59 protein-coding genes, 1 riboswitch and 1 other annotated feature are annotated in these 57435 nt (G+C 50.1%); of the genes, 48 read left to right on the top strand and 11 right to left on the bottom strand.

What is annotated here, in order from left to right; translation table 11 throughout:
- Positions 1-9: 9 nt before the first annotated feature.
- The 24 genes from C6I21_RS12185 (at position 10) to rpmA (ending at position 23594) form a co-directional block, all read left to right on the top strand.
- Entirely contained in the window at positions 10-1890 is a 1881-nt protein-coding gene (locus C6I21_RS12185; RefSeq protein WP_105959759.1) for a VanW family protein, read from the top strand.
- A 16-nt stretch (positions 1891-1906) separates the two neighbouring features.
- Positions 1907-3619: a GspE/PulE family protein gene (locus C6I21_RS12180; protein WP_105959758.1), complete on the top strand. Its 1713-nt coding sequence runs from the start codon at positions 1907-1909 to the stop codon at positions 3617-3619.
- A complete protein-coding gene (locus C6I21_RS12175) occupies positions 3576-4631 on the top strand; it encodes a type IV pilus twitching motility protein PilT (protein WP_245411633.1) in 1056 nt (351 codons plus the stop codon). The genes C6I21_RS12180 and C6I21_RS12175 overlap by 44 nt, the downstream gene beginning before the upstream one ends.
- A 14-nt stretch (positions 4632-4645) precedes the next feature.
- Positions 4646-5851, top strand: coding sequence for a type II secretion system F family protein (locus tag C6I21_RS12170; protein WP_105959757.1), 1206 nt, complete (start codon positions 4646-4648; stop codon positions 5849-5851).
- A gap of 150 nt (positions 5852-6001) precedes the next feature.
- Positions 6002-6085: riboswitch (cyclic di-GMP riboswitch) on the top strand.
- A gap of 84 nt (positions 6086-6169) precedes the next feature.
- The gene (locus tag C6I21_RS12165) at positions 6170-6664 is read left to right on the top strand and encodes a pilus assembly FimT family protein (protein WP_105959756.1); all 495 of its coding nucleotides are present in this window, start codon (positions 6170-6172) and stop codon (positions 6662-6664) included.
- Between the two features lie 238 nt (positions 6665-6902).
- Complete coding sequence (locus tag C6I21_RS12160; protein ID WP_105959755.1) at positions 6903-7673, top strand: prepilin peptidase; 771 nt, start codon at positions 6903-6905, stop codon at positions 7671-7673.
- A 15-nt stretch (positions 7674-7688) separates the two neighbouring features.
- The gene (pilM, locus tag C6I21_RS12155; protein ID WP_181186233.1) at positions 7689-8675 is read left to right on the top strand and encodes a type IV pilus biogenesis protein PilM; all 987 of its coding nucleotides are present in this window, start codon (positions 7689-7691) and stop codon (positions 8673-8675) included.
- Positions 8676-8677: 2 nt separating this feature from the next.
- Positions 8678-9310, top strand: coding sequence for a hypothetical protein (locus C6I21_RS12150; RefSeq protein WP_105959753.1), 633 nt, complete (start codon positions 8678-8680; stop codon positions 9308-9310).
- On the top strand, positions 9307-10152 hold the full coding sequence (locus tag C6I21_RS12145; RefSeq protein ID WP_105959752.1) for a hypothetical protein: 846 nt from the start codon (positions 9307-9309) through the stop codon (positions 10150-10152). Before C6I21_RS12150 ends, C6I21_RS12145 begins: the two co-directional genes overlap by 4 nt.
- Positions 10153-10288: 136 nt before the next feature.
- On the top strand, positions 10289-10852 hold the full coding sequence (locus tag C6I21_RS12140; protein ID WP_105959824.1) for a Maf family protein: 564 nt from the start codon (positions 10289-10291) through the stop codon (positions 10850-10852).
- A gap of 18 nt (positions 10853-10870) precedes the next feature.
- The gene (gene radC / locus C6I21_RS12135) at positions 10871-11563 is read left to right on the top strand and encodes a RadC family protein (RefSeq protein WP_105959751.1); all 693 of its coding nucleotides are present in this window, start codon (positions 10871-10873) and stop codon (positions 11561-11563) included.
- 220 nt (positions 11564-11783) lie between these two features.
- Positions 11784-12824, top strand: a complete 1041-nt coding sequence (locus tag C6I21_RS12130; RefSeq protein WP_105959750.1) for a rod shape-determining protein — start codon at positions 11784-11786, stop codon at positions 12822-12824.
- A 12-nt stretch (positions 12825-12836) separates the two neighbouring features.
- Complete coding sequence (gene mreC, locus C6I21_RS12125; RefSeq protein ID WP_105959749.1) at positions 12837-13709, top strand: rod shape-determining protein MreC; 873 nt, start codon at positions 12837-12839, stop codon at positions 13707-13709.
- Positions 13706-14218: a rod shape-determining protein MreD gene (gene mreD, locus C6I21_RS12120; RefSeq protein WP_105959748.1), complete on the top strand. Its 513-nt coding sequence runs from the start codon at positions 13706-13708 to the stop codon at positions 14216-14218. The genes mreC and mreD overlap by 4 nt, the downstream gene beginning before the upstream one ends.
- Before the next feature lie 15 nt (positions 14219-14233).
- The gene (locus C6I21_RS12115; protein ID WP_105959747.1) at positions 14234-14911 is read left to right on the top strand and encodes a septum site-determining protein MinC; all 678 of its coding nucleotides are present in this window, start codon (positions 14234-14236) and stop codon (positions 14909-14911) included.
- Positions 14912-14961: 50 nt separating this feature from the next.
- The gene (minD, locus tag C6I21_RS12110; protein WP_105959746.1) at positions 14962-15762 is read left to right on the top strand and encodes a septum site-determining protein MinD; all 801 of its coding nucleotides are present in this window, start codon (positions 14962-14964) and stop codon (positions 15760-15762) included.
- Between the two features lie 438 nt (positions 15763-16200).
- On the top strand, positions 16201-17637 hold the full coding sequence (locus C6I21_RS12105; RefSeq protein ID WP_105959745.1) for an ABC transporter substrate-binding protein: 1437 nt from the start codon (positions 16201-16203) through the stop codon (positions 17635-17637).
- Positions 17638-17724: 87 nt separating this feature from the next.
- Positions 17725-18714, top strand: a complete 990-nt coding sequence (locus C6I21_RS12100; protein WP_105959744.1) for a LacI family DNA-binding transcriptional regulator — start codon at positions 17725-17727, stop codon at positions 18712-18714.
- 68 nt (positions 18715-18782) lie between these two features.
- Complete coding sequence (locus C6I21_RS12095) at positions 18783-20111, top strand: carbohydrate ABC transporter permease (protein ID WP_105959743.1); 1329 nt, start codon at positions 18783-18785, stop codon at positions 20109-20111.
- Positions 20112-20125: 14 nt separating this feature from the next.
- Positions 20126-20947: a carbohydrate ABC transporter permease gene (locus tag C6I21_RS12090; protein WP_105959742.1), complete on the top strand. Its 822-nt coding sequence runs from the start codon at positions 20126-20128 to the stop codon at positions 20945-20947.
- A 137-nt stretch (positions 20948-21084) separates the two neighbouring features.
- Complete coding sequence (locus C6I21_RS12085; RefSeq protein ID WP_105959741.1) at positions 21085-22506, top strand: ribonuclease E/G; 1422 nt, start codon at positions 21085-21087, stop codon at positions 22504-22506.
- Between the two features lie 52 nt (positions 22507-22558).
- Positions 22559-22630 (top strand) — a sequence feature (ribosomal protein L21 leader region).
- 12 nt (positions 22631-22642) lie between these two features.
- The gene (gene rplU / locus C6I21_RS12080; RefSeq protein WP_105959740.1) at positions 22643-22951 is read left to right on the top strand and encodes a 50S ribosomal protein L21; all 309 of its coding nucleotides are present in this window, start codon (positions 22643-22645) and stop codon (positions 22949-22951) included.
- A 3-nt stretch (positions 22952-22954) separates the two neighbouring features.
- Positions 22955-23296, top strand: coding sequence for a ribosomal-processing cysteine protease Prp (locus C6I21_RS12075; protein ID WP_105959739.1), 342 nt, complete (start codon positions 22955-22957; stop codon positions 23294-23296).
- 4 nt (positions 23297-23300) lie between these two features.
- Positions 23301-23594, top strand: coding sequence for a 50S ribosomal protein L27 (rpmA, locus tag C6I21_RS12070; protein WP_105959738.1), 294 nt, complete (start codon positions 23301-23303; stop codon positions 23592-23594).
- Positions 23595-23723: 129 nt separating this feature from the next.
- Here rpmA and C6I21_RS16580 read toward each other — a convergent pair whose 3' ends face one another.
- Positions 23724-23993 carry a hypothetical protein gene (locus C6I21_RS16580; RefSeq protein ID WP_181186232.1) on the bottom strand — a complete coding sequence of 90 codons (270 nt, stop codon included), beginning with the start codon at positions 23991-23993 and terminating at the stop codon, positions 23724-23726.
- A gap of 478 nt (positions 23994-24471) precedes the next feature.
- Positions 24472-25878: a DHA2 family efflux MFS transporter permease subunit gene (locus tag C6I21_RS12065; protein WP_105959737.1), complete on the bottom strand. Its 1407-nt coding sequence runs from the start codon at positions 25876-25878 to the stop codon at positions 24472-24474.
- 129 nt (positions 25879-26007) lie between these two features.
- On the opposite strand from C6I21_RS12065, the gene C6I21_RS12060 reads away from it, so the two are divergent.
- From C6I21_RS12060 to C6I21_RS12025, 8 genes are all read left to right on the top strand, one after another.
- Positions 26008-26745 carry an MBL fold metallo-hydrolase gene (locus C6I21_RS12060; protein WP_181186231.1) on the top strand — a complete coding sequence of 246 codons (738 nt, stop codon included), beginning with the start codon at positions 26008-26010 and terminating at the stop codon, positions 26743-26745.
- A gap of 183 nt (positions 26746-26928) precedes the next feature.
- On the top strand, positions 26929-27963 hold the full coding sequence (locus C6I21_RS12055; protein WP_245411632.1) for a substrate-binding domain-containing protein: 1035 nt from the start codon (positions 26929-26931) through the stop codon (positions 27961-27963).
- Between the two features lie 79 nt (positions 27964-28042).
- Positions 28043-28975: a phosphate ABC transporter permease subunit PstC gene (gene pstC, locus C6I21_RS12050; protein ID WP_105959735.1), complete on the top strand. Its 933-nt coding sequence runs from the start codon at positions 28043-28045 to the stop codon at positions 28973-28975.
- A gap of 2 nt (positions 28976-28977) precedes the next feature.
- Positions 28978-29868, top strand: coding sequence for a phosphate ABC transporter permease PstA (gene pstA / locus C6I21_RS12045; RefSeq protein ID WP_105959734.1), 891 nt, complete (start codon positions 28978-28980; stop codon positions 29866-29868).
- Between the two features lie 66 nt (positions 29869-29934).
- Entirely contained in the window at positions 29935-30753 is an 819-nt protein-coding gene (gene pstB, locus C6I21_RS12040) for a phosphate ABC transporter ATP-binding protein PstB (protein WP_105959822.1), read from the top strand.
- A gap of 12 nt (positions 30754-30765) precedes the next feature.
- A complete protein-coding gene (gene phoU, locus C6I21_RS12035) occupies positions 30766-31410 on the top strand; it encodes a phosphate signaling complex protein PhoU (RefSeq protein WP_105959733.1) in 645 nt (214 codons plus the stop codon).
- 16 nt (positions 31411-31426) lie between these two features.
- Positions 31427-32164 (top strand): response regulator transcription factor, encoded by a 738-nt coding sequence (locus C6I21_RS12030; RefSeq protein ID WP_105959732.1) that lies wholly within the window; start codon positions 31427-31429, stop codon positions 32162-32164.
- Between the two features lie 94 nt (positions 32165-32258).
- Positions 32259-32624 (top strand): YisL family protein, encoded by a 366-nt coding sequence (locus C6I21_RS12025; protein ID WP_105959731.1) that lies wholly within the window; start codon positions 32259-32261, stop codon positions 32622-32624.
- A gap of 54 nt (positions 32625-32678) precedes the next feature.
- On the opposite strand, the gene C6I21_RS12020 is transcribed toward C6I21_RS12025, so the two are convergent.
- Complete coding sequence (locus C6I21_RS12020; RefSeq protein ID WP_105959730.1) at positions 32679-32915, bottom strand: KTSC domain-containing protein; 237 nt, start codon at positions 32913-32915, stop codon at positions 32679-32681.
- 141 nt (positions 32916-33056) lie between these two features.
- Here C6I21_RS12020 and C6I21_RS12015 point away from each other — a divergent pair, with 141 nt between their 5' ends.
- A complete protein-coding gene (locus tag C6I21_RS12015) occupies positions 33057-34703 on the top strand; it encodes a putative bifunctional diguanylate cyclase/phosphodiesterase (RefSeq protein WP_105959729.1) in 1647 nt (548 codons plus the stop codon).
- A gap of 69 nt (positions 34704-34772) precedes the next feature.
- Positions 34773-35033 carry a hypothetical protein gene (locus C6I21_RS12010; protein WP_105959728.1) on the top strand — a complete coding sequence of 87 codons (261 nt, stop codon included), beginning with the start codon at positions 34773-34775 and terminating at the stop codon, positions 35031-35033.
- 164 nt (positions 35034-35197) lie between these two features.
- Here C6I21_RS12010 and C6I21_RS16215 read toward each other — a convergent pair whose 3' ends face one another.
- On the bottom strand, positions 35198-35389 hold the full coding sequence (locus C6I21_RS16215) for a hypothetical protein (protein WP_142393262.1): 192 nt from the start codon (positions 35387-35389) through the stop codon (positions 35198-35200).
- A gap of 405 nt (positions 35390-35794) precedes the next feature.
- Here C6I21_RS16215 and C6I21_RS12005 point away from each other — a divergent pair, with 405 nt between their 5' ends.
- The 4 genes from C6I21_RS12005 (at position 35795) to arsC (ending at position 37852) form a co-directional block, all read left to right on the top strand.
- On the top strand, positions 35795-36379 hold the full coding sequence (locus C6I21_RS12005) for a hypothetical protein (protein ID WP_105959727.1): 585 nt from the start codon (positions 35795-35797) through the stop codon (positions 36377-36379).
- Between the two features lie 28 nt (positions 36380-36407).
- Positions 36408-37016 (top strand): pyroglutamyl-peptidase I, encoded by a 609-nt coding sequence (locus C6I21_RS12000; protein WP_142393261.1) that lies wholly within the window; start codon positions 36408-36410, stop codon positions 37014-37016.
- On the top strand, positions 37010-37354 hold the full coding sequence (locus C6I21_RS11995) for an ArsR/SmtB family transcription factor (protein ID WP_105959725.1): 345 nt from the start codon (positions 37010-37012) through the stop codon (positions 37352-37354). Before C6I21_RS12000 ends, C6I21_RS11995 begins: the two co-directional genes overlap by 7 nt.
- Positions 37355-37432: 78 nt before the next feature.
- Entirely contained in the window at positions 37433-37852 is a 420-nt protein-coding gene (gene arsC, locus C6I21_RS11990; protein WP_105959724.1) for an arsenate reductase (thioredoxin), read from the top strand.
- A gap of 140 nt (positions 37853-37992) precedes the next feature.
- Here arsC and C6I21_RS11985 read toward each other — a convergent pair whose 3' ends face one another.
- Complete coding sequence (locus C6I21_RS11985) at positions 37993-38517, bottom strand: hypothetical protein (protein WP_105959723.1); 525 nt, start codon at positions 38515-38517, stop codon at positions 37993-37995.
- Between the two features lie 118 nt (positions 38518-38635).
- A complete protein-coding gene (locus C6I21_RS11980; RefSeq protein WP_105959722.1) occupies positions 38636-38926 on the bottom strand; it encodes a 4a-hydroxytetrahydrobiopterin dehydratase in 291 nt (96 codons plus the stop codon).
- A gap of 150 nt (positions 38927-39076) precedes the next feature.
- Between C6I21_RS11980 and C6I21_RS11975 the strand changes: the two genes are divergently transcribed.
- Together C6I21_RS11975 and C6I21_RS11970 are read left to right on the top strand one after the other, a co-directional pair.
- Entirely contained in the window at positions 39077-40114 is a 1038-nt protein-coding gene (locus C6I21_RS11975; protein ID WP_105959721.1) for an EAL domain-containing protein, read from the top strand.
- Between the two features lie 30 nt (positions 40115-40144).
- On the top strand, positions 40145-40714 hold the full coding sequence (locus C6I21_RS11970) for an NAD(P)H-dependent oxidoreductase (RefSeq protein ID WP_105959720.1): 570 nt from the start codon (positions 40145-40147) through the stop codon (positions 40712-40714).
- Between the two features lies 1 nt (position 40715).
- Here C6I21_RS11970 and C6I21_RS11965 read toward each other — a convergent pair whose 3' ends face one another.
- Together C6I21_RS11965 and C6I21_RS11960 are read right to left on the bottom strand one after the other, a co-directional pair.
- Positions 40716-41465, bottom strand: coding sequence for a hypothetical protein (locus tag C6I21_RS11965; protein WP_105959719.1), 750 nt, complete (start codon positions 41463-41465; stop codon positions 40716-40718).
- A gap of 132 nt (positions 41466-41597) precedes the next feature.
- Positions 41598-42764, bottom strand: a complete 1167-nt coding sequence (locus C6I21_RS11960) for a KamA family radical SAM protein (protein WP_105959718.1) — start codon at positions 42762-42764, stop codon at positions 41598-41600.
- A gap of 181 nt (positions 42765-42945) precedes the next feature.
- Between C6I21_RS11960 and C6I21_RS11955 the strand changes: the two genes are divergently transcribed.
- Positions 42946-43800 (top strand): MurR/RpiR family transcriptional regulator, encoded by an 855-nt coding sequence (locus C6I21_RS11955; RefSeq protein WP_105959717.1) that lies wholly within the window; start codon positions 42946-42948, stop codon positions 43798-43800.
- A gap of 106 nt (positions 43801-43906) precedes the next feature.
- On the opposite strand, the gene C6I21_RS11950 is transcribed toward C6I21_RS11955, so the two are convergent.
- The 3 genes from C6I21_RS11950 to C6I21_RS11940 all read right to left on the bottom strand — a co-directional run bounded on the left by C6I21_RS11950 (position 43907) and on the right by C6I21_RS11940 (position 48863).
- The gene (locus tag C6I21_RS11950; protein ID WP_105959716.1) at positions 43907-45868 is read right to left on the bottom strand and encodes a TRAP transporter permease; all 1962 of its coding nucleotides are present in this window, start codon (positions 45866-45868) and stop codon (positions 43907-43909) included.
- 165 nt (positions 45869-46033) lie between these two features.
- Positions 46034-47137 (bottom strand): TAXI family TRAP transporter solute-binding subunit, encoded by a 1104-nt coding sequence (locus C6I21_RS11945; protein WP_245411631.1) that lies wholly within the window; start codon positions 47135-47137, stop codon positions 46034-46036.
- A gap of 343 nt (positions 47138-47480) precedes the next feature.
- A complete protein-coding gene (locus C6I21_RS11940) occupies positions 47481-48863 on the bottom strand; it encodes an MATE family efflux transporter (protein ID WP_105959715.1) in 1383 nt (460 codons plus the stop codon).
- A 167-nt stretch (positions 48864-49030) separates the two neighbouring features.
- Here C6I21_RS11940 and C6I21_RS11935 point away from each other — a divergent pair, with 167 nt between their 5' ends.
- The 7 genes from C6I21_RS11935 (at position 49031) to C6I21_RS11905 (ending at position 57246) form a co-directional block, all read left to right on the top strand.
- Positions 49031-49891: a helix-turn-helix transcriptional regulator gene (locus C6I21_RS11935; protein WP_181186230.1), complete on the top strand. Its 861-nt coding sequence runs from the start codon at positions 49031-49033 to the stop codon at positions 49889-49891.
- Between the two features lie 111 nt (positions 49892-50002).
- Positions 50003-51763, top strand: coding sequence for a methyl-accepting chemotaxis protein (locus C6I21_RS11930; RefSeq protein ID WP_181186229.1), 1761 nt, complete (start codon positions 50003-50005; stop codon positions 51761-51763).
- Between the two features lie 184 nt (positions 51764-51947).
- Positions 51948-53309: a sugar ABC transporter substrate-binding protein gene (locus tag C6I21_RS11925; RefSeq protein ID WP_105959712.1), complete on the top strand. Its 1362-nt coding sequence runs from the start codon at positions 51948-51950 to the stop codon at positions 53307-53309.
- A 74-nt stretch (positions 53310-53383) separates the two neighbouring features.
- Positions 53384-54688 carry a sugar ABC transporter permease gene (locus C6I21_RS11920; RefSeq protein WP_105959711.1) on the top strand — a complete coding sequence of 435 codons (1305 nt, stop codon included), beginning with the start codon at positions 53384-53386 and terminating at the stop codon, positions 54686-54688.
- A gap of 14 nt (positions 54689-54702) precedes the next feature.
- Complete coding sequence (locus tag C6I21_RS11915) at positions 54703-55545, top strand: sugar ABC transporter permease (protein ID WP_105959820.1); 843 nt, start codon at positions 54703-54705, stop codon at positions 55543-55545.
- A gap of 207 nt (positions 55546-55752) precedes the next feature.
- Positions 55753-56808 (top strand): LacI family DNA-binding transcriptional regulator, encoded by a 1056-nt coding sequence (locus tag C6I21_RS11910; protein WP_105959710.1) that lies wholly within the window; start codon positions 55753-55755, stop codon positions 56806-56808.
- A 60-nt stretch (positions 56809-56868) separates the two neighbouring features.
- Complete coding sequence (locus C6I21_RS11905) at positions 56869-57246, top strand: rhodanese-like domain-containing protein (RefSeq protein ID WP_105959709.1); 378 nt, start codon at positions 56869-56871, stop codon at positions 57244-57246.
- Positions 57247-57435: the final 189 nt, after the last annotated feature.

The following is a 57435-nucleotide window of genomic DNA, read 5'->3' as shown; positions in this document are numbered from 1 at the left end:
CCTGCGGGTATGTCAATGAAACAATGGTTTGCAGCAGCGTTTCTGATCCTGGCCGGAAGCGTGACATTTATTCTCGTGTTTGCGTACACCGGACTGCTGATGTATCAAATCGGATTTGAAGAGGATCAGTTTGCGGAGGATACAACGGTCGCAGGCGTTGACGTTTCCGGAATGCACCGGACGGAAGCAGTGGAGACAGTAAGAGAAGCACTGGAAGACTGGCAGGAAGAAACACGTATGTCTCTTACCTGGTATGATGAAGAAATTCCACTTGACAGGGAGGATGTCCTTTTTCTTGTAGAGCCGACGATTGACCGTCTGCTTCAGGAAGAAACGCCGCGCAGCTCCGGGCTGATCGTGACAGCGGATGGGCAGGCGCTGGAAGATGCGGTGGACTCCTTCTCATTTCGTGACGATATGACAGAAGCAGTAGACGTGGAATCCCTCCAACTGACCGTTCAGGAGGAGGCGGGGGATCTGCCGCCGGGAGATGTCAACTGGATGCTGCATCCTCATTTGACAGCCGAGGCTGAACCCGAAGAACAGATTCTGATGGAAGCTGTCCGTCCGGGAGTGGTGACGCCGGAACTGGAAGCGGTTATTGCAGGTTCTGATATGATTCCGGTACCAGGTAAAAGTGATGTGTCGGTACTGTCCCACCTGAATCTGCCGGAGGATGCCGATGTAGAAGAAGAGGCTCTTGCAGCAGTCGGTTCAGCGGTTTTTGAAGCGTCGTCGTTTTCCAATTTTACCGTGGAGGAGCGCCATCAGCGCTATGCGCTGCTCGACAGTGTGCCGCTCGGTTTCGATGCGCACCTGGAGCCGGAGAGGCGCGATTTTCAGTTTTATAACCCGAATGATTATTCTTATGAAATTCAGCTGACAACAAACGGTACGGACTTAACAGTCGCGCTGTACGGCTATGAATTTCCATATGACATTGATGTACAGGTCGAAGAGACCGACAGCGTCGGCACCGACACGCGTATCGTTTACTCCAAAGCGAGAAACGAAGGCAGTGCCTCGATCGAAGACCGCGGCGAGGATGGTTTCCGCACGCGGACATCGAGAACGCTTGCATACAGTCAGCGTGAGCCGGATGCAGAGCCGATCGGTGAAGAAATCTTAGCAGAGGACTACTATGCACCGATTCACGCTGTGGAAGAGCGGTCCATCTATGTCCGCGAGCCGGACGAAGAGGAAGAAGAGGAAGATCCGCTGGAAGAAGACGACCGTGTGCCGTGGGAGGAAGATGACGACTGGTTCGACCAGAACGGCGGCGATGCGTTCAACGACTGGCTGGATGAAGGCGCGCCCGGCGATTTTGAGGACTGGCTAGAGGAAAACGCCGAAGATTATTTTGAGGATTTCGAGAACGGACCGGACGGAGACTCCGATTTTGATTTCGGCTCCGATCCGGACGATGACCTTGATTTCGGGAATGGTTCCGATTCCGATAATGATTCCGATAACGGCTCAGATAACGATTCGGACTTTGATTTTGACTTTGGCTCCGGCAATGGAAATGACGAAGAAAACAACGGAGATGATTCGGAGAGCGGTTCCGGATCGAACGGTTCCTCGGGCGGTTCCGGGAACGGCAGCATTTCAGGTGGAAGCTCCGGAAATGGTTCGTCCGGCAGCGGGTCGGGCTCCGGCGGGAATGGTTCCTCCGGCAGTTCCGGTAACGGCTCATCCGGTTCCGGCAGCAGTTCCGGTAATGGAAACGGCTCGTCTTCCGGGAGCGGCGGCAGTGGCTCCAACGGAAACGGTTCCTCGGGCTCCGGAGGTGGAAATTCATCCGGCAGCGGCTCCACGGGGGGCGGCAGCTCTTCCGGAGGTAACGGAGGATCGAATGACGGAGACCGCCCTGTAAAAGGCGAGGAATAAAAGGAGGCCATCCATTTTGGCACAGGACCGCAGAAGGCTCGGAGATATCCTGGTGGAAGCCGGGATTTTATCCAAGGAAGAAATAGAAGAAACGGTGAAGACGAAAGGGTCGAAAAAGCTGGGGGATGCTTTGAGAGAAGCCGGATTGATTTCGGAGGAACAGCTGCTGGAAGTACTTGAATTCCAGCTCGGCATTCCCCGCGTCCGGCTTGCCTACGTTCCTGTGGACACCCAGCTGACCAGACTCGTTTCCCAGGAATTTGCCGAGCGGAACGGATTGTTTCCACTCGATAAAAATGAACGGCGTCTCCGTGTCGCGATGAGTGATCCAATGGACTACATGGCGCTGGACGACCTCCGCATGGCGACTGGATTTGAAATCGAACCGGTACTCGCAAGCCGTGTGGAAATTGAGAAAGCAGTGGAAACCTATTACAACGAGAGCACCTCGGACTTTACCTCTTTTTCTGTGGAACAGGATGAACCGCAGAACCCCTCTGCCAACCAGCTGGCCGACGACGAAACCGAAGCCCCCATCATCCGCATGGTGAATCAGACGATCGTTGCCGCACTGGAGAAAAAGGCAAGTGACATTCATCTCGATCCACAGGAAACACGATTCAGTGTCCGCTACCGTATCGACGGCCGCATGCAGACAGAGCGTTCGATTTCCAAAGAGCATCAGAATGCTGTCACCGCCAGGGTTAAAATCATGGCGGATTTAAATATAACGGAAACCCGTCTGCCTCAGGATGGAAGGGTCAAAGTGACGCTTGAGAATACGCCGGTGGATCTGCGAATCTCGACGATGCCGACCGTGTACGGCGAAAAAATCGTCATCCGCGTCCTCGATATGACAGAGGCAGTAAAAGAAATCGACGAACTCGATTTTAATAAGCGGAGCGAAAAAGCATTCCGTTCATTCGTGCGCCGGCCTTCCGGTATGGTGCTCATCACCGGGCCGACCGGATCCGGCAAGACGACGACGCTTTATGCCGCGCTTCATCACCGGAATACGGCAGAAGAAAATATCATCACCGTGGAGGATCCGGTGGAATATCAGATGGAGGGCATCAACCAGATGCAGGTAAAGCCGGATATCGGACTGACATTTTCCAGCGGCCTCCGGGCCATCCTGCGTCAGGATCCGGATGTCGTGATGGTCGGAGAAATCCGTGACAGCGAAACAGCTGAAATCGCGGTACGGGCTTCCCTGACAGGCCACCTCGTGTTCAGTACGATACATACGAACAGCGCCGTTGCAACGATCCCCCGCCTGATTGATATGGGCGTGGAACCGTACCTCGTGATGTCCTCGTTAAGCGGCATCGTCAGCCAGCGGCTCGTCCGGCGGATCTGCCCGGACTGCAGAGCATCCTATACGCCGTCCGAAACAGAACGCCGTTCACTCGCAAAACGCGGGATGCACGCCGATGAACTGTATTACGGCACCGGCTGTTCACGCTGCGCAGACAGTGGATACAAAGGCAGGATGGCCGTGCACGAAGTTTTGACGATCGATGACGAGCTCAGGCGCCTCGTCCTGAATCAGTCCCCGGTCTCCGATATCCACAAGCACCTTCTTGAAAACGATATGCTCTACCTTCTTGACGACGGGTTCCTTAAAGCTGTTCAAGGGAAAACGACGATGGAAGAAGTGCTGCGGGTAGCCGCAGAAGAAAACGATGCAGCAGAGGAAGGCAGTGATGCAGATGGACCGCGTGGATGAACTGTTAACCGTGGCGTTTGAAAAAGGCGCCTCGGATATACATATGACCGTCGGCATGCCGCCGGTATTCAGAGTAAACGGCGAGCTCCGCCGCGCCGATGAGGAGAAGCTGCTGCCGGCAGACACCGAAGCCGTAGCAAAAAAGATGATTCCAGAAGCGCTCTGGGCATCATTTGAGAAAAAGGGAGAACTGGATTTTTCCTACGGGATCCGCGGCGTATCCCGCTTCCGGGTCAATGCGTATTTTCAGCGCTCCTGCATCAGCCTTGCCGTCCGGGTTGTACCGACATCGATCCCGAAGCTCCAGGATCTCGGCATGCCGGAAAGCCTTCGCCAGATTGCCGGACAGCCGCAGGGACTCGTTCTCGTTACCGGGCCGACCGGATCCGGTAAATCGACAACGCTTGCAGCGATGATCCGCTGGATGAATGAGACGGTGAACCGGCACATTATCACATTGGAGGACCCGATCGAGTACCTTCATAAACATGAGAAATCCGTCATCGACCAGCGGGAGATCGGCTTTGACACACAGTCGTTTTCCAACGGTCTCCGCTCCGCACTCCGTCAGGATCCGGATGTAATTCTCGTCGGAGAAATGCGGGATCTGGAGACGATCAGTACAGCGATTACCGCAGCGGAAACCGGGCACCTTGTTCTCGGAACACTGCATACAACCGATGCGCCGTCGACGATCGACCGTATTATCGACGTGTTTCCGCCTGCCCAGCAGGATCAGATCCGGATTCAGGTGGCGGCCGTTCTGAGCGCCGTCATTTCGCAGCGTCTGTTCCGAAAAGCCGATAACAGCGGGCGCGCTGCCGCAACGGAAGTACTTATAAACAACAGTGCGGTGAAAAACCTGATCCGCAATGAAAAAATTCATCAGATTCCGTCTGTCATGCAGACAGGCCGGGCCCAGGGCATGCATACGATGGAAATGTCCGTCAAGCGCCTCGTGGAGGAGAAGACGATTACGCGCGAAAGTGCTGCCTATTATCTGATTGACTAAAGGAGGTCACCGCCGTGCCGTTTTATCAATACTATGGCCGCGACCGCACCGGCACCCCGGTTCAGGGAAAAATGAAGGCGGGGACGAAAGAAGCAGCAAAAGAAAAACTGGAAAAAAAGCATGTTCACGTGAAAGAAGTGATTCAGCTGGAAGGGTGGCTGTACCAGGACATCACCCTGTTCAAACGGGCCCGTCCGAAAGAGCTCGTTCTTTTCCTGCGGCAGATGGCAACCCTTCTTGACGCAGGCATTACGCTCGTGGACAGCGTGCGCCTGTTAAAAAATCAGCAGAAAAAGCGTCTCTGGAAAGAAGCCCTGGCGGCACTCGAAGCAGATATACGAAACGGCGGTGCGTTTTCCGAGGCGGCAGAGAAACAGCGACACCTTTTCCCGGCACTCATGACAAACATGATCCGTGCAGGAGAAGCCGGCGGAAACCTGGATACGGTGATGGAGCGGCTTGCCACCTACTACGAGAAGCAGTACGTGCTGCGGCAAAAAATCATTTCCGCGCTCGCCTATCCGATTATCTTAACTACCGCGGCATTTGCCGTTGTCTTCTTTCTACTGGCGGTCGTCGTTCCGGCATTCGCGGATATGTTTTCCGGATTCGGCGCCGAACTGCCGGCAATTACGCAGTTTGTCCTCACAGCCGGAGGTATCGCCTCCAGCTGGTGGTGGCTTCTGCTGCTTGCTGCGGCTGCACTGGCCGTGCTTATCTCGATGTCCGGCAGAAATCCACAAGTCCGCTATTACCGTGATTACGCGCTGCTAAAAGTGCCTTTTATCGGCGGCGTACTCCGAAAAGCGGCGCTTGCCAGGATGGGAAGAACGTGGAGCTCGCTGTTTGCCAGCAGCGTTCCGGTGCTTCACGCGGCGTCCATTGTGGAACGCGTAGCCGGCAACGAAGTGCTCGCCCGCGTCATCCGGGATGCAAGACATTCGCTGGAGCGTGGCGAATCCGTCGCAGGACCGATGGAAGCCCACTGGTTTTTTCCGCCCCTCGTCACGCAGATGGTGCGCGTTGGAGAGCAGACAGGAGCGCTCGATAAAATGTTTGACCGCATCGCGCAGTTCTACGAGCAGGAAGTGGATGAGTCCACCGAACGGCTGAAGAGTCTGATGGAGCCGGTGCTGATCGCTTTTCTCGCTGTCGCCGTCGGCATCATTGTCGCCTCGATTGCCGTTCCGATGTTTGATATTTTTGAAACGATTCAGTAATATTGGCAGGTTTACACAGATTGTTGACGGGGTACTCATAAACTAAGAGGCAAAAGACTCAGGATTTTCAACAGAAATTCATTTAACAAATGGATTTAAGCCAAAAGTCTCTATGCCTCCCCCGGATAGGCACGTATACTTGCATTTATGAAGAAACGAAGGAGCTGTGAACGCTTTGTCGTATGTGGGCACTTGACAAAGCTGGAGCGAGTAGTGCAACCGGCTTTCAAACTTGTTGGAGAGCCGGTCTTTTTACGCCTTTACTTAGTCTAAAGTCCGGTGTCATTTGTCACTATTATATTTAGAGGAGTGGAAAGTATGAAGAAACTGAAACAGCTGTTAAAGAACCAGAAAGGTCTCACACTCGTCGAACTGCTGGCTGTCGTCGTTATCCTCGGTATCATCGCAGCCATCGCGGTACCAAGCATCGGCGGCATCATTGAGAACTCCCGCGAGGACGCCCAGGTCGCCAACGCCGAAACCCTGCACGACGCAGCGAGACTTGCCGTGATCGGGGAGAACGTGACGGAAGATACCGCACTCTATGTAAACAATAACGACGATAATGATATGTCTAACTCGTCTAATTTCGGTAATGAAATAGATCTCAATGAGGGTGGATACCTCGGAGACGACTTCCTCGATCCGATGAATGACAACGCTGCGTATGAGGAAGCGTATGTTGAGTATACTGCTGATACAGATTCTTTTACGATTACGATGACTGGTGAAGATAGTGAAAGTTACTTTAGCGGAACAGAAATCAGTGAGATCCGTACAGATGGTAGAGATGCACTTGTACAGAATCAATAAGATGAATCATCGGAATATTAACTTTTCAATTTAGTAACTGAATGTGTGACATTGCTTAATAGCAATTCCCTTCAACAAAATTCAGTTTGATATTCCTTTCGCCGCAGCGGCTGCTGCGGCTCTTTTTTCGATTCTCCCGCCCTTGTCCTGCAAGAATTACGCGAGAGTTTCGGTTTTCTGTTTCCCCGGTGTACAAAAACGTCTATAATAGGAAATAAGTGTAACGGAGGCGTCGGCGATGGAATGGTTCTGGTCTACATACATATTCGCGGCCGGGCTCGTGCTCGGATCGTTTTATAATGTCGTCGGCCTCCGGCTGGCAGCGGGGGAGTCGATTGTGTCGCCCCGCTCGGCCTGCCCGGAATGCGGCCGAACACTCTCGCCGGCGCAGCTGATCCCGGTCCTGTCGTACGTCTGGCAGCGGGGGCGCTGTGCCGGCTGCGGGACGCGAATTTCGCCGCTTTATCCGGCGATGGAGCTTGTGACAGGCATGCTGTTTTTTTATGCCTACTGGGCACTCGGCTTTTCCGCGGAACTCGTGACGGCACTCCTGTTTATTTCCCTGCTCGTCATCTGCACCGTCAGTGACCTGTATAAAAAACTGATCTTAAATAACGTTCTGCTGTTTTTTCTCGTGCCGCTGCTGTTACTCCGGCTGACGACAGCGCCGCTTTCGCCGTGGTGGGACGCGCTGATTGGATCCGCGGCAGGATTTCTCCTGCTGCTGTTTATCGCCTGGGCTTCCCGCGGCGGCATGGGCGGCGGGGATATTAAGCTGTACGGCGTGATCGGGCTCGTGCTCGGCACCGTACCGACACTGCTGTCGCTGTTTCTCGCAGCTTTGTGCGGGCTGCTGTTTGCAGCTTTCGGCATTGTGAAGAACGGCTGGAACCGGAAAACCGAAGTGCCCTTCGGTCCGTTTATCGCTCTGGGGGCGCTGCTTTCCTACTTTTTTGCAGAAGATTTATTAACCGGCTACTGGATGCTCATAGCCTTATTTTTATCATAAAGGATGCGGTTGTTTATGGATTTACATATCGGTGGTGCGCGTCACGCACTGTTAATTTCAGATCACGTGATCCGCTATGCCCGGCTGAACGGCCGGTCTGCTAATCAAGTGGTCCGGGTGGAGGAACGGTACCTGCCGAGGGGCGTGTTTTCCCAGGGGGAAGTAAAAGAAGTGGACACGCTGTTAACGGTGCTTCAGGAGTGCGTCGAAGCGTGGAAGCTGAAAGGCCGGAAAGTCTTTTTCTCCATCCCGGATTCCCTGTCGATCGTACGAAAGCACACCGTCCCGCTTACCGTAGACGATGACGATATCCGCGGTCACCTGTATATGCAGCTCGGGGATCAGCTGCACCTGCCGATGGAACATCCGGTATTTGACTGGCATGAAATCAGCCGGACGGAAGAAGAACGCGAAATTCTTCTCTTTGCTGCACCGGAAAACGCCGTGACGACGCTTGCGCGGCTGCTCCGGGAAGTGCGCGTCAAGCCGGCAGCAGCGGATCTTTCACCGCTTGCGCTCTACAGGCTCTACAATGAACGGAACAGCGGAGAATTGGAACAGGAAAAACTCATTCTGCAGCTTGCCCCGACGTACGTGCATGCAAGCATATTTTCGGATGATCTGCCTCTTATTATGCGGACCATTCTTCTCGATCTGCCGGAGGATAAATGGACGTATCCATCGGAATCCGGCGGAGAGAACGATCTTGCCTGGGGCGGAACCGACGAAGAAATTAAACGTTCGTGGCGGTATGTCATTGACGAGCTCGGCAAACTGCTGAACTATTATCAGTACACGTATCAGCAGGACGGTGAACCGGTGTCGCAGATCGTTCTCGGCGGCGACCATCCGTATATAAAAGAATTCCGGAAAGAGCTGAAAGAGCAGCTGAACCTCCCGTGTGCGCTGTTTGCGGAAAGCGACTGGGAGTCTAAGCAGAATCAGCCGATTACGACGAAAGATTATGCAGCCATAGGTCTGGCATTGAAAAAAGAGGTGTAACGATGCCTGTAGAAATCAATTTACTTCCGAAAAAACGAAAACGGTCCGGAGCCGTGCCAAAATCCGTCTTTTTCATCCTGGCTGCGGGACTGCTCGGCGTCCTTCTCCTCTTTTTTCTCGGCCAGCAGTTCGGCGAGGACCGGGAGATGGCGGAAGACAGGCTGCAGGAGAAGCGTATCGAAGCTGCAGAACTGGAGCGGACGATTCAGGAGCTTCAGAATAGTGATAACGATGAGCTGGAGGCGCGCATTCAGGAGCTGGACGAGAAAGTCGTTCCTGCCTCTGTCGTGCTGCAGGAGGCTGTCCGCATGATGCCTCCGGAAGGCACGATGACCCTGTTTGATTATTCGTTCCCGGACAATGTCCAGATCGAATGGATCGCAACGAGTATGCCGGATGTCGCTCTTTACCAGAACAGCCTGGAGTCCTCTGCTCTTATACAGCGCGCGGAGCTCGATACCGTCATTGGAGAGGAAATTTTAGAGGAGCTTGAGGAAGATATTTTCTGGTACGAAGAGTATCTGCCGCAGTACTTCACGACGATGAACCTCGTGCTTCATCCGGATGCGGTGCGGAGCTTTGAACCGCCGGAGGAAGAAGTCGAAGATCTGGAAGATGAGGTGGATCTGCCATGACGTTTGCCGCCAAACAGAAATTACTGACGTTCGGCGTCCTGCTGCTCGTTGTCCTCTCGCTTACGGCCGTGTATTTCAATACGGTTCATCCGGAATGGACTGGTGCCGCTGATGCAGAAGAGGCAGCGGAGACAGAGGATGCGTATATTCAGGAGCTGGAAGGACAGCTCCGGGAGGCAGAAGAAGAAGCGTCCGGCATGGCATCGACAACCGATCTGCAGCGCCGTCTGCCGGTCGTCCGTCAGACCGATCAGTTCCTCATGGATATCAGCATGGCTGAAGAGCTGGCAGATATCCGGATTATGGATATATATATGGACTATGATCAGCCGGTGTATGCCTACGAAACAGTAGAAGTCGGCCCTTCCACCGGCGCAGAGGATCAAGGTGAGTCGATCGATGATGTCCGCCGGGAGGAAATCGAAGAGGATGAAGAACTGACAGCGACCGATGACGATGTCGAGCTGGAGGATGTTGATCTCGAAAGCGACCTGGAAGACCGGGAAGTGGAGACGGATGAAACCCTGCCGGACGGAGCGGTTCAGGAAGAGCCGTTAAACGGGGTGCGGAAGCAGACCGCCGTGATTGAATTAAAAGTGAATACGTATGAACATCTGGAGCGTTTTCTCGCGGAGCTCGATGCGCTCGAGCGGTATACAAACATCGAGTCCATTTTATTCCTGGGACAGGATGAGGATAGGATCTTTGACGGCCAGTCGGATATTTTCTTTGAAGTGCAGGTATCGTCCTTCTATTATCCGGCACGGGAAGATCTCGAACCGGAAGCGCCGGTGCGCGATTATCCGGAGACACCCGACCGTGAGTCCCCGTTCAGGGAATAGAACGTATATTCTCCTTTTGCTGTTCATTCAGGTGAAGTTGTGGTATGTTTTTACATACCACTTCTTTTTGTTTCCAGCAGCTGAGCAGAACGAGAAACAGGAAGAGAATCAGAACGATGAAAAAGGAGATGGGAGCATGAAGCAGCTCATACTGGCGTCCCAATCCCCGAGAAGGGTGGAACTGCTGACGCTTGCCGGCTTTACATTCGATACGATTCCAAGCAATGTTTCCGAAGAACTGGCCGCGGACGTGAAAACGGAGGACGCGGCTGTTCTTCTGGCTTTGAGAAAGGCACGTGCGGTCTTCACAGCGAACCCGGAAGCCGTCGTAATCGGCTCGGATACGGTGGTTGCGGTGCAGGACCACATTCTTGGAAAGCCGGCGGATGAAACCGATGCAGCGGCGATGCTCCGGATGCTTTCAGGAAAAACGCATCACGTGTATACCGGCGCTGCCATTGTGTCAGCAGAGAAAACGGAGACGTTTACAGCAGTGACAGAGGTGGACTTTTTTGACCTGTCTGATTCGGATATAGAGCAGTACATACAGACAAAGGAGCCGGCGGATAAGGCTGGTGCCTACGGAATACAGGGGAAAGGTGCCCTCTTCGTCAGGGAGATCCGCGGCGATTATTATGCGGTGATGGGCCTCCCGGTCGCCAGAGCTGCCCGTGCGCTTAAAACGTACGGGGTGAAGTAACCCGTCTGGAGGTTTTAGATGGCGATGCAGGAAAGTCTCATGATCCGGGATGTTCCGAGAGTGGAACGTCCGCGGGAGCGGCTGGTGAAGTATGGCAGGGAGTCTCTTTCCAATCAGGAGCTTATAGCACTGCTTCTCGGATCCGGAACGAAGAGGGAGTCTGTTCTGACACTATCAGGGAAAGTGCTGAACCATTTTGATGGACTGAAGCTGCTCCGTCAGGCATCGGTGGAGGAATGCATGACGATTCACGGCATCGGCGAAGCCAGAGCGGTACAGCTGCTTGCCGCTGTCGAGCTCGGCAGCCGGATGGCGTCGCTTTCAGTGGAGGAGACGGATATCATCCGCTCCCCGGCAGATGCGGCAGACTTAATGATGGAGGAAATGCGCCATCTGACTCAGGAACACTTCACGGCACTATACTTGAACACGAAAAATGCTGTCATCAAAAAGAAAACGCTGTTTATCGGCAGTTTGAACGCAAGCGTCGTCCACCCGAGAGAAGTATACAGAGAAGCGCTCCGCTGCTCGTGTGCCGCGTTTATCTGTCTGCATAATCATCCTTCTGGTAATCCGGAGCCGAGTCCCGAGGATATTGACGTAACAAAGCGGCTCGCCTCCTGCGGGAAGACGATGGGGGTGGAGATGCTCGATCACATTATTATCGGGGACAAACGGTACTTTTCCATGAAAGAGAAAGGCTACATTTAAAAGTCGTTTTCACAGGCCGGGGCACAGGTGATGCACCCGGCCTGCTTTCTGTGGATTCCGTAACGGCTCCTTATATGTACATGGTATAGGGGGTGTGTTAGGATAAAATAAGGATTTTGTGGCCTTATTAGGAAAAGCGCTACTCTTTCCCGGGCTGATTCAGTATAATGAAACATATCGGCCTTATGACAGGTGGTATAATGTGAAGGGAGTTACATAGATGTTTTCTGGATTCTCAAAAGACTTAGGAATTGATTTAGGCACGGCCAACACACTCGTATACGTAAAAGGAAAAGGTGTCATCATGCGGGAGCCTTCCGTTGTGGCGATCCGCTCCGACTCCGGGACGATCGAAGCGGTCGGAAGCGATGCGAAAAACATGATCGGAAGAACACCCGGCAATATCGTAGCGATCCGGCCGATGAAAGACGGCGTCATTGCCGATTTCGATACAACGGCAACGATGATGAAGCATTTTATTCAGCAGGCGCTCCGCCAGCGTTCTTTTTTTGGCAAAAAGCCGAATGTGATGGTCTGCGTACCGTCAGGCATTACCGCAGTGGAAAAGCGTGCGGTGGAGGATGCGACGAAACAGGCAGGAGCCAGAGAGGCGTACACTATTGAAGAGCCGTTTGCGGCAGCGATTGGTGCGAATTTACCTGTATGGGAGCCGACTGGAAGTATGATCGTCGATATCGGCGGCGGCACGACCGAAGTGGCGATCATCTCGCTCGGCGGTATCGTAACGAGCCAGTCTGTGCGCGTAGCCGGAGATGAGATGGATGAGTCCATCGTGCAGTACGTGAAGAAAACGTACAGCCTGATGATCGGAGAACGCACCGCAGAAGCGGTGAAGTTTGAAATCGGAGCTGCAGGCGATGTTGCCGGCGGGGAAACGATGGACATCCGCGGACGGGACCTCGTAACAGGTCTTCCGAAAACGATCACGATCAGCGGCGAGGAAATTGCCGGAGCGCTTGAAGAAACCGTCTCTGCGATTGTCGAAGCGGTGAAAAACACGCTGGAACAGTCGCCGCCGGAGCTTGCGGCGGATATTATGGACCGCGGGATTGTTCTGACAGGCGGTGGAGCTCTTCTCCGCAATCTGGATAAAGTATTAAGCGATGAAACAAACATGCCGGTTCTTGTAGCAGATGAACCATTGGACAGTGTCGCCGTCGGCACAGGAAAAGCGTTGGAAAATCTGCATTTATTCCGCTCCAAAGCAGGAATTACAGCCCGGTCGAATCGAAAAGGATAGTAGGTGCTCCTGATGTCTCCATTTTTTTCAAACAGACGGCTGATTGTGCTGCTTGTCTGTCTGATTTTTTTAGTCGGCCTCGTCGGGTACTCACTGAACCAGAATAGAGCCCTTTCCTGGCCGGAACAATTTGTTTCAGATGCCGTCGGTACCGTGCAGTCGGTTTTTTCCCGGCCTGCGTACTGGCTCAGCAGCAGCTTTGATGGAATCGGTGATCTGCAGAACTTATATGAGGAAAACCAGATGCTCAAAGCCCACCTGGATGATTATGCTTCCCAGCGGGCGGAGCTTTCCCAGCTGCGCCGCCGGAACGAGGAACTGGAAGGGATGTTCGACATGCGGGATGATCTTCTTGATTATTCTGCGCAGGAAGCCGTCGTCATCCATCGGAGCCCCGACCGCTGGAATCAGCTGGTCGGCATTAACCTTGGTGCGCAGGACGGCATCGAAGAGGATATGGCGGTTATCACCTCCCAGGGGCTCATCGGTAAAATCAGCCGGGTTTCCCAGTTTTCGTCCTCTGTACAGCTTCTCAGTGATCAGGACGTCACCAACCGGATTTCTGCGATGGCAACTGGAGGGAACCAGTCCATCTACGGATTTATCGAAGGAATCGATGACGAAAGCGGACTGCTCCGCTTCACGAAAATCGATGTCGATGTGGAAGTAGAACCGGGACAGACAGTGACGACTTCCGGGCTAGGCGGCGTTTTTCCGGATGCTCTGGAAATCGGCGAAATTGTCGACGTGCAGTCGGATGAATTCGGCCTGAGCCAGACAGCCCTTGTCGAGCCATCGGCGGATTTCTATCATCTCGATTACGTCATGGTTATTGACCGCGGCGCAGATGATGCTTCAGCTGTTCTGGAGGAGGAAGAGGAATGAGGTTCCTTCTCCCGGCTGTCCTGTTTTTCTTTCTTGTGATTGAAGGAACGTGGCTGCAGGTTTTCGCACCGGATTTCCGCGGAGCGGACTGGCAGTACATACCGCGCTTTCTCTTTATGCTGATCCTGTTTACCGGGATCTACCGGGCGAAAAGCCACGGCGTATTTTATGCGGTTATTTTCGGGATGATGTATGACATCGTTTATGCCCCAGTGCTCGGCGTCTACACGTTCGGTTTCGGTTTTATTACGTATTTATTTTCCATTTCCACTCCCTTTATGAGGAGAAGGCCTCTCTACACAGCGCTTCTTGTTCTTGTCGGAGTGATCGCACTGGAATACTATGTTTATGGAATGATGGTGCTTCTCGGACTTACAACGCTGACTCATGAAATGCTGTTTCTACAGCGCTTTCTGCCATCATTTCTTTTAAACGGAGCGGCTGCACTCGCTGCAGCATTCCCACTGCGGTGGTGGTTTAACAAAGTCGATGGTTTTAACGAAGAATGATGGAGGTGCTTTTCCATGCCAAGGCAGACGCAGCATTATGTTACGTTGAAAGGAACGAAAGAAGGACTCCGCCTTCGTTTCGATGATGAATGCAGCTATTCCATGCTGATTGATGAATTAAAGCGGCGGCTGGAAGAGCAGAAGGATCAGCTGAGCTCTCCTTCGAGGGAAAAACTGCAGGTCATTGTTGATACAGGCAGACGTTTTTTAACGGATCAGCAGAAACAGGAAATTGAATCGCTGCATGAAAGCTACCATATCCAGGTGGCCCGTTTTCAGTCAGAGGTCATTTCCATTGAAGAGGCAGAGGCGAAACAGAAAGCGTCGAAAGTAACCCGTCTCGCAAAAGTGATCCGCTCCGGACAAGTGCAGGAAATGGATGGGGATGTACTTCTGATCGGGGATGTAAATCCCGGGGCCGTATTAAAAGCGACCGGAAGCATCTTTATTCTCGGCAGTCTAAAAGGCACCGCTCATGCCGGCGTGGAAGGTAATATCCGTGCGGTTATCAGCGCCTCCTTTATGGACCCCGCCCAGCTGCGCATCGCCCACATTGTCCGGGAACCTCCGGAAGAGGAAGAATGGCGGGGGATGTTTGAATGTGCGCTGGTGGATGATACGGGGGAACTGATCCTTGACCGGGCGCAGAATCTTGGCAGCCGTCGTCCCGAACTGATGGATGAAGACCGGTAACTGCCGGGTCAGAGAAGGTTATTTTGGAATGTGGGAAAGGAGAGAGTCCTGTGGGTGAAGCCATTGTAGTGACATCAGGAAAAGGCGGTGTCGGTAAAACGACCACCACCGCAAATATCGGTACGGCACTCGCATTGAATAATTACCGGGTCTGTCTCATTGACACAGATATCGGACTGAGGAATCTCGACGTGATCATGGGTCTGGAAAACCGGATCATCTATGACCTGGTCGATGTAGCGGAAGGCAGCTGCCGGCTGCAGCAGGCGCTCATTAAAGACAAACGTTTTGAGTCACTCGCCCTTCTTCCCGCTGCTCAGACAAAAGATAAAGATTCGGTCAGCCCGGAGCAGATTAAAGAGCTGGTGGATGAGCTGAAGCAGGAGTACGATTACATACTCATCGACTGTCCGGCAGGAATTGAGCAGGGGTACAAAAATGCGGTTGCCGGAGCAGACCGGGCGATTGTCGTAACGACCCCGGAAATTTCCGCCGTGCGTGATGCGGACCGCATCATCGGCATGCTGGAAAAGGAAACCCATGTTGAACCACCGAAGCTCGTGATCAACCGGATCCGAAGCCATATGATGAAGGACGGGGACTCGATGGATGTGGACGAAATCGTCTCCATTCTGGCGATCGACCTTCTCGGTATCATTATAGATGACGACACCGTGATCAAGTCATCGAACTCCGGCGAGCCGGTTGCGCTGTCGCCGAAAAGCAAAGCGTCCATCGGCTACCGAAATATTGCAAGACGGCTCACCGGCGAATCCGTGCCGTTGATGAGTCTTGATGATAACCCGGGCATGTTTGCCAGAGTCAAAAAATTTCTCGGCATGCGTCCGTAACTTTTTATACGCCTATCCGCAGGAGAGCAATCCTCCGGATAGGCGTTTTTTGTTTTCCTGAAGCAGCATCCATCAAACAGCAGGAAATGACCGTCAGAAGCCAGAGGGCCCCTGCACTTAGAGACAAAAGTTTTCATGCAGTAAAGCACTTTCTGCATTTGTCTTTCATTTATGAACAAATGTTGGTTTCGTTCTGTCAGAGAAAACAGGACTTTCGGCGAAAAGTAAAACAATCCGTAAAAAAACACTAATTTTCTAAAAATAGTAGTTGAAATCGTTATCATATGCCGCTATACTGTGAATATGAAAGCGATTCCAGATGACCCGACAAGTGCTGCATTTCCTGAAAAGACGGCTGTGAAGTTCATGGGAATGCTTCTTTTTCGGAGAAACCTGAAATCGTTATCACATATCTCACTCTCAAGGGGGAAATTTGTTATGAGAATTAGAAACAGAGTGTTGACCAGTGCGATGGTCCTTTCAATGGCTGGTGTTCTAGCTGCCTGCGGCGGCAATGACGGTGGAGACACAAACACAGCAGACACAAATAACACTGGAGGCGACAACAACGCTGCAGCTGATAACGATGAAGGTGCGGACATGGAAGAGAACATGAACGAAGAGCCGGCAGATGACGAAGAGCCTGCAGATAACGAAGGCGGGAATGATGAAGGTGGAGATGAAGCTGCCGGAGACGGTGAAGAAGTAACCCTCACTTACGCACGCGGTCAGGATGCCACAGGTGCAACAGACGTACTGGTAGATGCTTTTGAAGAAGCGAATCCAAACATTACTGTAGAATTCCGCGAAATGCCTGCCGATACCGGTCAGTCCCACGACCAGTACGTAACAGAATTCAGCGGCGGCGACGACAGCATTGACGTATTCGATGCAGACGTCATCTGGCCGGCGGAATTTGCCCAGGCTAACTACGTGCTTGAGCTCGACCGTTTCATTGAGCGGGATGACATTAATATGGATGACTACTTTGAAGGTCCGGTGGAGTCCGGCCAGTTTAACGGACGGACATGGGCGATGCCTAAATTTACCGATGCCGGTCTTCTTTTCTACCGTTCAGACATTGTAGATGAAGCACCACAGACCTGGGATGAGCTGATCGAGATGTCCGGTGAGCTCCAGGGTGAAGGCGGAACAGACTTCGGTTACCTGATGCAGGCGAACCAGTATGAAGGACTTGTTGTTAACGCGATTGAATTTTTCGGTGCCTACGGGGCACAGGTTCTTGATGAAGAGCAGAACGTAACGATTAATTCACCGGAAGCGGTAACAGCCCTTGAAAAAATGATGGAAATTGCCCAGTCTGACTTCGTTCCGGGCGATATTCTGAACTTTGATGAGCCGGCAACACATACGGCGTTCCTGGAAGGACAGGCTGTATTTGCCCGCAACTGGCCGTACATGCAGGCGATGACAGAGGACGAAGAAGTTTCCCAGGTTCAGGAAAATGTAGACTTTGCCCTTCTGCCTGAAGGCGATGCAGGAAGTGCTGCAGGTCTCGGCGGCTGGATGACGATGATCAACCGGAACAGCCAGCATCCGGAGGAAGCATGGGAATTCGTGAAATTCATGACTGGTCCGGAAGGCCAGAAGATTACGGCTATCGAGGGCGGTTCTGCACCGACGCTGCGTGATCTGTATGAGGATGAAGAAGTACAGGAAGCTGCGCCGCTGTTTGCGAACGATGAGTTCGTCAACACGCTTGAGAATGCAGTGCCGCGTCCGGTAAGCCCGATCTATCCACAGATTTCCGATATCATGCAGATTGAGCTGTCCCGTGCACTTGCCGGAGAAATTTCTGCTCAGGAAGCGATTGAAAACATGGAGTCCAATATCGAATCAGCACTGGCTGAATAATACTCGCGGAAAAAAGGAGTGGACGCGCGGTTCACTCCTTTTTTCTCTACCGCGCCCAAAATTATGTCTGAAAGGCAGGTGGAATTCATGGCGACAATCAAGGAAGTGGCAAAGCATACCGGTCTTTCTTCTACGACGGTTTCCAGAGTCATCAACAATCATCCGTACGTAGATGAAGCAAAGCGGAAAAAAGTGCTCGAGGCCATGGAAGAGCTTGGTTATGTGCCGAATTCTTCTGCCAGACGACTGCGCGGGCAGCGGACGAATACAATTGCAGTGATCATATCCAGAATCGTCAATCCGTTTTTCAGCCACCTTGTCGATGCAATGGAAAAGCTGGCAGCTGAACAGGGGTATCAGCTGATTCTCTGTGATTCGAGACTGGAGAAAAAGCGGGAGATCCGCCATCTGGAACTGCTGAAGACAAAGCAGGTGGACGGAATCATCCTTGCTTCTATTCAAAATGACTGGAAAGACATTGAACCGTATACGCGTTATGGGCCGATCCTCTCCTGCAATGAATACGATTCGAAGGCGAGCATGCCGATGGTTGTCTGCGATCAGAAATACGGCGGCTACCTCGGGACACGTCATTTAATTGAGCGGGGGCATACGAAGATCGCCTACGCCGGCGGTGCGGACCGGATTGAATTAACGCGGGACCGCTTTACGGGATTTGAGCAGGCGATGAAGGAAGCCGGCCTGGCCATACGGGAGGATTACCTGTTTACCAGCTATTACGGAATCGATGACGGAAAAAATATTTTTCACCGGATGTATGCACTGGAAGAAAAGCCGACCGCTATTTTTGCAGGGGGCGATGAAGTAGCAGCCGGTGTTATTAAAGAAGCAAAACGGTTCCATTGCCGCGTACCTGATGATCTTGCTGTAATCGGCTATGACAATCAGCCGATTGCAGATTTAATTGATCCAGGAATTACTACGATCGATCAGCCGATGAAACTCATGGGCACGAGGGCAATGGAAATGATGATGGATATGATCACCCATAACCGCCGGACGATGTATCAAAAAGAAGTACTTCCGCTGCAGCTGGTTGTTCGTCAGTCAACCTGACTGCACCACGTTATATGGTAACGATATCATAACCAGGCACTTATTCAGAAACAGAGGGAGGAATTGCAATGGGGGATAAAAAGAAAAAGTTCCAGCTTAATGACACGCAGCTGGGCTATCTCATGGTACTCCCGGCCCTGATTCTTATTTTCGCAGTTACGCTATGGCCGGTTGCCCAGTCTTTTTATAACAGTATGTTTGACTACCGTCTCAATGATCCGGAGCGTAATCAGACGACACTAAGCTACCAGATTGACCTGGAGCGGTATGCGGACGGCTATTATTTTTATGAAGGGGATATGGAGTCCCTGATTTCCTCTCTGGATGGGGAAGATGCTTCCCAGGCAGAAGAGATCCAGTCAACGATCGATGAGTACCACCAGATGATCGTTAATTCCGACAACATCGGCGACCAGTACCAGACGGTGGAGGAAATGGTCAATAACTTCCAGCCGGTCAACGATGATAACTTGAAATACGGCTCCATTAACAACGATTTCACCGAAGAATATATCGGTGTGCTGGAGAATTCAAGTGATGAACTGAGTGCTATCGCGGAGGGGCTGGATGAAGATCTTCAGGGCCAGGCGGAGACCACCGCTCAACAGGTCAATTCGCTTAACAGTGCGATGATCCGCCCGAACTTCATTGGATTAACGAACTATCAGCAGTACTTAACGAACCCGCGTACATGGAGTGCCATGTGGAATACGGTGTTCTTTACAGTCGTCTCTGTATTCTTTGAACTAGTGATCGGTCTTGCGGTTGCACTCGTCATTAACCGGGCCTTTATCGGTCGTGGTGCCGTTCGTGCAGCGGTGCTGATTCCATGGGCGATTCCGACAGCTGTATCCGCGATGATGTGGAGCTACCTGTACGATGGACAGTCCGGTATCATTGCCCACTATTTTTCCGAACTCGGTCTGATAAGCGATCCATCGACATTACTGAGTACCGGATCCGGCGCCATGTTCTCCGTTATTCTGGCCGACGTCTGGAAAACGATGCCGTATATGGCCCTTCTCCTTCTCGCTGGTCTGCAGACCATTTCCGGCTCTCTCTACGAGGCAGCAGAAGTGGACGGGGCGGGGAAATTTCAGCAGTTTCTCTATATCACACTGCCGATGCTGAAATCAGCGATTCTCGTCGCCCTCTTATTCCGTACACTCGATGCGTTCCGGGTATTTGACCTCATCTACGTATTAACAGGAGGGGGTCCTGCAAACAGTACCGAATCCATCTCGGTATATGCCTACCAGGTTCTTTTTGCTCAGCAGAACTTCGGTGAAGGATCTGTACTGTCTGTCATCGTATTCCTTTCTGTCGCTGTCATTAGTATCCTCTTCATTAAATTGATCGGTTCCGATCTCTTCGAAGACAAAAAAGGCAAGAAGTAAAGGAGGTAGCCGGAATGAGAAAAAAAGCTGGATTTCCATTTTATATCTTTTTAAGTATCTTTATTTTCATCACGATGTTTCCGTTTCTCTGGGTGTTCCTGACGTCTCTGAAGCCGCCGGGAGAGATCTTTTCCAGTTTCAACTGGTTCACCTCGAATCCGTCGTTTAATTCGTATGTCAGTGCCGTTGAAACGAGACCGTTATTCCGTTACATGCTCAACAGTATCGTCGTCTCCGGACTGACAACGATTATTTCCATCTTTGTTGCTTCTCTTGCAGCATATTCGGTAACGCGTCTGCCGATCCGGTTTAAAGGAACGATTCTCGGAATTGTCCTTGCAGCCGCTATGTTCCCGCAGATTGCGATCATTTCGCCGATCTTCAACCTGATTCAGAGTCTTGGCCTGCGTAACAGCTACATGGGTCTTGTCATTCCTTACATTACCATCAGTCTGCCGCTCGCCATCTGGATTCTGGCAACGTTCTTTCAGAAGATCCCGTATGAGCTGGAAGAATCAGCAAAGCTTGATGGAGCGACACCGTTTCAAACGTATCGAAAAATTATTTTCCCGCTCGCCGCACCAGGTGTTTTCACGACAGCGATTCTCGTGTTTATCGCTGCCTGGAACGAATATTTATTTGCACTTACAATCAACTCGGATGACAGCTGGCGCACGATTCCGGTCGGTCTGTCCCTCTATCAGTCCCAGTTTACGATTCCATGGGGGGATATTACCGCAGCTACCGTAATTGTGACGATTCCAATCGTCGTCATCGTCCTGATCTTCCAGCGCCGCATCGTTGCGGGACTGACATCCGGCTCTGTAAAAGAGTAGATAGTAACCGACGACGGATGAAAGCTGGATATGCATTGGAGCTCTCCTGATTGCAGGAGGGCTCTTCTGTTTTCTGTGATACTGGTTGCCAGCCGGATCGACTGCTTCTATAATTTAGAAAGAAAGGAGGTGCCCCGATGGATGAAGTTTATGTAGAGAAAACAGTTTCAGGGCACCGCGGTGCGCTTTTGGAAAACGGACGTGTCGAGGAGTGGTTTCTGGAAGAAGAAAACACCCTGCAGAAAGGGACGATCCTCCGCGGGAAAATAAAAAAGCTGCTTCCTTCTCTGGATGCAGCATTTGTAGATATCGGCGAAGGAAAAGAAGGCTACCTTGCGAAAAAGGAACATCCCCGCTACCAGCAGTGGAAGCTCAATCAGGAAGGAAAAGAGCCTTCCGTAACAGCACTGCTTCAGCAGGGGGAGACAGTGATCGTACAGGTGAAACGGGAGGCAGCTTCAAACAAAGGCCCGCAGCTGACAATGATTCTCTCCATCCCGGGAGAAAGGCTCGTCCTGGAACCGTTCTCCGACTACGCAGCGGTATCGAAAAAACTCTCCGATCCGGAGCGGGACCGCCTGCGTCAGGAAGCGGAGTTATGGCGCCGTTCCCCGGAAGGGATCATCGTCCGCACAGCCGCAGACGGAATATCTGCCGAGGACTTTCGTAAAGAAGCAGACCGGCTAAGAAGAAAGTGGGCAGACATAAAAGCGGCAGAAGGAAGAGTGCTTTACCGGGAAGGAGGCGTGCTCCCGAGACTGGAGCGGGATATTCTTCTTCAGGGGAAGAAGCAGATTAAAACGAATGATGCCGCTCTCGCTTCCGTCTGGAAAGACCAGTTTCCGGACTGCGACGTTGAATGGTCGAGAGAGCGGGCGCTTTTTTATTCCTCAGGACTCCAGAAAGAACTGCATCAAAGCACAGAACCGTTCGTCTGGCTGAAGCGGGGAGGGTCAATCATGGTGGAGGAGACAGAGACCATGACGGTAATAGACGTCAACTCTTCCAAGCAGATACGGGGCTCCGGGAGCCTTCAGGCGACAGCGTTGAAAGTGAACAAAGAAGCGGCCGAAGAGGCGGCGAGGCAGCTGAGACTTCGGGATATCGGCGGCATGATCATCGTTGATTTCATCCGTATGAAAGCGACTGCTGACCGGGAGGAACTGCTCCGCGTTTTTAAAAAGGCGCTTTCCAGAGACCGGACGCATACATACGTTACGGGCTATTCCGGCCTCGGATTTGTAGAATTAACGAGAAAACAGTCCAGAAAGCCGCTTCGTGAACAGCTGACGGTCCCCTGTCCGGTCTGCAGTGGAGCTGGAAGAGTGCGGAAACCATCTGAAACAGCTCTGGAAATCGCATCCTTTCTGCCATCTGTGGAAGCTGGCGCTGCTCTCGTGGAAACGTCCCCCGAGACTGCCGCAGTCTGCCGCACCCTGTCTCATCCAGGAGGGGCAGAGGTATATTTTAGAGAAACAGAAAGAATGGAAGGATTTCGTCTTCTCCGGATGGGTCCGGAAGCCGTGTCCGACGGGCAGAAGCCGTGGAAAAGTGATTGACGCCCAAGGCATGCTGTGGTAATATTTCCTTTGTGGTTATTTGAGTGCGCTCAAATGACTGTAACCGCACGGAGCAGGTTTTTAAGCAGAAAATGCACCTGCAAAGGCGAGTCTGAGTCCAAGAGGAGGTGCGCACATGTACGCAATTATTGAAACTGGCGGCAAGCAGGTAAAAGTAACAGAAGGTCAGGAAGTATACGTGGAGAAGCTCGACGTAGAAGCCGGAGACACTGTTACATTTGACCGTGTTGTTCTCGTAGGTGGAGATGAAACGAAGGTTGGTGCTCCAGTAATCGACGGAGCGACAGTCACTGCAAAGGTGGAAAAGAACGACCGTGCGAAGAAAATTACGGTGTTCAAGTACAAAGCAAAGAAAAACTACCGCCGCAAGCAGGGTCACCGTCAGCCTTACACAAAAGTTGTCATTGATAAAATCAACGCGTAAGCGATGATTCAGGTTACAGCAGACCGCAGTGCCGATAAACGGATCACGTCCTTCACCATGGAAGGACATGCCGGTTCCGGACCATACGGATTCGATCTCGTATGTGCCGGAGCAAGTGCAGTATCGTTTGGCGCAGTCAATGCGGTGTACGAATTGACACAAACTGCTCTTGATGTAGAAATGTCAGAGGACGGCGGATACCTTCATGTCCGCGTGCCGGATTTATCCGGACCGCAGGCAGCGAACGTACAGCTGCTTCTGGAAGGAATGCTCGTTTCTCTTCAGACGATCGAAGAGCAGTATCATGAATTTATTTCAGTAAAAACTTCTTTCGACGGGAGGTGAGACCATGCTATTGAAATTGGACCTTCAGTACTTCGCCCAGAAAAAAGGGGTTGGTAGTACAAAGAACGGACGTGACTCGGAATCGAAACGTCTTGGTGCCAAGCGTGCGGACGGACAAGCTGTAACAGGCGGATCCATTCTCGTACGTCAGCGCGGAACGCGCGTCTATCCTGGTGTAAACGTAGGAAAAGGCGGCGACGACACACTGTTTGCGAAAGTAGACGGCGTGGTAAAGTTTGAACGGGTTGGACGCGACAAAAAGCGCGTCAGCGTGTATCCTGAAGTTCAGGAAGCATAAGAAAAAAGCTGTCCCATCGGGGCAGCTTTTTTAACTGATAAGAATGTATAAAATCCAAAGCCTCTTCCGAGCAGGAATGCCAAGGGTTATAGCATTTCAACGTTCTGGTCTATGTGCCGTTTGTTTTTATTAGTGGAGCTTCTCCGCTTTTCGGCAGAAGCTTGCCGTGGGCTTGTCTTCCAGCCGGGCGCTGTTTGCACGGCTGCAGAGCATGAGTGGAGCCGGCCTTTGGTTTGAGGCGCAGGGTAGCGATCTTCTGCCATGCGGCGCGGCCGCGCGGAGCCATGCTTCTTCAATCGAAGCATTGTCCAGCTCCAGCGCCCACTCGCTCGAGGTTCCTTCACCCCTGCCGAACGCTCCGAGGCGAAGTAAAATAGAGATAAAATACAAAGGATTCATAGCAGAAACGAAATGTATAAAGTAACAATGACCCTTACTACGCAACTGGATGGCAGCAATTTCTATACAGATGGGCCCGCTTCGATCAAGCGTTTTCCTCCTACCTGCCGAAGCCGGAGGCCGTCGACTCCGGGAGGATCCGAACGAGGCGAAAATCCATGCCGCGTCAAGCGGCTGAAAGCGCGAGCGGAGCCGGCCTATGGTTTAAGGCGCAGGGCAGCGAACTTCTGTCATGCGGCGCGGCCGCGCGAAGCCGTGCTACTTGTAATAAAAGCGTTGTACGGCTGCAGGTGCAGGCAGAAAGCGGAAACCTATTCAACAGACCTCACTTTTCTTTTAAGACCAGGCGGTTTCTGCCTGGTTTATTTTAATGGAGAAACCCGCTGCACATCAAACCGATGTGCAGCGGGTTTCTGTTCGACGTATGTTAAACATCGATTCAGGGGGCCTGCATGAAAACTGCTGACGAATGCGGCCTTTACTCCCCGATTTGTGATTTCCTCTCCGGTGCGGGCCGCTCCTGAATTTTTAATGATAAAAGCAGTGCCGCAAGCGCGAGTGCCCCCATAATCCAGAAAGTGATAATGGTTCCCTCATAAGCCGCTTCCCGGTAAGCGATATCTGCACGGGCTGTGGAGAGGCTGATGACCGTTGTCAGAAGAATGACACCGAAAGCCATTCCGAACTGACGGAATGTGTTGGTAATCGCAGAACCGTGGGTGACATCCTTCTGGGTGAGGGCATTCATACTTACGGTCACGAGCGTCATCAGCGTCAGCCCGCAGCCAAGCATAAATACACAGAAATAGAGCATAATCCAGTATGGACTGCTGTCGATACCCAGCGTGCTGAAAAGAATCATGGAAAGAAACAGCATGCCAAACCCGATGAGTGCCGGCAGGCGTCCGCCATAGCTGTCATACAGTCTGCCGGCGACAACGGTCATAATGGACAGCAGAATGGTACCGGGAACAAGCAGGAAGCCTGAAAGGAAGGCTGTCGTTCCAAGCACATCCTGCGCAAACATCGGCAGTATGCTTTCTGCAGACAGAAGAAGCATCATATTGATAAATACGAGTACCATGGCTAAACGAAAGAGAGGGATCCGCATCAACTGGACTTTTAATACGGGCACGTCCAGCTGCAGCTGCCGCCGGATAAGCAGGAAAATGCCCAATGCCCCTGCAGCCAGCGGCAGAATGGTCCAGCTGCTGGTAAATCCAAATGCACTGATATTGCTGAGACCGAGAATAAAGCCGGAAAATCCGATGACAGTCAGAAATGTAGAATATAAATCCAGTCTCGCTTCCTGCTGCTCCACCACATTTTTCATATAAATAAGGGCAAGAATAAAAACAATGACAGCAGGAACAAGCATAATACTATGGAGAGCGCGCCAGCCGACAGCATCGATCACCAGTCCCGAGAGCGAAGGAGCAGAAGCAGGCGCAACGTTCACGACAGCCCCTAAAAGCCCCATAGCAAACCCTCGCTTTTGATACGGAAAGACAGAGAGCAGGATCGTCTGCACGAGCGGCAGCATAATACCGGCCCCCACCGCCTGAATCACCCGGGAGAAAACGAGCAGGCCGAAGTTCGGCGCAAAGGCACCGACCGCTGTACCGATAAGCAGTGTGCACAGCGAAAACAGCACCAGTGCCTTTGCGGAAAAAGTATTCATAAAATAGCCGCTCATCGGTATGAAAATGATGGTGGCAAGCAGAAATGCTGTTGTGAGCCACTGCACCTGGGTAGCATTTACATTGAATTCTGTCATAATAGCCGGATAGGCAGTAATGAGTAAAAATTGGCTGAACGTAAATAAAAACGTAGCCGACAGTGCCGTGGCTGTCAGCATTTTATGTGGAGTGGACGAACCTCCCATGCAGACGGCCTCCTTTCCTGCAGAACGGCCGCTATCAGTCAGAGCCGAAAGCGTACACTTATCCTATCTTAACGCAGCAGGCGCTTTCTGAATAGCCATAGAAGAAACGACATAGAAAGGATGAGTTGTATGAAAGTAACGGTTATTGGAAGCTGGGGCGCTTATCCGGAAAAGGGGGAGGCAACGAGCTGCTATCTGGTGGAGACCCAAACGGAAAAATGGCTCCTGGACTGCGGAAGTGGAGCATTGAGCTGCCTTCCGGAATTCGTCAGGCTGGAGGAAATCGACCGCATTTTTATCTCCCACCGTCATACGGATCATACGGCAGATGCCGGAGCTTTTGTTTACAGCAGGCTCGTAGCGCAGGCACTCGGCAGTACAGACCGTCCTGTACACATTTACGCGCCGGCTGAGGAGAGAGCGTGGCTTAACAGCATCGTGAAAGAAAAAGCGGCCGTGGCCCACACATATGAAAGTGGAGACAGCTGGATGATCGACGACGTTACGTGGTCGTTTCACCGTACCGCGCATCCGGTGCCGTGCTGGGCGCTCAGGCTGGAAGAAAACAATGCTGCTCTCTGCTATACAGCAGACGCTGTATACGATGAATCGCTCGTCAATTTCGCTTCAGGGGCCTCGCTGTTGATTGCAGAAGCAAGTTTTTACGAAGATCAGCCAGCGGCGGACTATGGGCACATGACGAGCACAGAAGCGGGAAGACTTGCAGAGAAAGCCGGCGCACAAGAGCTGTGGCTGACGCACTTCCCCCATTTTGGGAACCGGAGTGATCTCGTTATGGAAGCGGAAAAAGTGTACCGGGGAAACGTGAGTACAGCGGAAAAAGGAAAATCGAAGCGGATCGGTTAATTCATGAAAGCAGGCAGCGGGCCGGGATCCGCTGTCTGCTTTTTTTAAAACGCAGCCGGCTGTATTTTTACGTAACGTTTACAATCCTTAACACTTCCTTCATGCCGGATTAACATCGCAGGCTTATACTAAGCCTTGTGGTCAGGAAAACACAATGTTTTTAAACACAAGGAGGACGTTTTCGTGAAAAAGTATGGTCTTACAATGATGGCAGTGACAACAGCAGCAGTACTCGCAGCATGTGGCGGGGGAGACAATGGGGCAGAAAATAACTCAGAGGCATCCGGAAGCAACGCATCTGCGGAAAACAACGCATCCGAAAACACAGCCAGCGAAAACAACAGTGGAGAGGCTGAAGACATTTCCGGAACAGTAGCTATTGACGGGTCCGGCACGGTATACCCACTGATGTCCCGAATTGCAGAAGAATACATGGTAAATGAAAACCCGGAAGTGAGCGTTGAAGTGAGCCGTGCCGGAACAAGTGCAGGCATGCAGCGCTATGTAGAGGGAGAGACAGACTTCTCCAACGCTTCCCGTGAAGTTAAAGAAGAAGAACTTGAAGAAATGGAAGCAAACGGAATCAACTCACAGGAGTTTCCGGTCGCTCTGGACGGAATGACTATTGTTCTTCACCCGGACAATGACTGGGCTACCGAAATGACTGTCGAAGAAGTAGAATCTCTCTTCATCTCCGGTGCCGTCAGCGATGATGACACAGTAATGTGGTCGGATATTAATGAAGAGTGGCCGGAAGAAGAAGTAAATACGTACGGACCGAACGAAAACCACGGAACGTATGAATTTTTCGTCGACGAGCTGATCGATGGGCAGGACCTGAAAGAAGGAACGAACCTGCAGCAGGAATATTCCACACTGGTAGAACTCGTATCAGAAGATGAGAATGCCATTGGATTCTTCGGCTACGGCTACTATGAAGGAAGCCAGGATCAACTGGGTGTCGTTTCCATCGACTTCGGTGATGGCAACATTACACCATCCCTTGACAATATTGACCTGGAAGGAGAATACGCTCCTTACACCCGCCAGGTATTTACGAACCTGAACCTCGATTCCGCAAGTGAAAACCCGGCTGTAAAAGATTTTGCACGCTATGTATTTGATGTAGCCGACGAGCTTGCTCCAGAAACTGGCTTTGCGCCGCTTCCGGAAGATGAGCTGGAAGGTTATAAAGAAGAAGTAGAAGGCATCGAGTAAGCTGTTTTAATGGTCAGGCGGGCGGCTACCGTCCGCCTGTTCCAATGTTAATCAGGGGAAGAGAAAGGAGTGTCAGGGGATGCCGGAACAATACAGCGTCAGTGACATGATTAAGCAGAAGCGCCAGACAGGCAGAAGGCATAAAGTGGAGAAAGTGATTCCAGGATTTTTGTTTGCTGCAGCCTCTGTATCTGTATTAACTACAGTAGGAATATTAATCACACTGCTCGTCGAAACCGTTCTGTTCTTTTCAGAAGTATCATTTATCGAGTTCTTTACTGCAACCGACATGCAGCCGCTGAACCGGAATAATCCGTCGTTCAGTATTCTGCCTCTGCTGTCAGCAACGCTGCTATCTACAGTAATTGCCATGTTTGTTGCGATTCCGATCGGACTTACAACCGCTGTGTATCTGAGTGAATATGCGACAGATAAAGCACGCCGTGTGCTGAAGCCGATGGTGGAAATTCTTGCAGGTATTCCAACGATTGTGTACGGATTTTTCGCTTTCACATTCGTAACGCCGGTGCTCCGGGAAATCATTCCTATTCTGGACAGGACCAACATACTGAGTCCCGGAATTGTCATGGGGATCATGATTATTCCGATGGTTGCTTCGTTATCGGAGGATGCACTGAGCTCCGTGCCGAACTCCATGCGTGAGGGCGCGATGGCCTTTGGAGCAACAAAATTTGAAGCAGTTGTCCGGGTCGTTATCCCGGCAGCGATTTCCGGAATTATCGCATCGTTTGTCCTCGGTATTTCCCGTGCGATCGGTGAAACGATGATCGTTACGATTGCAAGTGGAAGCAATAAAAATCTGACGTTCGATATTACACAGTCGATGCAGACGATGACGGCCTATATTGTCGAAGTAACGAGCGGAGATGCCGGCGCTGGAACACCGGCCTATTACAGCTTGTATGCTGTAGCTATCACACTCTTCGTCTTTACGCTGTCGATGAATATGCTCGCTAAATATATTTCTGAACGGTACAGAGAGGTGTATTAACTATGGCAGAACATTATATTGACCACGCCCGTGTTGAAAGCCGGATGGGCCGGCGGATACAGACAAACCGTGCCGTCCGCGGTGTGTTTCTCGCCTCCACGATGTTCGGTCTCGTCGTTCTGGCCGTCCTTCTTTATGACGTCATTTCCGACAGCCTCGGCTGGCTTGACTGGAACTTTCTGACGAGCCCGCCGTCCTTCAGTGCGGAGAACGCAGGTGTCGCCGGAGCAATAACCGGAACACTCTGGCTGATGCTGATCGTCGGCCCGGTAACAATGGTTATCGGTGTTGCAACCGCGATCTATCTGGAAGAGTACGTGAAAAAAGGCAGAGTCCGCACGTTTTTTGAAACGAACATTTCCAACCTTGCCGGTGTGCCTTCCATTGTGTTTGGACTGCTGGGACTCACTGTGTTTGTCCGGCTTCTCGGTATGGGATCCGTCGTCCTTGCCGGCGGCCTGACGATGTCGCTGCTCGTGCTGCCGATTGTTATCGTCGCAGCTCAGGAAGCGCTCCGTGCAGTGCCCGGCTACCTGCGCGAAGCATCCTATGGCATGGGGGCGACGAGGTGGCAGACGATCCGGAATGTTGTGCTGCCGGCGGCACTGCCGAGTATTTTAACCGGAATGATTCTTGCGATGTCACGGGCGATCGGCGAAACGGCACCGCTGATTGCGATCGGTATTCCGGCACTTCTGATTCCGCTTCCGTCAAGCGTATTTGACAGTTTCACCGTTCTGCCTGTCCAGATTTATTACTGGACGATTGATGCTCCGTTAACGGCAGAATATGCCTACCTGGCAGCAGCAGCGATTATCGTTCTGCTCGTCATTATGTTCACACTGAACTCCGCAGCCATTCTCATCCGGAATAAGTTTCAAAAGCGGTTTTAACTAAACGGCTGGAGGAACGGCACGAATTCAGAATCAAAGGGGATGAAATTCATGAGTGAAGTATCCATGAAACAGGAAACGGTAAAAGAAAAAAAGCCTGCAGAAGCGCAGCCGGAAGCAGCTGTCCAGAAAGAATCGGTGTTTAAAACAGAGGGCATTAATCTCTGGTACGGCGATACCCACGCTCTCCAGGATATCCACCTCGACCAGCGTGAAAATGAAGTGACGGCGATCATCGGGCCTTCCGGCTGTGGAAAATCAACGTATATTAAAACGTTGAACCGTATGGTGGAAATGAACGATTCCGTGAAGGTTACCGGTAAGATTTTTTACCGCGGCAGCAACATCTACGACCGGAAATTTCCGGTGGAAGTACTGCGCACGCGGGTAGGTATGGTGTTTCAAAAGCCGAACCCATTTCCGAAAACCATTTTTGAAAACGTCGCATACGGACCGAAAATTCACGGTATCCGTGACAAGAAAATATTGAAAGAAATTGTCGAATCCAGCCTGAAGGGTGCGGCGATCTGGGATGAAGTCAAGGACCGCCTGGATGAGAATGCATTCGGACTGTCGGGCGGACAGCAGCAGCGTCTCTGTATTGCCCGCTGCCTCGCCATAGAGCCGGATGTGATTTTAATGGACGAGCCTACATCGGCTCTGGACCCGAAATCGACGCTGAAAGTAGAGGAGCTCGTGCGCGAGCTGAAGCAGAAATATTCGATCACCATTGTGACGCACAACATGCAGCAGGCAGCGCGCATTTCCGACCGCACTGCTTTCTTCCTGAATGGAGAAGTGGTGGAGTATGACCGGACAGACAAAATTTTCTCCAACCCGGAAGATAAACGGACCGAAGATTATATTACCGGCCGGTTTGGTTAAGGAGGGGCTGTTGTGATTCGAAGCGCATTCCATTCAGAGCTTGAAGAGCTGAAAAAGGAAATTCAGGAACTCGGCGACAGAGTGGAAGATCAGTTTTCCCGGACAGTCCACGCCATGGCAGGAGATAATAAAGCTGCGTTGAAAGATATCATTGAAGAAGACGAAGAAATCAATGAGCTGGAGCTGAAGCTGAATGAACAGGCGACACTCGTCATTGCCAGGCAGCAGCCGGTAGCCTCTGACCTGCGGCGAATTATCGTTTGTCTGAAAGTATCCAGTGATCTGGAACGGATGGGTGATTTATGTGTGGATATGGCAAAAGCCTATCTGCACCTTCCTTCGCTCGAAGCCTTTCACGCATTTGAAAAAAAGTTGACGAAAATGGAAGAGAAAATCCGGCACATGCTTCACGAAGTGATGGAAGCCTATGGCAGCCTGGATATGCTGAAAGCTCAGCAGATTGCAACATTGGACGATGAGATTGACCAGACCTACGGCAGCTTTGTCAAAGAGCTGTTTCAGACGTCCTACTCAGCTGATCAGACGGCCCAGCTGGCATTTACGGCCCGTTACATGGAGCGTATCGGTGACTACTGCACGAACATTGCGGAATGGATTATTTACGAGGTGAATGGACAGCGGTTTGATTTAAATTAATCGGGGAGGTGCTGGAATGGAGCAGCAGATCACGGTACTGGTCGCGGATCCGGTGGCAGAAGAGCGCCGCCGGACAGAACGGGCGTTTGAATCAGCAGGATTTCACATCCGTACAGCGGAAACGGAGCGTGAAGTGTCCGCATCCATTCAGCTGTTCAACCCCGATATCATTGTTCTGTCTGATCAGTTTCCTTCCTGGAGCGGCATGGACTACTGCAGAGACCTCCGCTTCGGAGGAGACTGGACGCCTGTTATTATGCTCACAGAGGAGACGAGTGAGGTGGACCGCGTGCTTCGTTTTGAAATCGGGGCCGACGATATCGTCACCCGTCCTATCCGCACGAAAGAATTGACAGCCCGTATTAAATCCATTTTGAGGCGGAATGCGCTCTGCTGTCCTCCGGATGAAGCTGCCGGTCCGCATCTTCTCGTAAACGGCCCGCTGGTGGTGGACAGCGAGCAGTTTACCGCTCGTCTTCACGGAGAATGGCTGGAATTTACACGCCGGGAATTTGAAATCGTCGTCTTTTTCATGAGAAACAGGGACCGTTCCTTTTCCAGGCAGGAGATTATCGATGCCGCATCTGAAGAAGAAGCGTCGATGGATGAACGGATTGTTGATGTATTTATAAGCCGTATCCGGCAGAAAATCGAGCAGAACAAACGCAATCCTCAGTTTATTAAGACGGTCCGCGGCATCGGCTACCGGATGTGTTCGCTGGAAGGCAGTCAAGTTCACAGGCCCGTCACATAATCGTCAACGAAGAAGCGTACGGTTTTGTCTGTGCGCTTTGCTTCTTCTTTCATTTTCGATATACTGAATAAGGAAGTGAAAGGAGGAATTATCAATGGGTACATACGATATCATGGTACACTCTCATTCCCTTTTCTGGCTGATCGCATTTATTACGTTCACACTGAGCGTCGTCTTCTCCGGAAAAGGCAAAGCAAAACCGGCTAAAATTATGCACATGATTCTCCGGCTCTGCTACATTCTGCTTCTCATCACCGGAATCAGCATGATCGTCATGAACTTCTACTGGGCTACATTTGTGAAGGGGCTTCTCGCCTTCTGGCTCATCTTCATGATGGAACTTATCGCTGTACGGAGCAGTAAAGGCATCCTGGAAGGCCGTCAAAAAACGACGTTCTGGATCGGGTTTGCTGCTGCGGTCACACTCGTGTTTATTTTCGGGTATGGCGTGACAGGATAATCAGACTAAAAATCTCCCCGGGCATTTAAACTGCTCGGGGAGATTTTTGATCTTTTACGCTTCGTTTTCTGAACTCCGCGAATACACTTCCTCTTCAGGAAATCTGCCGCGGATGTTGGTGTCAAAGTAATCGTTCATGTTGCTGCTGGAGAACATGCCGACATAGTCGGATTCCCGTACTTCATAAAAAATAATGTAGCGGCCATCGTGCAGTTTTACGTGAAGCTGTTTAATCTCTGCATCATAGCCGATGCGCTGAAATTTGCCACTGTGAAGATTAGTCCATTCCATGAGATACGCCCCCTTTTTCTATACTATTTCCCGAATGAGTGGAATACAAACGTATTCATCATCAAAGTAACTATGTGAAATGTGACTAAAGTTATGGTATATTAAGTTTAGTTCAATGGGGAGAGAACAGGAGTGGGACAAATGGGCAGGACATTCATCGATCAGGAGCAGGAAGCGTTCATCCAGCTGCTGAATAAAGAGGACACGGAACAGGTGCTTAGTCTTCTCGACCGTGCATCTGCACCTGTTATAACCGATTCGAAAGGAAGAATTCTATACACAAGCCGTTTGTTTATGACCTGGGCGGGGATAGATAATGCGGAGGGACATACATACAGCGGTCTGACCTGCAGCTTAGGAAAAGACAGTGTCAGCGGACTGCCGCTTGCTCGGATCAACGAAGAAGTGGTCCAGGTGTACGCTGTTCCGCTCGGAGAGGAAGGGTGCGGCAGAACACTGCACCTTCACCGCAGTGTCACGAGGAGAGTGGAAGCGGAAAAGGAAGCAGAAACACTGGCGTACCGGGATTCTTTGACAGGACTTCACAATCGGCGGAAATTGAGAAGTGACTTAAATTCCAGCGTTACGCTCAGGCAGCCGATGACGCTTCTCGTTATCGATCTGGATAAGTTTAAATATTACAACGATACACTTGGTCACTTTACCGGAGATGCGCTGATTATGGAGATTGCGGCCCAGCTGAAAAAATGGAAGACAAGAGAGTGTCACGTCTACCGGAGCGGCGGCGATGAATTTTCCATCCGGCTGGATTCAGTGTACAATACCTCACTGATCGAGCGTTACGTGCAGCGCCTCGAGCGGTTTTTTGCCGAGCCTTTTCATATTAAGGGCAGAGAGCTTTCCATGAGTGCAAGCATCGGTGCGGCGAAATTTCCGGGCGGAGCCTCCGATGCAGACGAACTGATGCAGCAGGCGACAACTGCGGTCCAGTTTGTAAAACGGAGCGGAAAAAGCGGATGGCAGCTTTACGGAAGTCACATCCGCACACAGTTTGACCAGAAATATCTGCTGGAAAAAAGGCTTCGTCTGGCAGTGGAGAATCAGTCCTTTCATCTGGAGTTTCAGCCGCAGATTTCCGGCGCGGATCATAGGCTGGTCGGTACTGAAGCACTTATCCGCTGGAAAGATGACCAGCTCGGCCATGTTCCTCCGGCCCGGTTCCTGCCGGTCGCTGAAGAATCCGGCCTCATGAACCGCATTGGCGAATGGGTGCTGGAAGAGGCCTGCCGGACCGCTGCGTCGTGGCAGAAAGAGGGCCTTTCTATACGGATGGGTGTTAACATTTCCCCGTCTCAGTTCCAGCGCGCGGATTTCGTTCAGACAGTAAGTGCAGTACTCGCCAAAACGGGTCTTGCACCGGAGCTTCTGGATCTGGAAATTACCGAAAATGATCTTCTTTACCATCAGGACAGCTGCCTGCATATACTGCAGCGGTTGAAAGAGATCGGCGTAAAGCTTTCCATAGATGACTTCGGTACCGGGTTCAGTTCGCTCAGCTACCTGCGTCAGTTTCCGGTGGATACATTAAAAATCGATAAATCATTCATTAAAGAAGTATATGAGAATAAAAATGATCAGGCGATTGTGACATCGATCATTCAGCTCGCGCATAATATGGAAATGAGGGTGATTGCAGAAGGGGTGGAAGAGCAGCAGTCGCTGCCGTTTCTCATGGAGAGAAACTGCGATGAACTACAGGGATTTTATTACAGCCGGCCGGTTCCGCCGGAGAAGATCCTTCTCTTTCACAAGGAACTACCGTCCTGATTAACAGCTCCTCAGGAGTGTGCTATACTTTTGAAGAAATGACGATTGCAGCATGAAGGGGGCTTTCCTGTGAAACGGTTAACTTTTTGGATCGGGATGGTTATCTTTCTGGGGTGGACACTGGCAATGACGCTGAATTACAGCATTTATGCAGGTTCCTCGGAAGGAGCACTTGTGTCTGATTTTATCGACGGAATTTTGTTTATGCTGCTTATGCTGGGCCTGTACTTTCTGCTTCTGGCCGTGTACCGTGCAAAACAGCAGACTGCTGTTATTTTGTTAACAGCCGGCGGCACTGCAGCGATCATAGCAGCTGTTTTTCTTGCTTGATAACGACACCTGTCCTAAGCGTCCTCATGAAATCATGAGGACGCTTTTTAGACTAATAAGAATGTATAAAATCCAATGCCTCTTCCAAGCAGGTATACCAAAGGCTGCAGCATTTCAAGCTGTTGTCATATTCATCGTTACTTTCTGTTGATGGAGCTTCTCCGCTACCCGGCAGAAGCCTGCGTGGGCTTGTCTTTCAGCCGGGCGCTATTTGCACGGCTGTATAGCATGAGCGGAGCCGGCCTATGGTTTGAGCCGCAGGGCAGCGAACTTCTGCCATGCGGCGCGGCCGCGCGGAGCCATGCTTCTTCAATCGAAGCATTGTCCAGCTCCAGCGCCCGCTCTGGTTTCTTCACCCCTGCCGAACGCTTCGAAGCGTAGTAAAATAGAGATGGAAACAGATGAACCGCAGCGGGATCGATGTCTATAAGGCCAGGGTGACCTCGTACAATTCGATTGGTTTACAGCATTTTCTGCACAGAAGGGATCGCTTCTAACAAGCGTTTTCTTCCTACCTGCCGAAACCGGAGGCCGTCGACTCCGGGAGGATCCGAACGAGGCGAAAATTCACGCCGCGTCAAGCGGCTGAAAGCGGGAACCTATTCAACAAACCTCCCTTTTTTTTAAGACCAGGCGTTTTCTGCCTAGTTTATTTTAAATAAAATGAACGTACCATATATAATGGAATTTTATTCCTTTCCCCGGCGTCCGTTTACTGGTATGATTTCTCCAGAAGTGTGTTTAGAAGCGGAGGAAAAACGATGAAAAAATTAATGCTGCTGCTTGCGGCTGCTTCAGCCGGCTGCGCGCCGGAAACGGAAAATTCAGAAGCAGAGCTTGAAGTAAATGAACTGCAGTCAGAGATCGATGATCTGACAGCGCAGGTGGAGGAATTGTCTGCAGGCAGAGAATCGCTCTATGAAGAAAACATGGAGCTGAAAGATCAGCTGCTTACAATCAAACAGGAACAGCTGGATGCGGAAAGAGAACAGTCTGAAGAGCAGCAGGAGCGTGCTGCGCTGCGGAGCCGGACGGCAGCTGTCATCACAGCCATGCATGAAAAAGAGCACGAATCCCTTCGTGAGGTGCTTTCCGGAGAAGCGGAGATCGAGGAGGAGCAGGAGCGGATCCGCTTTGCAGAGGATAACTCGTTTCATTACTTGTCGCTTGCCAACGCTCATTTACTCCCTCCGGCAGAAGTGATCCTTCATGAAGAGGAAGCAGAAGTAGAAATGAGTCTGTACCGTCTGGAGGAGGAGCAGTTAACGCCGGGAGGAACCGTCCTCTTCTTATACGCTCTTGAAGAGGGGTCCTGGAAGCTGACCGATATAGAATACGGTCAATAATCGTCTGTACTGGAAATGAGGGAGAGAATTGACTAAACTAATGGTAACGGGATTTGAACCGTTTGGCAGATGGGAGGAGAACCCATCGGAGCAGTTGGTGAAGCACCTTCAGGTGAACAGGGATCCTCACGTAGAAGCGTTTCTTCTGCCGGTAGTTTTCCACGAAGCAGGCAGAAAAATGAAAGAACTAATCCGTCACACGAACCCGGATGCAGTAGTTATGCTCGGCACTGCGCCGGGGAGAGCTGCATGGAGCATTGAACGGACAGCAGTGAATACGGAATCCGCGCCGATCGCGGATAACAGCGGGGAGCAGCCGGAGGACCGCATAATCGAAGAAACAGGTCCGTTTGCCTATAGAACGACGCTTCCCCGTTCACGTTTGATTCAGGAGCTCCATGCGGCAAATATCCCGGCGGAAACGTCTGAATCAGCCGGCACGTACGTATGTAATTCGCTTTTTTATCACGTGATGCACGAGCTTAACGATTCTTATGTCCCGGCTGGATTCATCCACCTTCCTGCACTGCCTTCGATGTCGCTTGATGGAAAGCTTCCGACGATGCCGCTTTCAATGCAGCAGGAAGCACTTGATACGGTGCTAAATACGCTGAAAAAGGAGATAGAATCATGCTGAAACAAACGTTGTCGTTTGAAGATACGGCGGTATTTTTTAAGCTGCTGGGAGATAAAAACAGGCTGAAAATGATTTCGCTTCTCTCTGCCGATGATGTCTGTGTCTGTGAATTTGTTGAACTGCTGAAAATGAGTCAGCCGTCTGTCAGTCAGCACCTGAGAAAGCTGAAACAGCATGGGATCGTCCGTGAACGAAAACAGGGCCAGTGGGTGTTCTACTCCCTGGATCAGGATTCACCTTATTACGACATGGCTCTGGCTGTTATCCGGGAACTTCCTGATGCAGGCAGGGAGCTTGAAAAAATGAAGCAGGCTGGACTGAGAGTCATCTGTAAATAAAGTCACCAATTCTTTACACCGCCTTAATATAAATATGTTATTATATAAACGAATCATAATATAAAGGCGGGATACATGATGACAAAACCAATTATTTATTTTCTCTGTACAGGCAATTCCTGCAGAAGTCAGATGGCTGAAGGCTTTGGAAAAGAATACCTTAATGATTCCTGGGATGTTTATTCTGCCGGAATTGAAGCCCACGGCGTCAATCCTCTGGCCGTAAAAGCCATGCGGGAGCGCGGTATAGATATAGCCGGACAGACCTCGGACACGATCGACCAGGAACTACTCAAAAAAGCAGATTTTGTCGTTACACTCTGTGGCCACGCAGCGGACGTCTGTCCGGCAACGCCGCCTGATAAAGAGCGGGAGCACTGGGGATTTGATGACCCGGCGAAAGCGGAAGGAACGGAAGAGGAAAAGTGGGCGTTTTTCCAACGTGTCCGCGATGAAATAGGGGACCGCATTAAAACGTTTGCAGAAACCGGAAAATAATAAAAAGCAGGAAATATGCAATAAGACTGCCTGAAGCCGGTAATAGGCCTCAGGCAGTCTTTTCACTGTGGATCCGTACATGGAGTTCAGGAAGTGCAACCTTCAAAAGAGACGGCACTGAGGCAGTCGATTCCGTATGTTTAGGACTGCGGCCCGCGGTGAGTATCAAAAAACGTATAGGCCGAAATAATTTTCTGCACATCTTCTGCATCTTTATCAGAAACAAACGTCGTTATCCGCTGCCCTTTCTGCAGTTCCATCACAAGCTGTTTTTTCCCGGGACGCTTCCTTCCCCAATAAATCGATTTAACTGCGTTCCATCTGGCGTGATAGCCTGCGAAAACGACACCTCCGTCCTGCACTTCAAACGTTTTATCCAATGTAAGCAGAACGAAGAGGCCGAGGGCAGCCGTCAATGCAAACAGAACCGTCGCTGCCGGAAATGATTGAAACAGCATTAATATGAGAAAAAGAGCAGTGACAGGCATCACCCGCGCTGCACGGACGCTCCACATATATCTGGTGGAGTCCGTATCGATGTGGGAAGAATGTTTAAGAGAATAAATACGTGTTTCCTGATTATTCACCCGGTGACGGTGGGAGAATAAATGATAGAGAGCCAGTACGAAAGCCAGTACGGCAGTTACAAAGTACAGCCACTGCATAATATCGCTCCTGTCTTAATAAACGTCCTGTCTATCTTATCACGGGTGCAGCGGTGATGTGCAGAAAAGCAGAAAAAATCGGCTGTTCCCCGGGACGGAGCAGCCGATTTTTTCCTGTTTAAGTATATTTCCGGAATATCCGGTCGTAAGCGTAGGCAGAGTCGAAGTCCTTCTGGGTAAGTCCACCTTCATCTTTCGTGCTCAGCTTCAACGTGACATGCTTATGGTCGATGACAATATAAGGATGGTGGTCACGGTCTTCCGCTGCATCACCGATTTCCTTAATAAAATGGAGTGCCTTTGGAAAAGAAGGAAGAGCAAAATGTTTTTCAATCCATTTATCCCCGCTCAGCTTCCAGCCGTCGGAATCTTTAATATTTGCTTTTACTTCGTCTCTGGATAGAATCATGTACACGGCTCCTTCCGTTAGAAAATTCAAATAATTGATTTCATCATATCAGTTCTATGAATGAAATGCAAAAAAGAAGAAATTAGGTTTTTCGACTCATGAAGAAGGGTATTTTATTCAATATCGAAGAGATAAAGGAAGGTGACTTGAATGGAATCTTGTCAAATGTGTCAGGGGAAAATTCCGCTCTCCGAAACCGGACAGCTGATTCTCGCATCAGGAAGAACAGAAATTTTAAAAGAAGTACAGCGTGCGTTTAAGCGGAGCAGTCCTGAAGCAAACAGCCAGGGAACCCGGCTGTATATACCATATAAAGACTGGGATGAATTACATGAGCACATGAACCGCCTGAACCAGACGGTGGAAAAAGAAGAAATACAGCGGATACGCGGAAGTCTGATCGATGAACACGGAAGCAGGCATATGCCTGGAAATTCATTCACCATGCCTGAACTTTCGGAGCAGATTGACCACCCCGAAATGGTTAAAATCATTCAGGAACGCCTTTTTCAATCTTTTATGCAGCCAGTGATTGATGCCCGGACAGACGAGCCTTTCGGATATGAATTTCTGCTTCGTCCGAACAGCAAAGTATATCCATTTAATCCAGGGGAACTATTTGCTTTTTCACAGAATTCAGGACTTCAGTCGATGCTTGACAGCCAGGCGAGAATTAATGCCATCCGTACAAGCTCCCACCGGCTCATGCCCGGGATGAAGCGGTTTATTAATTTTCTCCCATCTTCCATTTATGATCCGTCCCACTGTCTGAAGAGCACTTTCAAAGCAGTGAAAGATTATAACGTAAATCCGGAAGATCTCGTGTTTGAAGTGGTAGAAACAGAAAAAATCACCGATATTGCCCACCTGAAGTATATTTTCTCTGAATATAAAAAGGCTGGGGTAATGGTAGCGCTCGACGACGTTGGTACAGGATTTTCCACGATCGAAGTGTTAAAAGAGCTGCAGCCCAACTATGCAAAGCTTGACCGCAGTCTGATTCAGGATATTCATCTTCATCCGGAAAAGGCGGAAAAGTTGAAAGAGTACAGGGAAGCAGCAGCTTCGCAGAACATTAAACTGCTCGCAGAAGGTATTGAACTGCCCGAAGAGTACAACATTGTAAAGCCACTTGTTGACTATGTCCAGGGCTATTATTTTGGAAAACCAATGATTAAGCCTGCATGATGAACGTCTGGAAAAAGTGAGGGAAGCGTTATGAATGTTCACATCGTTTTTATGCACCCGGAAGTAGACAGCTGGAACGGCAGTGTCCTGAAAAAAGTCAGAGAAGTTCTGCCGGATGCTTCGATCAGTATGCCTGCAGAAGAACTGACTACGCTCTCGCTCACTGTTGAAGAATACAAACAGCAGCTGCAGGGAATTTATCCGGAGGAAGTAAAAAAAGAACACAAAAAAATGGCGGATGCGGATCATTATGTGTGGGTGTTTCCTGTGTGGTGGGGCACATTTCCGGCAGCGGGGAAAGCATTCCTGGACCGGGTCCTGAGCTATGGTTTTGCCTATGAACTGGAAGGAGAGGAGCCGGTGCCGCTTCTAAAAGGGAAAAATGTTTCCCTTCTTTTTTCCACCGGAGCACCGGAGAGTGAGTTTATGCAGTCCGGCAGCTACGACAACATGGTGCAGTTGATTGAAAAACAGATCTGCGATTTCTGCGGGATGGAACTCCATACGGTTCTTCATTTCGGCAATGCCGTGCTGGCCGGGGATAAAGAAAGAGCCGATTACCTGAAACGGGTAGAAACGTTTGCAGCAGGTCTGAACTAAATTATCCGCCGCTGTCCGGACTCACTGTTAAGGAAAAGCGCCATTCGGGTAGATCCCCGCTCATTCGGTCAATGAGGAGGGTCTCCTGCTCGTTGAAGGGCTCTGCAAACATCAGCTCGAACGATGTGCTCCGGCTGCTCCGGTTGACCCGTCTGGAAACAGGAAAAACACGTTCTCCATCTTTAAGAAGTGTAACCATATAGCCGGTCCGGCTGTCTGCATCCGGATGGGCATCATCAAGACGGAATGAGAGGGACTGCTCTTCTATGTCCAGATTTTGAACTGCCATATCTCCATTTTGTATTGATGGATTGTCACGCTCCACCCGGAATAAATACCCTTCTTCGTAGCGTTTCGGAACAGTGTGAAACGGGATGGTAAAAACGACATCCTCCACTTTCTCAGGGGGAGGTTTAATCGTCAGTGTAACACCGGCTTCCCAAGGTTCAAGCGCCGTATCACCCAGCATGTCATATGAATAGTCAGCATCTGCAATTCTGTATGCAATTCCTTCGCTGTCCTGTATGTATTCCGGCCACTGGTAAACGTAATCTTCAGGGTGTATAAGGGTTTCATCTGTGTGTGAAACGAGAAAATGCATCTGTATCTGGGATCCCCCCGTCCGGGAACCCGCGTACTCCAAATGAAGAGGTGTTTTCTCTACTTTTTCTTTCAATGGTATCGTGTTTTCGGATGACGTTTCTGTTCCACACGCTGCCAGCAGCAGCAGTACGCTGATCCAACGTCTCATAAATGGACCAATCCTTTCCCAGTCATTGACTTAAGTATACCAAATCGACTATGGAGATGAAGTATAAATAAAAAAAGAGGCTGCGGATGATTCCGCAGCCACCTGTTTTTAAACCGGTCATGTACGCTGTGATTACGTTGTTGACGCCTCTGTTTCTTTCAGCTTGTCGTTGGCACCAACAAAATCGTTCCACTTCTTTTTCGGCGCTTCCCAATGAGCTTCGTTACCAGGGAGGTCATCGAACCAGGCAGCATCCTCAGGGCAGTCAAGCACCATGAATTTGCCGTAGTTATTATCTCTGGATTGATGGTATTTCAGATACGCTTTTCCGTCTTCAATGGCAAGAATTTCAATCTTACCGGATGTATGGCTCATCGAAAGCCGCACACGTTTACCGAGACCGGATGTTTTCCCTTTTGCTTCTTCAACAATGTCGTAGGCCTCTTTAAGCGAGAGAACGAAATCGTTGTTCCCGGCTACAGGGCGGTTAATGAAGAAATAATACGGCGTGACACCGGCCCAGGAGAGCTTATCCAGCAGTTCTGCAAGTACGTCGGGATCATCGTTGATTCCGCGCAGAACAGGTGTCTGGTTCACAACGATGGCACCAGCCTGGTGAAGGGCGTCAAACCCTCTCTTCGCTTCTTCAGTAATTTCGCGTGGGTGGTTGATATGCGCCATAACATAAATACGCTGCTCCGGAGTGGAATATTCACGGATTAGTTCGTGCAGGTCTTCATCTTCGTAAATGCGCATCGGATTGAATACCGGCATTTTTGAACCGAGGCGGATAATCTTCACGTGAGGAATTTCCCGCAGCTGCTCAATAATTTTCCGGAGCTTTCTTGTAGCAAGAATGAGTGAGTCCCCGCCGGTTAACAGGACATTGGTAATTTCCGGATGGTTACGGATGTATTCAATGCCCGGAGACACGTCGGACATCGCTTCCTTGATATCATTGCGGAAGAGCCGTTTCCGGAAACAGTAGCGGCAGTAGGCGCCGCACACTTCAGATACGATCAATAGAGCAGTCTGATCATACTTATGCTGACAGCCCGGCACAACATAGTTTGTATCCTCATCAGAGGCATCCCAGCGGCCGTACTCTTCCAGTTCACCTTCATTTGGAATAACGAGTTTCCGGATCGGGTCCTGAGGATCTCCCCAGTCGATCAGGCCGAGATAATATTCGTTTACACGAAAGACGAATTTCTCCGTAATCTTCTTCAGTTTTTCTTTCTCTTCGTCAGATAGGTGGGGAACGCGTTCAATGTTCATAATGTATTTCGGCTGTGCCATGTTAACCGCCCCTTTCAGTAGTACTGTCTTTATTTAAGCACACCGGCGGGAATTGGTCAAAAATGGATTTTATCCTCTGAGAAAGTCACCGAATGAAGGATTTCTTCCAAAATTGAAGCGGTTTCAAATTTTCACCCGGGCATTTTTCGCGTACACTGTATAGAAAGAGGGGGTGAATGGAATGGCTGGTATTTATGATCAGTTGACAGAAGCGTATACTTCACTCAGCAAATCTCACAAAAAGATCGCAGCGTATCTGCTTGAGAACAGAGAGCGCGCACCCTTTTTAACGGCTTCAAGACTGGCGGAAAACGTGAAAGTGGGAGAAGCGACCGTCATTCGATTTGCCTCGGTTCTCGGCTACAAAGGATATCCTGATCTGCAGAGACATCTTCAAGAGGAAATTCAAAGCAGATTAACTTCTGCCGAAGTGCTGAAACGTACTACCGGAGATTATCCCGGACCGCAGCCGGTAATAAAAGAAATTCTACGTGATGACAGGCATAATTTAAGTACAACAGAAGGGCAGATTGACTCCGATGACTTTAATGCTGTTATAGCTGATCTGGCAGATGCAGAACGGATTTATATAGTGGCATACCGCAGTGCTGCAAGCGTAGGTAAATACCTTGAATTCTATTTGGATCTGATTCTGCAGAATACTGAGCTGATCCAGGAAGCGGACGGCGTTTCTGAGCACCTTCTGGACATTTCGCCAAACGACGTCGTAATCGGTCTTGGCTTTGCCAGGTATACGAAGCGGACGGTTGAGGTGATGAAATACGTGCAGTCCAAAGGGGCAAATACGATTGTCATTACCGATCATCTGCTCAGTCCGCTTTATCCTTACGGAAACAGGCAGTTGATCACATCGACGGAGGTTAATTCATTTATTGATTCGTTTGCAGCTCCAATGAGCGTGGCTGCAGCGATCATTACGGCGCTCACCCGCTCCAGAAAAGAAAAAGTGACGAAACGTCTGGAGGAACTCGAGGAACTTTGGGAGACATTCGATGTGTTTACCGATCATGAGTAAGCAGTCGGAGAGGCCGTTTTCATATTTTCCAGCATGCACTCTGTGCAGAACGACTGATCGAAAAAACCGCCGGTAAGCATATATATGCTGCCGGCGGTTTTACGCGTTATACGTTCGTCTTTGGTTGTTTTTTCTTACGCAGTGTCTGGACAACGGCAAGAAGAATATAAAGTGCCAGTCCTGATCCTTCAATCAACAGATTATCCGGATAAATAAGCATGATCCCGGCGGCGAACAGCAGGATCCGCTCATACCAGAGGAACGTATTGAAGAAGTAGCCCATGACAGCACCACTGACAGCGCTCATGCCGAGCAGAGACGTAATGATTAGAAGCGTTACGGTCAACACGTCTGCATCGACGAGCAGAAGCTGAGGCTCGAATACAAAGATGTACGGAATGATAAACGCAGCGATGGCCAATTTAAAGGCATTCACCCCTGCGCGCATGGGGTTCGCTTTGGCGATACCGGCACCAGCATACGCTGCAAGACAGACAGGCGGCGTGATGTCGGCCACAATTCCGAAATAAAAGACGAAAAAGTGAGCGGCAATATCAGGTACTCCGTAATTGATCAGCGCCGGAGCAGCCATGGATGCGGTAACGACATAGTTTGCTGTTGTCGGAAGCCCCATACCGAGAAGAATACAGGCAATCATCGTAAAGAAGAGCAGCAGGAAAAGATTGTTTCCGGCAAGATCCAGAAGGCCGCCTGCAATTTTTCCGCCTAGTCCCGTAAATACGACGGTACCGACGATGATACCGGCACTTGCACAGGCAGCGATAACCGGCAGGGCAATTTTAGCACCCTGCTCCAGGGCATCTAGAATATCGCGGGGCCAGAGCCTTGTCTCTTTACGGACATAGCTGACAAGAAATGCTGTTCCAATACCTGTAAGCGCCGCGTACGTCGGTGTAAACCCGTTGACGAGCATCGTAATAATGATAACGAGCGGCAGGAGCAGGTAGGACCCCTTTATAAGCCCCTTTGTCGAAGGCAGCTCACTTTTAGGAAGACCAACGATTCCGTAGCGCTTTGCTTCAAAGTGAGTTCCCATAAATACGCCGGTAAAGTACAGCGCCGCAGGGATAATACCGATGATAATGATATCGCTGTACGAAACGGACGGTACATACTCTGCCATGATGAAAGCGGCAGCTCCCATGATCGGCGGCATGATCTGACCACCGGTGGAGGCAGAAGCCTCTGCAGCGGCCGCAAATTCCGGACGAAAGTTCGCCCGTTTCATCATCGGGATCGTAAAGGAACCCGAGGCTACCGTGTTGGCAACAGAGCTTCCCGTCACTGTTCCCTGCATGGCGGAGGCTGCAACAGCCGCTTTTGCTGTTCCTCCGGTAAACCGGCCTGTCAAGCCGAATGCAAGGTCGTTGAAATACTGACCGACGCCGGTTTTTGTCAGCATCACGCCGAAAAAGAGGAATAAGTAAATGTACGTCGATGAAATTTGAATCGGTGTACCGAAAATAGCGTCCGTTTCAAAAAACAGTCTTCTGGACAAGCCATTCCAGTCAAAGCCACCGTGGCCGAAATAAGGAATATTCGTTCCGAACATACCGTAAATGATAGCCAGACCTGCAATGATGACGATCGGGAGACCCACAGCACGTCTAGTTGCTTCTAAGAGAAGGAAGATACCCATCGAAGCAAAAATAATATCGATAGTGGAAAAGCCCATAATACGAGCAGCACCGGTAATCCAGTCATACCGGAAAAGAATGTAGTAGCACGAAGCCATGGAGGCAAAAGCGAACAGAACATCGTACCATGGTACGCCGCGTTTTTTCATGCCGCCGCGGTGGAGCGGGTACAGCAGGAAGATCAGTCCCATCGCTGTACCTAGGTGAACCGCTCCCTGCATGATGGAAGTGAGCGGGCCGTTCATCGGAAAAGCGCGGTACAGATGAAAGACCGTTAAGGAAATGGCCATAAATGTAATGACCCACGCCCATTTGCCGGGATTGTTCCGGAAGGAGGACTCTTTGTCGTATTTAGCAAGCATTTCCTGCTGTTCCTGCTCGCTTAAAATCTCCTGATTTTTTTCTGCCATACTATCACCTCATCAATCTGAAAGCATCAAACCTGCTGCTTTGGCGTCGACGAAAAGCCGTGAGATTCACTCCCGGTTTTTCGTCGGCGTTCCGCATGTATGCAGAGCGCGGAGCCTTACAGGCAAGAAGGAGACCGGACAAAGTCCGGTCCCATACAAGAACGATTATTCGGAAATGCCTGCTTCTTCAAAGTAACGCTCTGCACCAGGGTGCATAGGAAGGCCGTCAGAGCCGTTCAGAGCGTTCTCTTCGTTAATCTGTTCACCCTGTGGATGAGCGATATCGCCGGCATTCTCAAACATTGCTTTTGTGATTTCGTAGCCGAGATCTTCATCAATTGTATCCATAGAGCCGAGAAGAACAGCGTAGGCAGTGATTGCTTCCACGTCTTCCTCCATGAAATCGTAGGAATCAGAAGGGATCGTCAGCTGCTCATAGCCGCTGTTCTCCTCCACATAGCTGATCCCTTCTTCTGTCAGGGAAAGGAGCTCGATGTCTGCTGAAGCAGCAAGCTCGTCAATTCCGCCTGCCGGAAGACCGAGAAGACCAAAAGAAGCATCCAGCTGTCCATCCTGAATACGACCCTGAGCGTCGCCGAAGCCTTCTTCAAATGCTTCGTAATCGCCGTCTTCCAGACCGTAAGCTTCAAGAATCAGACGTGCTGCCGCCTGCGTTCCGCTTCCCGGTGGTCCGATAGCTACGGAAGAACCTTCCAGGTCAGCGACTGTTTCAATGTCGGAGTCTGCAGGAATAACAATCTGCATGACTTCCGGATAGATATGGCCCATGAAGCCGAAGTTGTCAATTTCGACACCTTCAAAGTCACCGGCGCCCGTTAACGCATCCTGCGCAGGAAGGTGTACGGACATACCAAGGTCCATTTCACCCTGGCTGATGCCGACAATATTGTCAACAGAAGCTCCGGAGGAAACAGCGCTCAGATCAAAGCCTTCCACTTCAATGTTGTTGTTTACAATCGTTGCAATTTCCTGACCGAGCGGGTAGTACGTACCGCCGGTGGAACCTGTTCCAAGCTGAAGATTACCAACGTCAGCGTCAGAGGCAGTATCTCCGTCGTTTCCTTCGTCCGCCGGTTCTTCGTTGTCAGCAGGCTCTTCCTCTGTGTTTTCTGTGTTCTCCGTGGTATCCTCTGCACCGCCGTTGTTCTCTACGTCGGTCGTGTTGTTGCCGCCGTCGTTACCACCGCAGGCAGCAAGGAACATAGCACTGGAAAGCAGCACCGCTGATAAAGATGTCACCTTTTTCACTTGGCATTCCCCCTTTAGGAATAGTAAGTATATGAATATTACAGGGCGCAATATTCTCCCTTATTTAATCAGATAGAACCAAAAAAGTCAAAAATGTGTGGTAAGGCAGAAGAGGAACATCCTTCTGTCCCAGTTGCACTCTTCCTTATAAGGCAGGTTCAGCACTGTTTTTTAAAACGTGTACCATTCTGCAGTGCTTCACTATATTAATACAGGAGCAGCAGGTGATGGCTTTACATACTTATGCAAAAAACCGAATGCAATTGTAGTTACCTTCCTTCACCGGCGTACTTTATTTTAAATGATTGTATAAGAAAGATGAATTGCATGTATACATATGATTTTACTTTCCTGCACGGACAGGTTTATGCTTCTCGTTCTTTTCCGTATCATGCGAAAAGGACATCCGCTGCCACTTTCTGCTCCGCCATCTCTGCAGCATAAGGAGGCCGCGGATCCATTCGTCTGCCGTCATGGCAGCCCAGATACCAATCAGTCCAAGTCCGAGCCAGATCCCGAGCGTGTAGGAGAAAAGAACGGCAACTCCCCACATAGAGAGAATGCCGACGTACACTGGAAAACGGACATCGCCTCCGGCACGGAGAGAATTAATGACGATTAAATTAAACGCCCGGCCCGGCTCCAGAAGAATGGTCATTAAAAGCAGCAGGGAACCAGTCTGAATGACGGCGGTGTCCGAGGTGAAGATCGAAAACAATGTATCACTGAATGCGTAAAAAACACCGGCAGCAAATACGGATACACCGAGGCCTATTTTCAAGCTGCGCAGACAGCGGTCGTAAGCAGCTTCCAGACGCTTTTCTCCTATAAGATAGCCGACAAGTATCTGTGTGCCCTGACCGACGGCAATAGAAAAAAGCAGTGTAAACATTATAATATTTAATGTATAAACTCTCGTCGTCAGTGCCGTTGTTCCCATGACAGCAACAAAGGAAGTGATAGCAATCTGCGAGGCGCTGTACGCCATCTGCTCTCCTGCGGAAGGAATGCCGATCTGGAGAAGACTTCTTACTTCTCTGCCGGAGCGGCGCTCAAGTGCTGCCTTCCACGGCAGAGGAGCAGGCACTCTTTTCAGCAGCAGATAAAACAGGAGCATACCACCGACGCAGCGGCTGAGTGCAGTACTGACTGCTACACCCTGTACACCCATTTCCGGAAATCCGAAGGCACCGAAAATGAGGACATAGTTTCCTGCAACGTTTAATACGTTCATCAAAAGTGTCATATACATAACATCTTTCGTGAACTGGTAGCTTTTCAGCGCTGCACCGACGGTCATAATAAATGCCTGCACAAAAGCAAAGCCGCCGACGATGGCTAAGTAAAGATAGGCATCGGACAGGAGTTCCTCAGGAAGCTGCATCAAGAGAAGAATCTGACGGCCGAACAGGATCAGTGCTCCACTGAGCAGAAGACCGGTCAGAAGGTTTAAGAAAATGGAAACGACGACGGTTCTTCCAGCACCCTTTTCGTTGGATGCCCCAAGCATTCTGGCGACAAGGATCGTCGTTCCCTGCGCAACGAAGCCGAACGTGACAATAATCAGCATCATCACCTGATTGGATACACCGACTGCGGCCACCGCATCATCGTCGTATTGACTCAGCATGAGCGTATCAGCATTTCCCATCAGCATATGAAGTAGAATTTCTATAAAAATCGGCCATGTAAGAGCGAATAATGTCATTTTTTTCCTTGTGCTCATGTGTTTCGGCAGAAAGGAATGTAACTGCCTTCCTCCTTCCCATTCAAAAATCCATTGTTTAATAAAAAAAACTTCACAATTCCTGGTAAGTGTACAGCAGGAAAATGGCATGTTCCAGAAGAATATTAGAATCGTTATGCACAAATCCGATATCAGAGGTGAATTCAATGTACCTTTCAGCTTCACTGCCGCCGCTGCCGGTATTTATAAAAGGAGATAAAGCAGTGTTTCAGCCGGGACAGAAGCACTTCAGCCGGACGTTTCACTTATATGATCTCATTCTTGTTACAGAAGGGGTTGTCTATATTGAAGAAGACGGCAGGCGTTATTCGCTCCAAAGAGGAGACTTTTTAATTCTGAGGCCGAGACTGTTTCATACCGGGTGGAAAGCATCACCTGAAACGGCTTCCTATTACTGGTGTCATTTTTATGTGCCGGGCGGTTCCGAGGTCGTAGGAGTGGAACACGCGGAATGGGCAGCTACGCTTCTGACAGACGGCACCTTTACAACCCCGGACCGCTTTCAAATGCTGCTTCAGACGACAGGCACATTGAAACAGAAGAACAGCGGATTTGCTTCGTTCAAAAATATGATTGAGGCAAATTACTCTGAAGACCCGGAAGCCAGAATGAGGCAGCAGGTGCTCTTCTTTGAGTTTCTCTTATTTATGCAGAGGGAGTCCCTCACCATACCTAGCGCATCAGATAAAACAGCCTCTCTGATCACTTCGTATATTCAGGCCCATTACAGGGAGCGTAGTCTGCAGATCAAGGATGTTGCTGCAGCATTTCTGTATCATCCCGATTATGTGACTAAAATCGTAAAGCAGAAGACAGGATTGACTGCGCTGCAGTTTCTTCAATACCAGCGGCTGCGGCATGCAAAAAAACTTCTGCTGACAACAAATAATAGTCTCGATGCAGTAGCGCAGGATTCCGGATTTAAAGAAGGAGCCTATTTTTCCCGGCTGTTTAAGCAGAAAGAAGGAATGACTCCCGGTGAATATCGAAGAAGAACCGGCAATTAACATAAAAATAGGAAAAATGGTCGATTTCAAAAGGAGGTCATGCTATACTGTTCCACAAGATGCAAGCGATTGCATCTATTCATGAAAAAGTACATAGAAGGGGGGAGGACGATGAAACAGAGGATGCAGAGACTGCTGCCGAGACTTTATCTTTTGACCGCTGTAATCATTCTGACATGCCTGACTGCCGGGGGACTTCTTTATTATTTTACGAATGAGGTGCAGAACAGTCACGAAACGTCCGAACAGGTTACAGCATTTAATCAGGAGTATCATACGCTGATTCAGTCCATTCATCAGATGAGCCTGGAACAGATGCAGCTTACTTCCGGAGGGTATGATGAATCGTTGGTGGAGTCTCTTGAAAGCTCCGTTGTGGAAGCACGGGATCTGCTTACTTCATTAGAGGAGAGTTCTTTAGACGAAGATCTTCTGCATTATCTCGCTTTTCTGCATGAGCCGGTGGATCAATATGAGAGCCATATCAATCAGTACTTTTCCAGCGTTTTTATCGGCGAAGAGGCTGAACAGATCGAAAACCGGATTATGCCCGGGATAACAAGGGCGGAAGCTCAGACAAACTCTGTTCATGAACGTGTGGAATCAATGCTTCAGGAGGAGCAGCAGGCAGCTTCTTCATCATTGGAATCAGCGCTGTCTTTCACGGAACAGGCAGTGACAGGAGCACTTCTGATTTTAATTATCGTGCCGCTTGCCGGCTTTCTTTGGTTTGGATACAGCTTACGGACGGGTCTTAAAAAGCTCCGCAGCCGCATTCAGGCATACAGCCGGAATGACTATTTGTTTTTGCAGGAACCGGGATCAGATGAGCTTGGAGAGGCAGACCGGGAGCTTGCTTTGATGGGACAGAAACTGGCTTCCTATGAAGAGAAAAATGAAACGCTGGCAGAAGAAGTCATGCAGGCAGTCCACAGCGTCAACCGGCTTGCGGATAAGCAGCAGGCAGCCCTTACAGAAATGGAGGGAGATACATCCGGTATGGACAGCCGCGTACATCTGCAGTCCGACCACACCACATCAATCTCTGCTTCTACAGAAGAGCTTGCCGCAGGCACGGAAGAAATCGATGGGCAGCTGACGGAAATGCTGGAGGAAATGAAAAGTATCCGCAGGGAAACCGACGATGGGAGAAGCGACATTTATCTGCTACAGCAGACGATGGCCGATCTGGATGATAGGCTCGGCGGCTCAACGGAAGCTGCAGAATCATTGAGCACCATGATGAGTGAAGTAGAAACGTTTTTAGCCGGGATCGGTGATATAACCGAAAAAACAAAAATGCTTGCAATTAATGCTTCTATTGAAGCGGCGAAAGCAGGAGAAGCCGGAAGAAGCTTCGCTGTCGTCGCCGGAGAAATACAGCGTCTTTCCGAAGGGACGAAGTCATTTTCATCGCAGATGCATACAGTTCTGCGGTCAATGCAGCAGAAAGCGGAGGGAATGGTCACTTCCTTTTCAGAGTTTAAACAGTCTGCATTAGAGATGGGAGAGCAGACAGAACAGACCGCCTCCCGGTTTAATCTTGTAAAAAAGAAAACAGAAGCAGCAGAAACCGAGCAGAGACAAGTCGCAGCCTCTATCCATGAAATGACGGGAACAATTGCAGAAGCGGCAGAATCAGTGGCGGAGCTCGCTTCAAGTGCAACCGAATTGCTTGAAAATAGTGGAAATATACACACCTCTATTCAGAAGCAGCTGCAGGATCAACAAATACTGAATAAAGAAATGAAATCACTTGAAAGAACGGCTGAACGCCTGCGCAGCAGTAAAAATGAAGAACCCTGGAACTTGAAGACGCAGCATGAGGACGAGGGATCGAAAAAAAATATTGATAAAAAGGTTGCTATTTAATATCGCCCATAGTATATTAATTACAGAAAGTGATGCAAACGGTTTCACTTCATTTACATAAGTGAAGCCAGTTTTTTTCACTGGAAATGCAAACGGTTGCCACTTTTTGCGGAATGTGTGCACTAAGCTGCTTTTCACGGAAGCAGGCAGCCATCCTATTACTTAATCCAAGGGGGAAATTGGAATGAAGCGAAGCAGATCACTGATGTTTACACTGGGTATGGTCCCGGTCATGTCACTTGCACTGATGGCGTGCGGCGGAAACGATGCCGACGGAGATAACGGCGGCAATGCGGAAAACAACGGCGGCGGTGCAGAAGAAAATGCAGATACTGATACGGAAGAAAACGCAGAAGGTAATGCAGAGGAAGGCAGTGACGGGGAAGCTGCAGCAGACAGCGAAGCTCCGGAAAAGCCGGAAACGCTTACGATGTGGGTGAACGATGAAGAAGCACAGCTTGATGCATATGAAGATATTATTACAGGATTTGAAGAAGAGCACGGAATTGACGTTGAAATCACACCATATTCCATGCTTGATCAGACAGAAGGTATGTCACTTGACGGTCCTTCCGGTCAGGGTGCAGATCTTTTCTTCCAGCCGCATGACCGTCTCGGAGACATTACGCTTCAAGGTCTTGCAGCAGAGCTGGAACTGACAGAAGACCAGCAGTCCCGTCTCGATGAGTACAATGAAGAGGCAGTAACATCGTTCAGCTATGACGGAGCTCAGTACGGAATCCCTGCCGTTGTGGAAACTTATGCTCTTTTCTATAACACAGACCTCGTAGAAGAAGCGCCGGAAACGCTGGATGATCTGATGGCTCAGGCAGAGGAGCTGACGGACGGCGATCAGTATGGCTTCCTTATGAACGCAACGGACTTTTACTTTGCCTACCCGTTCCTCACTGCAAACGGCGGCTATGTCTTTGGTCAGGATGATGACGGAGTTTATGACCCATCCGATATCGGCCTGAACGAACCTGGCGCTGTTGAAGGCGGCGAAATGATCGGTTCCTGGTTTGAAGACGGTCTGATGCCAGGCGGCGTAGATCTGGATGTGGCCGGCGGCCTTTTTTCTGAAGGAGATGCTGCGATGATCGTTAACGGTCCATGGGCTATTCCGGAATACGAAGAAGCACTCGGCGACAGCCTCGGCGTTGCTACACTTCCAACCGTTGACGGAGAGCCTGTAAGCTCCTTCTCTGGAAACAAAGGCTGGCTCGTAAACTATTACAGTGAGAACCAGTACTGGGCAACAGAACTTGCGCTTCACATCACGAATCAGGAGAGCTCCCAGACATACTTCGAAACAGCAGGTGAGCTTCCGGCCCACACAGCTGTAGAAGTGGACGATGAGTTCCTTGCACCGATCTTTGACCAGACGGAATATGCAGAGCCGATGCCTAACATCCCTGAAATGTCTCAGGTATGGGATCCAATTGCAGAAGCGCTCGAGTTTATTTCCCAGGGAGAAGATCCACAGGAAGTACTGGATGAAGCGGTTCAACAGATCGAAGATCAGATCGCTATTTCCCAGCAGTAATTTATCTTTAAACGCGGGATTGGGGAGTTTCCTCTCCAGTCCCGATTTACTTACATGATCAGGAGGAAGCATCTATGGCTGCAAACAACGAGCGAGAACTGGTTAATCCAAAACATAATCCTACTGTAGCTGCACTGCTGTCCATTATTCCGGGCCTCGGTCAGGCTTACAATAAACGCTTTTTAAAAGGTGCTGCCTTATTCATTCTCTTTGCTGCTTTTGTCATCGCAATTGCAGATTTCATCGCTACCGGCCTGCAGGGTCTGGTAACGCTTGGTGTCGAAGAACGGGTGGATGATTCCCGGGTGTTTTTAAGTAACGGGATTATCGCATTTATACTGCTGACGTTCTTTCTTGCATTTTATGTGCTGAATATCCAGGACGCGATTAAAGACGCAAAGAGAATTCAATTAGGCTGGCAGGTCCCGAACATACGGGAAGGGTTCAAAAATGCCTGGGATACAAGTTTTCCATACTTCATGATCGGCCCGGGTCTTTTGCTGCTTATCTTTGTTGTTGTGTTCCCACTCATTTTTATGGTTCTTCTGGCGTTCACGAACTATAACCTTTACAATGCGCCGCCACGGAACCTTCTCGAGTGGGTCGGTTTCGAAAATTTCGTCCAGCTGTTCACACTCAGCGAATGGCGGGATTCTTTCATTAATGTATTGTCCTGGACACTGATCTGGACGTTTGTTGCAACAACGCTGCAGATCGCACTTGCGCTGTTCCTGGCTACGATCGTAAACGATCCGCGCATTAAGTTTAAAAAGCTGATCCGGACGATCTTTATTCTACCTTGGGCTGTTCCGGCCTTTACGACAATTATTATTTTCTCCGCGATGTTTAACGATAATTTCGGAGCAATTAATACAGGTATACTCGTACCGTTATTCGGTGACGGTGCTGCAGTTCCGTGGCTTACAAGCTACTGGTTTACACGCCTTGCCATTATTATGATTCAAGTATGGCTCGGATTCCCGTTTGTCTACGCTCTCTTTACCGGTGTCCTGCAGAGTATTTCGGCAGACTGGTATGAAGCAGCAGACATTGACGGTGCGAACCGCATGCAGAAATTCCGTCATATTACGTTCCCGCACGTCATGTTTGCGACGGCGCCACTGCTGATTATGCAGTACTCATTCAACTTTAATAACTTTAACATCATCTACCTGTTTAATCAGGGTGGACCGGCTGTACGAGGACAGACCGCCGGTGGATCAGATATCTTAATATCCTGGATTTACAGTCTGACGTTTGAGAACCAGCAGTTTAACATGGCCGCTGCAGTCTCGATCATTCTCGGCCTGCTGGTTGCCGGCTTTGCCTTCTTCCAGTTCCGCCGCTCCAGATCCTTTAAAGAGGAGGGGACATTCTAATGGCAGGAAAATCAATGAGCAAGAAAAATAAAAACAGACTCGAACTTCTAGGAAGCTATTCTGTTATTATAATCATGTCGATTATTATTATTTATCCGCTTCTCTGGGCGCTCGGCATTTCGTTGAACCCGGGCCGCGGACTTTACGGGGCGTCGTTTATACCCGAAACGTTTACACTGGATCACTATAGATGGCTCTTCTTTGATCCGCGGAGTAATTACCTTCTCTGGTATAAAAATACGCTCATTATTGCGCTGACTGTGGCCTTTGTTGCTACGTTTATGGTAGCACTGACGGCTTATGCTTTCTCCCGGTACCGGTTTAAAGGAAGAAAGAATGGTCTTTACGCATTCCTGCTTCTGCAGATGTTCCCGGTTCTTATGGGGATGGTGGCACTCTACATCCTGCTGAACACAGTTAACCTGCTCGATACGCTAATTGGTCTGATCCTCATCTACATAGGCGGGGCCATACCGATGAACGCGTTCCTGGTTAAAGGATATTTCGACACGATTCCACGGGAACTGGACGAATCGGCGAAAATTGATGGTGCAGGGCACTTCCGGATTTTCTTCCAAATCATGCTTCCGCTTGCAAAACCAATTCTTGCGGTAGTCGCTCTGTTTAACTTTATGGCACCATTCATGGACTTTCTCCTGCCTCGGATTGTACTCCGGAGTCCTGAGAACTTCACGCTGGCACTAGGGCTGTTCAACTTTGTAAACGATGAGTTTTCAAACAACTTCACCCGTTTTGCAGCAGGAGCTATTCTTGTTGCTGTACCGATCGCACTCGTGTATCTATTCCTGCAGCGCTACCTGATTTCCGGCCTGACCTCAGGTGCAACGAAAGGGTAAAAACAGCGTTCATTCCGGCCGTCCAGACTGTCAATCAGTGGGCGGCCTTTTTAAACGCCGGACATCCAGACTGTCAATCAGTGGGCGGCCTTTTTAAACGCCGGACAGATTCCTTCTGATTAATAAGGCGGCGATGTGGGTACAAGGAAATACAAGTTGAAAAAAGATGAAAACGGTTTAAAATGAATAAGTAAAGGGGGAAGAGCGATGACGGTAACAATAAAAGATGTTGCAAAAGAAGCGGATGTTGCCCCTTCTACGGTGTCCAGGGTCATTTCCGACAGCCCCCGGATCAGCGAAAGAACAAAGGAAAAAGTGCGTGAAGCAATGGCGCGGCTCGGCTATCATCCGAATTTTAATGCAAGGAGTCTGGCAAACCAGTCCACGAAAACGATCGGAGTGATTATGCCGAACTCTGCCAACAAAACATTCCAGAACCCATTTTTCCCGGAAGTTATCCGGGGGATCAGTACGAAAGCCCATCAGCTGGAATACGGTCTATATTTATCCACCGGCCAGTCTGATGATGAAATTTATGAAGAAGTGCAGCATATGGTCCAGGGGAAACGTGTGGATGGAATCATCCTGCTATACTCCAAGGTGGATGACCGCGTCATGAAGTATCTCCATGAACAGGATTTTCCATTTACCGTAATCGGCAGACCGTATGATGACTCTCTCAGCAACGTTACATTTGTAAATAATGATAATTTAAAAGCTGCAAAAACAGTGACAGAGTATCTGCTGCTGCTCGGTCACAAGCGGATCGCTTTCATCGGAGGAAACCTGGAACATGTGGTGACAATCGACCATATGGAGGGGTATCATCAGGCACTTAAAAATGCCGGTATCGACCCATGTGATGATTATATTGTCTTTCATGATGAGCTGCAGGAAGGCGGACAGGAAGCGGTCATTGACCTGATGAGTCTGGCAGAACGGCCTTCAGCGCTGATAGTGGCTGATGACATTATGACGTTTGGTGTTATGAGAATGCTCAGCGAAATGGAAGTGCACGTGCCGGACGATATTTCGATTATCAGTTTCAACAATGTTATGATCTCAGAGCTTTCCGCCCCGCCGATGACAACAGTGGACATTAATATCTACAGTCTCGGCTACGAAGCCGCAAACCTTTTAATCGATAAAATTCTCCACCCGGATGTTCCAGCCAAAAAAGTACTTATTCCGCATAAAATGATTAAACGACAGACGTGCCGAAGGGTGGCCGCTGAACGCACACTGAAAGAAGAAACGCTGTAGCCGTAGAATTTCTTTACACTTCCACGGAGGAATCGTATAGTAAGCTCTGAGGTGATCAAAATGAGTGAATATATGGACGGTATCCTGCAGTATTCTGCTGAAGAAGTGCAGGAGAAACTAAAAGAACCCGGAACGGTCATCATTGATGTCAGAGAGCCGGAGGAGTACGAAGCATCTCATATTCCAGGCGTTCCGCTCCTGCCGATGCAGCAGATTCCGGACTTTGCCGAAGCTTTTTCGCCGGAAACAGAATATATTTTCATCTGCCGAAGCGGAAGGCGTTCCCATCATGTATCGATGTTTTTAAAAGATCAGGGAATTGGAAAAGCTGCGAACTTTGACGGCGGTATGCTGGACTGGGACGGACCGAGCGTGGATGGGCCGGAAGTACAGCTGAAGGCACCGGAAGAACTGCTGGACTGGCACAAAAGAAAATAGCAGCAGAAAAACGCTGGTATGCAGCCTGATCAAAAGTAGAAAAAGTCGTTCCGGAATCGATCGGGGCCACTGAAAATCTAGCGATTTTTCATTTCGTATCGTAGGATCTCATATGAAAACCGCCCGTTTCTCCCCAACCTTGGAGAAACGGGCGGTTTTTTTGTCAGTCGTGTGGTTTGCAGTGGCTAC

The sequence above is a fragment of the Alkalicoccus urumqiensis genome, from assembly GCF_002993335.1.
Classification (GTDB): Bacteria; Bacillota; Bacilli; order Bacillales; family Salisediminibacteriaceae; genus Alkalicoccus; species Alkalicoccus urumqiensis.
This window is presented reverse-complemented; position numbering and strand designations above follow the sequence as displayed.

Coding starts and splice junctions, on each gene's coding strand:
- C6I21_RS11920 (WP_105959711.1), top strand. CDS start 53,384: ATGGCTGCAAACAACGAGCGAGAACTGGTTAATCCAAAACATAATCCT.
- C6I21_RS11960 (WP_105959718.1), bottom strand. CDS start 42,764: ATGGCACAGCCGAAATACATTATGAACATTGAACGCGTTCCCCACCTA.
- C6I21_RS12165 (WP_105959756.1), top strand. CDS start 6,170: ATGAAGAAACTGAAACAGCTGTTAAAGAACCAGAAAGGTCTCACACTC.
- pstB (WP_105959822.1), top strand. CDS start 29,935: ATGAAACAGGAAACGGTAAAAGAAAAAAAGCCTGCAGAAGCGCAGCCG.
- C6I21_RS11965 (WP_105959719.1), bottom strand. CDS start 41,465: ATGAGACGTTGGATCAGCGTACTGCTGCTGCTGGCAGCGTGTGGAACA.
- C6I21_RS12145 (WP_105959752.1), top strand. CDS start 9,307: ATGACGTTTGCCGCCAAACAGAAATTACTGACGTTCGGCGTCCTGCTG.
- C6I21_RS12185 (WP_105959759.1), top strand. CDS start 10: ATGTCAATGAAACAATGGTTTGCAGCAGCGTTTCTGATCCTGGCCGGA.
- C6I21_RS12015 (WP_105959729.1), top strand. CDS start 33,057: ATGGGCAGGACATTCATCGATCAGGAGCAGGAAGCGTTCATCCAGCTG.
- C6I21_RS12100 (WP_105959744.1), top strand. CDS start 17,725: ATGGCGACAATCAAGGAAGTGGCAAAGCATACCGGTCTTTCTTCTACG.
- mreC (WP_105959749.1), top strand. CDS start 12,837: ATGTCTCCATTTTTTTCAAACAGACGGCTGATTGTGCTGCTTGTCTGT.
- C6I21_RS12005 (WP_105959727.1), top strand. CDS start 35,795: ATGAAAAAATTAATGCTGCTGCTTGCGGCTGCTTCAGCCGGCTGCGCG.
- C6I21_RS12025 (WP_105959731.1), top strand. CDS start 32,259: ATGGGTACATACGATATCATGGTACACTCTCATTCCCTTTTCTGGCTG.
- rplU (WP_105959740.1), top strand. CDS start 22,643: ATGTACGCAATTATTGAAACTGGCGGCAAGCAGGTAAAAGTAACAGAA.
- C6I21_RS11925 (WP_105959712.1), top strand. CDS start 51,948: ATGAAGCGAAGCAGATCACTGATGTTTACACTGGGTATGGTCCCGGTC.
- C6I21_RS12075 (WP_105959739.1), top strand. CDS start 22,955: ATGATTCAGGTTACAGCAGACCGCAGTGCCGATAAACGGATCACGTCC.
- C6I21_RS12105 (WP_105959745.1), top strand. CDS start 16,201: ATGAGAATTAGAAACAGAGTGTTGACCAGTGCGATGGTCCTTTCAATG.
- C6I21_RS12020 (WP_105959730.1), bottom strand. CDS start 32,915: ATGGAATGGACTAATCTTCACAGTGGCAAATTTCAGCGCATCGGCTAT.
- C6I21_RS11915 (WP_105959820.1), top strand. CDS start 54,703: ATGAGCAAGAAAAATAAAAACAGACTCGAACTTCTAGGAAGCTATTCT.
- C6I21_RS12065 (WP_105959737.1), bottom strand. CDS start 25,878: ATGGGAGGTTCGTCCACTCCACATAAAATGCTGACAGCCACGGCACTG.
- C6I21_RS11970 (WP_105959720.1), top strand. CDS start 40,145: ATGAATGTTCACATCGTTTTTATGCACCCGGAAGTAGACAGCTGGAAC.
- C6I21_RS11910 (WP_105959710.1), top strand. CDS start 55,753: ATGACGGTAACAATAAAAGATGTTGCAAAAGAAGCGGATGTTGCCCCT.
- C6I21_RS11940 (WP_105959715.1), bottom strand. CDS start 48,863: ATGAGCACAAGGAAAAAAATGACATTATTCGCTCTTACATGGCCGATT.
- C6I21_RS12140 (WP_105959824.1), top strand. CDS start 10,289: ATGAAGCAGCTCATACTGGCGTCCCAATCCCCGAGAAGGGTGGAACTG.
- C6I21_RS11950 (WP_105959716.1), bottom strand. CDS start 45,868: ATGGCAGAAAAAAATCAGGAGATTTTAAGCGAGCAGGAACAGCAGGAA.
- radC (WP_105959751.1), top strand. CDS start 10,871: ATGGCGATGCAGGAAAGTCTCATGATCCGGGATGTTCCGAGAGTGGAA.
- rpmA (WP_105959738.1), top strand. CDS start 23,301: ATGCTATTGAAATTGGACCTTCAGTACTTCGCCCAGAAAAAAGGGGTT.
- C6I21_RS12090 (WP_105959742.1), top strand. CDS start 20,126: ATGAGAAAAAAAGCTGGATTTCCATTTTATATCTTTTTAAGTATCTTT.
- C6I21_RS12150 (WP_105959753.1), top strand. CDS start 8,678: ATGCCTGTAGAAATCAATTTACTTCCGAAAAAACGAAAACGGTCCGGA.
- pstA (WP_105959734.1), top strand. CDS start 28,978: ATGGCAGAACATTATATTGACCACGCCCGTGTTGAAAGCCGGATGGGC.
- C6I21_RS12030 (WP_105959732.1), top strand. CDS start 31,427: ATGGAGCAGCAGATCACGGTACTGGTCGCGGATCCGGTGGCAGAAGAG.
- pilM (WP_181186233.1), top strand. CDS start 7,689: ATGGATTTACATATCGGTGGTGCGCGTCACGCACTGTTAATTTCAGAT.
- C6I21_RS12175 (WP_245411633.1), top strand. CDS start 3,576: ATGCAGCAGAGGAAGGCAGTGATGCAGATGGACCGCGTGGATGAACTG.
- arsC (WP_105959724.1), top strand. CDS start 37,433: ATGACAAAACCAATTATTTATTTTCTCTGTACAGGCAATTCCTGCAGA.
- C6I21_RS11980 (WP_105959722.1), bottom strand. CDS start 38,926: ATGATTCTATCCAGAGACGAAGTAAAAGCAAATATTAAAGATTCCGAC.
- C6I21_RS11995 (WP_105959725.1), top strand. CDS start 37,010: ATGCTGAAACAAACGTTGTCGTTTGAAGATACGGCGGTATTTTTTAAG.
- C6I21_RS11935 (WP_181186230.1), top strand. CDS start 49,031: ATGTACCTTTCAGCTTCACTGCCGCCGCTGCCGGTATTTATAAAAGGA.
- C6I21_RS11985 (WP_105959723.1), bottom strand. CDS start 38,517: ATGCAGTGGCTGTACTTTGTAACTGCCGTACTGGCTTTCGTACTGGCT.
- mreD (WP_105959748.1), top strand. CDS start 13,706: ATGAGGTTCCTTCTCCCGGCTGTCCTGTTTTTCTTTCTTGTGATTGAA.
- C6I21_RS11955 (WP_105959717.1), top strand. CDS start 42,946: ATGGCTGGTATTTATGATCAGTTGACAGAAGCGTATACTTCACTCAGC.
- C6I21_RS12085 (WP_105959741.1), top strand. CDS start 21,085: ATGGATGAAGTTTATGTAGAGAAAACAGTTTCAGGGCACCGCGGTGCG.
- C6I21_RS11905 (WP_105959709.1), top strand. CDS start 56,869: ATGAGTGAATATATGGACGGTATCCTGCAGTATTCTGCTGAAGAAGTG.
- C6I21_RS12130 (WP_105959750.1), top strand. CDS start 11,784: ATGTTTTCTGGATTCTCAAAAGACTTAGGAATTGATTTAGGCACGGCC.
- C6I21_RS12095 (WP_105959743.1), top strand. CDS start 18,783: ATGGGGGATAAAAAGAAAAAGTTCCAGCTTAATGACACGCAGCTGGGC.
- C6I21_RS11975 (WP_105959721.1), top strand. CDS start 39,077: ATGGAATCTTGTCAAATGTGTCAGGGGAAAATTCCGCTCTCCGAAACC.
- C6I21_RS11930 (WP_181186229.1), top strand. CDS start 50,003: ATGAAACAGAGGATGCAGAGACTGCTGCCGAGACTTTATCTTTTGACC.
- C6I21_RS12060 (WP_181186231.1), top strand. CDS start 26,008: ATGAAAGTAACGGTTATTGGAAGCTGGGGCGCTTATCCGGAAAAGGGG.
- pstC (WP_105959735.1), top strand. CDS start 28,043: ATGCCGGAACAATACAGCGTCAGTGACATGATTAAGCAGAAGCGCCAG.
- C6I21_RS16580 (WP_181186232.1), bottom strand. CDS start 23,993: ATGAATCCTTTGTATTTTATCTCTATTTTACTTCGCCTCGGAGCGTTC.
- C6I21_RS12115 (WP_105959747.1), top strand. CDS start 14,234: ATGCCAAGGCAGACGCAGCATTATGTTACGTTGAAAGGAACGAAAGAA.
- C6I21_RS12160 (WP_105959755.1), top strand. CDS start 6,903: ATGGAATGGTTCTGGTCTACATACATATTCGCGGCCGGGCTCGTGCTC.